At 70.0% G+C, this 56,425-nt stretch carries 55 protein-coding genes, 1 tRNA gene and 1 pseudogene (2 of these 57 cut by a window edge); 26 read left to right on the top strand and 31 right to left on the bottom strand.

Annotated features, from left to right (window positions below):
* The 17 genes from AB8M85_RS14235 to argS form a co-directional block, all read right to left on the bottom strand.
* On the bottom strand, window positions 1–682 hold the 5' portion of the coding sequence (locus AB8M85_RS14235) for a F0F1 ATP synthase subunit delta (RefSeq protein ID WP_372699494.1). Its footprint begins 134 nt before the window's first position; 682 of the gene's 816 nt are visible here — the first part of the coding sequence; its start codon is at window positions 680–682; its stop codon lies beyond the left edge, outside the window.
* Window positions 682–1,233: a F0F1 ATP synthase subunit B gene (locus tag AB8M85_RS14230; protein ID WP_372699493.1), complete on the bottom strand. Its 552-nt coding sequence runs from the start codon at window positions 1,231–1,233 to the stop codon at window positions 682–684. The genes AB8M85_RS14235 and AB8M85_RS14230 overlap by 1 nt, the downstream gene beginning before the upstream one ends.
* A 55-nt stretch (window positions 1,234–1,288) precedes the next feature.
* Window positions 1,289–1,507 (bottom strand): ATP synthase F0 subunit C, encoded by a 219-nt coding sequence (gene atpE, locus AB8M85_RS14225; protein ID WP_343901976.1) that lies wholly within the window; start codon window positions 1,505–1,507, stop codon window positions 1,289–1,291.
* 69 nt (window positions 1,508–1,576) lie between these two features.
* Entirely contained in the window at window positions 1,577–2,383 is an 807-nt protein-coding gene (gene atpB, locus AB8M85_RS14220) for a F0F1 ATP synthase subunit A (protein WP_372699492.1), read from the bottom strand.
* Between the two features lie 84 nt (window positions 2,384–2,467).
* The gene (locus tag AB8M85_RS14215; RefSeq protein ID WP_372699491.1) at window positions 2,468–2,710 is read right to left on the bottom strand and encodes a hypothetical protein; all 243 of its coding nucleotides are present in this window, start codon (window positions 2,708–2,710) and stop codon (window positions 2,468–2,470) included.
* Window positions 2,707–3,192 (bottom strand): hypothetical protein, encoded by a 486-nt coding sequence (locus AB8M85_RS14210; RefSeq protein ID WP_372699490.1) that lies wholly within the window; start codon window positions 3,190–3,192, stop codon window positions 2,707–2,709. Before AB8M85_RS14210 ends, AB8M85_RS14215 begins: the two co-directional genes overlap by 4 nt.
* Before the next feature lie 127 nt (window positions 3,193–3,319).
* On the bottom strand, window positions 3,320–4,333 hold the full coding sequence (locus tag AB8M85_RS14205; RefSeq protein WP_372699489.1) for a glycosyltransferase family 4 protein: 1,014 nt from the start codon (window positions 4,331–4,333) through the stop codon (window positions 3,320–3,322).
* Window positions 4,330–6,147 (bottom strand): polysaccharide biosynthesis protein, encoded by a 1,818-nt coding sequence (locus AB8M85_RS14200; RefSeq protein ID WP_372699488.1) that lies wholly within the window; start codon window positions 6,145–6,147, stop codon window positions 4,330–4,332. Before AB8M85_RS14200 ends, AB8M85_RS14205 begins: the two co-directional genes overlap by 4 nt.
* Window positions 6,148–6,259: 112 nt before the next feature.
* Window positions 6,260–7,120 (bottom strand): L-threonylcarbamoyladenylate synthase, encoded by an 861-nt coding sequence (locus AB8M85_RS14195; RefSeq protein ID WP_372699487.1) that lies wholly within the window; start codon window positions 7,118–7,120, stop codon window positions 6,260–6,262.
* Window positions 7,117–8,007 carry a peptide chain release factor N(5)-glutamine methyltransferase gene (gene prmC / locus AB8M85_RS14190; RefSeq protein ID WP_372699486.1) on the bottom strand — a complete coding sequence of 297 codons (891 nt, stop codon included), beginning with the start codon at window positions 8,005–8,007 and terminating at the stop codon, window positions 7,117–7,119. Before prmC ends, AB8M85_RS14195 begins: the two co-directional genes overlap by 4 nt.
* Window positions 8,008–8,014: 7 nt before the next feature.
* Window positions 8,015–9,100, bottom strand: a complete 1,086-nt coding sequence (prfA, locus tag AB8M85_RS14185) for a peptide chain release factor 1 (protein ID WP_372699485.1) — start codon at window positions 9,098–9,100, stop codon at window positions 8,015–8,017.
* Window positions 9,101–9,248: 148 nt separating this feature from the next.
* A complete protein-coding gene (rho, locus tag AB8M85_RS14180; RefSeq protein ID WP_372699484.1) occupies window positions 9,249–11,369 on the bottom strand; it encodes a transcription termination factor Rho in 2,121 nt (706 codons plus the stop codon).
* A 315-nt stretch (window positions 11,370–11,684) separates the two neighbouring features.
* Window positions 11,685–12,701, bottom strand: coding sequence for a homoserine kinase (gene thrB, locus AB8M85_RS14175; RefSeq protein ID WP_372699483.1), 1,017 nt, complete (start codon window positions 12,699–12,701; stop codon window positions 11,685–11,687).
* 3 nt (window positions 12,702–12,704) lie between these two features.
* On the bottom strand, window positions 12,705–13,805 hold the full coding sequence (gene thrC, locus AB8M85_RS14170; protein WP_372699482.1) for a threonine synthase: 1,101 nt from the start codon (window positions 13,803–13,805) through the stop codon (window positions 12,705–12,707).
* Window positions 13,806–15,113 (bottom strand): homoserine dehydrogenase, encoded by a 1,308-nt coding sequence (locus AB8M85_RS14165; protein ID WP_372699481.1) that lies wholly within the window; start codon window positions 15,111–15,113, stop codon window positions 13,806–13,808. It lies immediately after the preceding gene.
* 7 nt (window positions 15,114–15,120) lie between these two features.
* The gene (gene lysA, locus AB8M85_RS14160; protein WP_372699480.1) at window positions 15,121–16,542 is read right to left on the bottom strand and encodes a diaminopimelate decarboxylase; all 1,422 of its coding nucleotides are present in this window, start codon (window positions 16,540–16,542) and stop codon (window positions 15,121–15,123) included.
* Window positions 16,543–16,544: 2 nt separating this feature from the next.
* A complete protein-coding gene (gene argS / locus AB8M85_RS14155; protein ID WP_372699479.1) occupies window positions 16,545–18,188 on the bottom strand; it encodes an arginine--tRNA ligase in 1,644 nt (547 codons plus the stop codon).
* 160 nt (window positions 18,189–18,348) lie between these two features.
* Here argS and AB8M85_RS14150 point away from each other — a divergent pair, with 160 nt between their 5' ends.
* The 13 genes from AB8M85_RS14150 (at window position 18,349) to AB8M85_RS14090 (ending at window position 28,544) form a co-directional block, all read left to right on the top strand.
* Window positions 18,349–19,152, top strand: a complete 804-nt coding sequence (locus tag AB8M85_RS14150; protein ID WP_372699478.1) for a DUF4129 domain-containing protein — start codon at window positions 18,349–18,351, stop codon at window positions 19,150–19,152.
* Window positions 19,149–19,727, top strand: coding sequence for a hypothetical protein (locus AB8M85_RS14145; RefSeq protein ID WP_372699477.1), 579 nt, complete (start codon window positions 19,149–19,151; stop codon window positions 19,725–19,727). The genes AB8M85_RS14150 and AB8M85_RS14145 overlap by 4 nt, the downstream gene beginning before the upstream one ends.
* The gene (locus AB8M85_RS14140; RefSeq protein ID WP_372699476.1) at window positions 19,724–20,743 is read left to right on the top strand and encodes an AAA family ATPase; all 1,020 of its coding nucleotides are present in this window, start codon (window positions 19,724–19,726) and stop codon (window positions 20,741–20,743) included. The genes AB8M85_RS14145 and AB8M85_RS14140 overlap by 4 nt, the downstream gene beginning before the upstream one ends.
* Window positions 20,740–22,101, top strand: coding sequence for a DUF58 domain-containing protein (locus AB8M85_RS14135; RefSeq protein ID WP_372699475.1), 1,362 nt, complete (start codon window positions 20,740–20,742; stop codon window positions 22,099–22,101). Before AB8M85_RS14140 ends, AB8M85_RS14135 begins: the two co-directional genes overlap by 4 nt.
* Entirely contained in the window at window positions 22,098–22,697 is a 600-nt protein-coding gene (locus AB8M85_RS14130) for a hypothetical protein (protein ID WP_372699474.1), read from the top strand. The genes AB8M85_RS14135 and AB8M85_RS14130 overlap by 4 nt, the downstream gene beginning before the upstream one ends.
* A 78-nt stretch (window positions 22,698–22,775) precedes the next feature.
* Window positions 22,776–22,848: transfer RNA gene (locus tag AB8M85_RS14125), tRNA-Arg, on the top strand.
* Between the two features lie 284 nt (window positions 22,849–23,132).
* Window positions 23,133–23,777, top strand: a complete 645-nt coding sequence (locus tag AB8M85_RS14120) for a hypothetical protein (RefSeq protein ID WP_372699473.1) — start codon at window positions 23,133–23,135, stop codon at window positions 23,775–23,777.
* Between the two features lie 222 nt (window positions 23,778–23,999).
* Entirely contained in the window at window positions 24,000–24,656 is a 657-nt protein-coding gene (locus AB8M85_RS14115; RefSeq protein ID WP_372699472.1) for a biotin transporter BioY, read from the top strand.
* Window positions 24,653–25,822, top strand: a complete 1,170-nt coding sequence (locus tag AB8M85_RS14110; RefSeq protein WP_372699471.1) for an AMP-binding protein — start codon at window positions 24,653–24,655, stop codon at window positions 25,820–25,822. Before AB8M85_RS14115 ends, AB8M85_RS14110 begins: the two co-directional genes overlap by 4 nt.
* The gene (locus AB8M85_RS14105; protein ID WP_372699470.1) at window positions 25,812–26,939 is read left to right on the top strand and encodes a thiolase family protein; all 1,128 of its coding nucleotides are present in this window, start codon (window positions 25,812–25,814) and stop codon (window positions 26,937–26,939) included. Before AB8M85_RS14110 ends, AB8M85_RS14105 begins: the two co-directional genes overlap by 11 nt.
* Complete coding sequence (locus AB8M85_RS14100) at window positions 26,936–27,622, top strand: energy-coupling factor ABC transporter ATP-binding protein (protein WP_372699469.1); 687 nt, start codon at window positions 26,936–26,938, stop codon at window positions 27,620–27,622. Before AB8M85_RS14105 ends, AB8M85_RS14100 begins: the two co-directional genes overlap by 4 nt.
* Window positions 27,616–28,212, top strand: a complete 597-nt coding sequence (locus AB8M85_RS14095) for an energy-coupling factor transporter transmembrane protein EcfT (protein ID WP_372699468.1) — start codon at window positions 27,616–27,618, stop codon at window positions 28,210–28,212. The genes AB8M85_RS14100 and AB8M85_RS14095 overlap by 7 nt, the downstream gene beginning before the upstream one ends.
* Window positions 28,213–28,259: 47 nt before the next feature.
* Window positions 28,260–28,544: a CHY zinc finger protein gene (locus AB8M85_RS14090; RefSeq protein ID WP_372699467.1), complete on the top strand. Its 285-nt coding sequence runs from the start codon at window positions 28,260–28,262 to the stop codon at window positions 28,542–28,544.
* Here AB8M85_RS14090 and AB8M85_RS14085 read toward each other — a convergent pair.
* The 4 genes from AB8M85_RS14085 to AB8M85_RS14070 all read right to left on the bottom strand — a co-directional run bounded on the left by AB8M85_RS14085 (window position 28,517) and on the right by AB8M85_RS14070 (window position 31,466).
* On the bottom strand, window positions 28,517–28,642 hold the full coding sequence (locus AB8M85_RS14085; protein ID WP_372699466.1) for a hypothetical protein: 126 nt from the start codon (window positions 28,640–28,642) through the stop codon (window positions 28,517–28,519). The two genes, AB8M85_RS14090 and AB8M85_RS14085, sit on opposite strands and share 28 nt — an antisense overlap.
* 23 nt (window positions 28,643–28,665) lie before the next feature.
* A complete protein-coding gene (locus AB8M85_RS14080) occupies window positions 28,666–29,457 on the bottom strand; it encodes an ABC transporter ATP-binding protein (RefSeq protein WP_372699465.1) in 792 nt (263 codons plus the stop codon).
* Window positions 29,458–29,462: 5 nt separating this feature from the next.
* On the bottom strand, window positions 29,463–30,371 hold the full coding sequence (locus AB8M85_RS14075; RefSeq protein WP_372699464.1) for an ABC transporter permease: 909 nt from the start codon (window positions 30,369–30,371) through the stop codon (window positions 29,463–29,465).
* Between the two features lie 90 nt (window positions 30,372–30,461).
* On the bottom strand, window positions 30,462–31,466 hold the full coding sequence (locus tag AB8M85_RS14070) for an ABC transporter substrate-binding protein (protein ID WP_372699463.1): 1,005 nt from the start codon (window positions 31,464–31,466) through the stop codon (window positions 30,462–30,464).
* 332 nt (window positions 31,467–31,798) lie between these two features.
* Here AB8M85_RS14070 and hrpA point away from each other — a divergent pair, with 332 nt between their 5' ends.
* The gene (gene hrpA, locus AB8M85_RS14065; RefSeq protein ID WP_372699462.1) at window positions 31,799–35,887 is read left to right on the top strand and encodes an ATP-dependent RNA helicase HrpA; all 4,089 of its coding nucleotides are present in this window, start codon (window positions 31,799–31,801) and stop codon (window positions 35,885–35,887) included.
* Between the two features lie 227 nt (window positions 35,888–36,114).
* On the opposite strand, the gene AB8M85_RS14060 is transcribed toward hrpA, so the two are convergent.
* Together AB8M85_RS14060 and AB8M85_RS14055 are read right to left on the bottom strand one after the other, a co-directional pair.
* Window positions 36,115–36,543 carry an HIT family protein gene (locus tag AB8M85_RS14060; RefSeq protein ID WP_372699540.1) on the bottom strand — a complete coding sequence of 143 codons (429 nt, stop codon included), beginning with the start codon at window positions 36,541–36,543 and terminating at the stop codon, window positions 36,115–36,117.
* 218 nt (window positions 36,544–36,761) lie between these two features.
* The gene (locus tag AB8M85_RS14055; RefSeq protein ID WP_372699461.1) at window positions 36,762–37,637 is read right to left on the bottom strand and encodes a sulfurtransferase; all 876 of its coding nucleotides are present in this window, start codon (window positions 37,635–37,637) and stop codon (window positions 36,762–36,764) included.
* A gap of 317 nt (window positions 37,638–37,954) precedes the next feature.
* Between AB8M85_RS14055 and AB8M85_RS14050 the strand changes: the two genes are divergently transcribed.
* Entirely contained in the window at window positions 37,955–38,284 is a 330-nt protein-coding gene (locus AB8M85_RS14050; RefSeq protein ID WP_372699460.1) for a VOC family protein, read from the top strand.
* Between the two features lie 54 nt (window positions 38,285–38,338).
* Here AB8M85_RS14050 and AB8M85_RS14045 read toward each other — a convergent pair whose 3' ends face one another.
* Entirely contained in the window at window positions 38,339–39,001 is a 663-nt protein-coding gene (locus tag AB8M85_RS14045) for an MBL fold metallo-hydrolase (RefSeq protein WP_372699459.1), read from the bottom strand.
* A gap of 89 nt (window positions 39,002–39,090) precedes the next feature.
* On the opposite strand from AB8M85_RS14045, the gene AB8M85_RS14040 reads away from it, so the two are divergent.
* Both AB8M85_RS14040 and AB8M85_RS14035 read left to right on the top strand, forming a co-directional pair.
* Entirely contained in the window at window positions 39,091–39,540 is a 450-nt protein-coding gene (locus AB8M85_RS14040; RefSeq protein ID WP_372699458.1) for a Fur family transcriptional regulator, read from the top strand.
* Window positions 39,541–39,594: 54 nt separating this feature from the next.
* Window positions 39,595–39,903, top strand: a complete 309-nt coding sequence (locus tag AB8M85_RS14035) for a hypothetical protein (protein ID WP_372699457.1) — start codon at window positions 39,595–39,597, stop codon at window positions 39,901–39,903.
* 50 nt (window positions 39,904–39,953) lie between these two features.
* Here AB8M85_RS14035 and AB8M85_RS14030 read toward each other — a convergent pair whose 3' ends face one another.
* The 4 genes from AB8M85_RS14030 to AB8M85_RS14015 form a co-directional block, all read right to left on the bottom strand.
* Window positions 39,954–40,838, bottom strand: a complete 885-nt coding sequence (locus tag AB8M85_RS14030) for a metal ABC transporter permease (RefSeq protein ID WP_372699456.1) — start codon at window positions 40,836–40,838, stop codon at window positions 39,954–39,956.
* Entirely contained in the window at window positions 40,835–41,695 is an 861-nt protein-coding gene (locus AB8M85_RS14025; RefSeq protein WP_372699455.1) for a metal ABC transporter ATP-binding protein, read from the bottom strand. The genes AB8M85_RS14030 and AB8M85_RS14025 overlap by 4 nt, the downstream gene beginning before the upstream one ends.
* A gap of 72 nt (window positions 41,696–41,767) precedes the next feature.
* Window positions 41,768–42,859: a hemolysin family protein gene (locus tag AB8M85_RS14020; protein ID WP_372699454.1), complete on the bottom strand. Its 1,092-nt coding sequence runs from the start codon at window positions 42,857–42,859 to the stop codon at window positions 41,768–41,770.
* Window positions 42,856–44,181 (bottom strand): hemolysin family protein, encoded by a 1,326-nt coding sequence (locus AB8M85_RS14015; protein WP_372699453.1) that lies wholly within the window; start codon window positions 44,179–44,181, stop codon window positions 42,856–42,858. Before AB8M85_RS14015 ends, AB8M85_RS14020 begins: the two co-directional genes overlap by 4 nt.
* 508 nt (window positions 44,182–44,689) lie before the next feature.
* Here AB8M85_RS14015 and AB8M85_RS14010 point away from each other — a divergent pair.
* The 5 genes from AB8M85_RS14010 (at window position 44,690) to AB8M85_RS13990 (ending at window position 51,077) form a co-directional block, all read left to right on the top strand.
* Window positions 44,690–48,484, top strand: coding sequence for a multifunctional oxoglutarate decarboxylase/oxoglutarate dehydrogenase thiamine pyrophosphate-binding subunit/dihydrolipoyllysine-residue succinyltransferase subunit (locus AB8M85_RS14010; protein ID WP_372699452.1), 3,795 nt, complete (start codon window positions 44,690–44,692; stop codon window positions 48,482–48,484).
* Between the two features lie 106 nt (window positions 48,485–48,590).
* Window positions 48,591–49,196, top strand: coding sequence for a GDSL-type esterase/lipase family protein (locus AB8M85_RS14005; protein WP_372699451.1), 606 nt, complete (start codon window positions 48,591–48,593; stop codon window positions 49,194–49,196).
* 163 nt (window positions 49,197–49,359) lie between these two features.
* Entirely contained in the window at window positions 49,360–50,208 is an 849-nt protein-coding gene (locus tag AB8M85_RS14000) for a DUF4097 domain-containing protein (protein ID WP_372699450.1), read from the top strand.
* On the top strand, window positions 50,208–50,906 hold the full coding sequence (locus AB8M85_RS13995) for a PadR family transcriptional regulator (RefSeq protein WP_372699449.1): 699 nt from the start codon (window positions 50,208–50,210) through the stop codon (window positions 50,904–50,906). The genes AB8M85_RS14000 and AB8M85_RS13995 overlap by 1 nt, the downstream gene beginning before the upstream one ends.
* 96 nt (window positions 50,907–51,002) lie before the next feature.
* On the top strand, window positions 51,003–51,077 hold the full coding sequence (locus AB8M85_RS13990; protein ID WP_372699539.1) for a 50S ribosomal protein bL37: 75 nt from the start codon (window positions 51,003–51,005) through the stop codon (window positions 51,075–51,077).
* A 72-nt stretch (window positions 51,078–51,149) separates the two neighbouring features.
* On the opposite strand, the gene rsrA is transcribed toward AB8M85_RS13990, so the two are convergent.
* Together rsrA and AB8M85_RS13980 are read right to left on the bottom strand one after the other, a co-directional pair.
* Window positions 51,150–51,416: a mycothiol system anti-sigma-R factor gene (gene rsrA / locus AB8M85_RS13985; protein ID WP_372699538.1), complete on the bottom strand. Its 267-nt coding sequence runs from the start codon at window positions 51,414–51,416 to the stop codon at window positions 51,150–51,152.
* Entirely contained in the window at window positions 51,416–52,072 is a 657-nt protein-coding gene (locus AB8M85_RS13980; protein WP_372699448.1) for a sigma-70 family RNA polymerase sigma factor, read from the bottom strand. Before AB8M85_RS13980 ends, rsrA begins: the two co-directional genes overlap by 1 nt.
* Before the next feature lie 270 nt (window positions 52,073–52,342).
* Here AB8M85_RS13980 and AB8M85_RS13975 point away from each other — a divergent pair, with 270 nt between their 5' ends.
* The 4 genes and pseudogenes from AB8M85_RS13975 to hisN all read left to right on the top strand — a co-directional run.
* Window positions 52,343–52,870, top strand: a complete 528-nt coding sequence (locus tag AB8M85_RS13975) for a DoxX family protein (protein WP_372699447.1) — start codon at window positions 52,343–52,345, stop codon at window positions 52,868–52,870.
* Between the two features lie 10 nt (window positions 52,871–52,880).
* The gene (aroA, locus tag AB8M85_RS13970) at window positions 52,881–54,209 is read left to right on the top strand and encodes a 3-phosphoshikimate 1-carboxyvinyltransferase (RefSeq protein ID WP_372699446.1); all 1,329 of its coding nucleotides are present in this window, start codon (window positions 52,881–52,883) and stop codon (window positions 54,207–54,209) included.
* Window positions 54,210–54,211: 2 nt separating this feature from the next.
* Window positions 54,212–55,315, top strand: coding sequence for a ribosome small subunit-dependent GTPase A (gene rsgA, locus AB8M85_RS13965; protein ID WP_372699445.1), 1,104 nt, complete (start codon window positions 54,212–54,214; stop codon window positions 55,313–55,315).
* Between the two features lie 40 nt (window positions 55,316–55,355).
* A pseudogene (hisN, locus tag AB8M85_RS13960) lies at window positions 55,356–56,144 on the top strand (histidinol-phosphatase); the annotation flags it as partial.
* Between the two features lie 166 nt (window positions 56,145–56,310).
* On the opposite strand, the gene AB8M85_RS13955 reads toward hisN, so the two are convergent.
* Window positions 56,311–56,425, bottom strand: the end of a protein-coding gene (locus AB8M85_RS13955; RefSeq protein WP_372699444.1) for a YrdB family protein. 335 nt of this gene lie beyond the right edge of the window; 115 of the gene's 450 nt are visible here — the last part of the coding sequence; the start codon falls outside the window, past its right edge; it ends in the stop codon at window positions 56,311–56,313.

Here is a 56,425-nt window from a genome sequence, read left to right as displayed (position 1 = left end):
CGTAGAGCTTGTTGAGCCCGGCCTGCAGGCGGTTGAACTGTTCGTCAGTCAACGGACGGGTGGCGCTGACCTGCGCAATCCACCGCTGCTGGCGCTTGGCCACCAACTCCACGAACTTCTGCACGAGTGCAGCCGGCTTGAGGCCCCGGGGGGACTCGACGGCTTGCGCGATCAGGACCCGTGCGACCTCGCCGGCACCCGGCGACACCTTCAGCGCGAGTTCGCGCTTGGCGTCGGCCGGGGCCTGCGGGTCGTCGAGCGCGCGCTGCAGATCATGACTGGACCCCACAACCCGGATGAAGGCGAAGAGGTCTTCCTCCAGGGCTTCGAGACCGGCAGCCCCTTCTGCTTGGCGCTCTGCCACGCTGACGGCCACGGTGGCCGCCAGCGTTTCCAGTGCATCGCCGATGTCACGTGCCGAGCCCCACCGGGAACCGGCGAGACCGGCCACGATGGATTCGGTCTCCGGGGAGACCTTCCCCCGCAGCAGCCGGGACGTCAGGGCGGTCTTTTCCTCGGTGCCGCGCGCCGGATCCGTCAGTGCGCGGCGCAGGCCGGCACTGGAATCGAAGACGTCAAGCACTGCGAAGAGATCCTTGGCCAGCGGCAGGCCGGCCGTGGGCAGTTTCGCCTCAAGGTCGGACTGCGCCGCCGCCAGGGACTGGCTCGATACACCTGCCATTAGTTCGATGCACCTGCGCTCTGCTGGTTCTCGAGGTCGCTCAGGAACCGGTCGACCACGCGCGCGGAGCGGGCGTCGTCATCGAGGGCTTCGCCCACGATCCGGCTGGCAAGCTGGGTGGCCAGGGTGCCGACTTCTCCCCGGAGGGAGACGACGGCGGCCTGGCGCTCGGCCTCGATCTGGACGTGGGCCTGTTCGGTGATGCGGGCGGACTCAGCCGCTGCCTTCTCCTTCAGGTCAGCCAGGATCTTGGAACCCTCTGCACGGGCTTCCTCGCGGATGCGATTGGCTTCCGTGCGGGCGTCCAGCAGCTGCTGCTTGTACTCGTCGAGGGCGGCGTTGGCTTCGGCCTGCGCGGCCTCCGCCTTCGCGATCCCGCCCTCGATGGCGGCCGAGCGCTCCTCGTAGGTCTTCTCGAACGCCGGTACGACAAACTTGTTGACGATGAACAGCAGAACGATGAAGGTCACCAGCGTCAGTGCGATTTCCCAGACGTTGGGGACGAGGGGGTTTACCTTGCCCTCAGCCGCGCTTAGTGCTGCGTAGATCATAATTCACCCGTCTTTCTTAGACTCTAACCTTCGGTTCCCTGAAAGGAGCCGAAGTTTAGACGCGGCCCCAGATGAAGGCGAAGACCAGGCCGAGGATGGCAAGAGCTTCGGTCAGCGCCAGGCCGAGGAAGGCGATCGGCTGCAGCACGCGCTGGGCCTCAGGCTGACGTGCGACGCCGTTGATGTACGCGGCGAAGACGAGACCCACGCCGATGGCACCGCCGATTGCGGAGAGGCCGTAACCGATGGCGTTGAGGCTACCGTAGATTTCCATTGTGTTCCTTTCAGAATGCCGATTGGCAGGGTGTTTGGATACAGGGTATTCCCCGGGTGGGGAAAGCTTTTAGTGCTCTTCGACCAGTGAGCCCTGGATGTAGATGGCAGTCAGCAGGACGAAGACGTAGGCCTGGAGGACCATGATCAGGACCTCGAAGATGCCCATGCCGACGCCGCCGACGAAGGTCAGCACGCCCAGGCCCTTCAGGAAGGCACCGCCCTCCACGAGCATGTAGGACGTGCCGGCGGCGGCCAGCATGACGATCAGGTGCCCGGAGAGCATGGTGGCGAACAGACGGAGGCTGTGCGTCAGCGGGCGGACGAAGAAGTTGGAGATGATCTCGATGACGACGATCAGCGGCAGGATCGCCTTCGGCACACCCGAGGGGACCACGGCGAGCTTGAAGTACTTGATGCCGTGCTTCTTGAAGCCCAGGTAGATCCAGTACAGGTAGACGATGCCGGCCAGCGCGTAGGCCGTGCCCACGTGCGACGGAGTCGGCATCTGCAGCATGGGGACCACGGCGAACAGGTTGTTCAGCAGGATGAAGAAGAAGAGGCTGACCAGCAGCGGCACGAAGGGCTTGAAGTCCTTTTCGCCGATGATGTCCTTGCCCACGGAGTTCCGCACGAAGTTGTAGGACATCTCGCCCAGGAACTGGAGCTTGCCCGGCACGATCTGGCGTCGCCGGGAGGCGGCCATGAAGAACCAGGAGATCAGGATCACCGAGAGGATGACGAGCAGCATCTGCTTGCCGAAGCCGGTGCCGTACTCGGCTCCCCAGGGGAGGATGTCGGGGAGGTGCATGTCCTCAAGGCCGGGGGCTTTGAACCCACCTTCTGCTGGGGCCGCCGGAAGCGCAAGCGCGATCAACGCGGTTCCTCTCTGCTGTGTCCGTCATTGGGCAATATCGGTGGGAAGCCGTTCCGGATCCCCAACGGATGAAGTTGTTGGCTGTTATTCGTCCGCACCACGGACCGGCCGGGTGGCACGGTCTTTGCGGTGGAGGAAGGCCAGATAATATCCGGCAACGGCACCGAGGAGGGCGCCGACGATCCAGATCCAGCGGGTATCTAACAGGAAGTCCAACAACCACCCTATCAAACCCCATGCGATGATCCCGCCAACGATGTAGTTGAAGTTCTCACGAAAGCGCGAGATCTCCGCCGGGCGGGACCCGTTGGTGCCGTCGTGGCTCATCGGTCCCCTCCCTGATCGGCGGGGGGCGGTGCGATGGGGTCGTTGTAGAGCTGGAGGCGCAACCGGGAGAAGGCCCGCAGCTCCACGACCTGCCAGATCACCACGGTCGCGACGACCCCGATGAGCAGCCAGGTCCCGTCGAGCCACGCCGGGGTACCGAGGCCGAAGGCCAGGACACCCAGGACGACGACCTTGACGATGTATCCGATCATGAATCCGCCAAAGGCGGCGGAGGGGTTCCGCCGGCCGACGACGTGCCCGATGCCCAGGCTGATGCCGAAGAAGGCGATCACGACGGCGCCGGCACCGAGGGCACTGCCCGCCGCGGCCGGTCCGCTGGCCACCAGGGCAACCACGGCGATCACCACGACGGCGATCCCGGTGACGAGCACGCATTGGCGCAGGATCGACAGCCAGGGAGAAGGGGTTGCCCCCGACTCCCGCACGGCGCGGGCGCCGCTGGGGTGTGCCGCTTCCGGCATGTACGTCACCTCGTTGTCGTCCCGCCTGGTTGGCGTGGGCCTACCGGGCAGGGAGCGTGTTGTTGGTGTTCCCGCTGGGAACCGGTACCAATTCTACACGGGATAGAAATGTTATCGGGCCACGGCTTCATCGCGTGGCAGCGGCCCGTCCCGAGACGCGCCCGATCCACGCCGGGCTGCCGAGGTAGGCCACGATGACCACGAGAATGAACACGCCCCACAGGTACTGGGCGGGGCCGGTGGCCAGGACGCTGAGCATCGCCCCTGCAGCGCACAACGCGGTCGCCGCGGTGACCACGAGGGCCGAGCCGACGTGGCTGAGCCCCACGTCCGTGAGCCGCTGGTAGACATGCTGGCGGTGGGCCGCATACCAGCGTTCGCCGGCACGGATCCGTACCAGCAGGGTGTAGGCGGTATCGGCCAGGTAGATGACCACCGGACCCAGCAGGTAGCCGGCTTCCATGCCGTTGAGGAAGGCCGCCGCCCCGGTGACCGCCAGCGATGCCCCGAGCAGGTAGCTGCCGACGTCGCCGAGGAACACGTGGCCGCGGCCCAGGTTCCACGGCAGGAACGAGGAGAATCCTGCGGCGATGACCAGGGACGGCACGACCATCCACGCCTGGTGGCCCAAGACCCCCGCGCCGGCGAAGAACAATCCCACCACCAGGCCGTGCAGGCCGCTGATGCCGTTGATGCCGTCCATGAAGTTGGCCACGTTGACGTAGGCGGCCAGCGCCAGTGCCCCGACGAGGATCCACCAGCGGGAGCTGTCTGTGAGGGCGACCAATGCCGTGGTGCCCAGGGCGCCGATGATCAACTGCAGGCCGAAACGCCAGCCGACCGAGAGTCCGCGGTAGTCCTCGACCCACCCCAGGGCGGCCGCTGCCAGGGAGACCCCGGCGACGACGGGCAGCAGCGGTCCGTGTCCGTGGGCGCCGGCGGACCACGCCACGGCGAAGCCGATCAGCATGGCCACGGTGATCGTCAGCCCGACGCCCCGGACCGCGGTGGTCGTATGCGAGGAGCGGTCGTTGGGCACATCGATGACGCCCAGCCGCTGCAGCAACGGGATCAGGGCGAAGGGCAGCAGGGCTCCAGCGGCGAAGGCCGCGGCTATGGCCAGGGCATCCGCGGCGTTCATGAGGCCGCTTCCCCGTCCTCTTGGCCGTCGAGGTGGCCCTGGCGCTTCTTCCACTCCCCCAGGTCCATGTCGGCCGGGTCGAGCACGTCGATGTGCGCGTGGGAGATCTTCGGGTGCCGGGGCCGCTCGTCGCCCTCGCCCTCGCCGATGAGGTCCTCGTGCAGCTTCTCGCCCGGGCGCAGGCCGGTGATGACGATCTCCACGTCCTTGCCGCTGAGCTGGATCATGTGCTCGGCGACGTCCATGATGCGCACCGGGTTGCCCATGTCCAGGATCATGACCTCCCCACCGCTGCCGATGGCCCCGGCCTGGATGACCAGCTGGCAGGCCTCGGGGATCGTCATGAAGAAGCGCGTGGCCTCGGGGTCGGTGACGGTGACGGGGCCGCCCTTGAGGATCTGCTCGGTGAACAGCGGCAGTACCGAGCCGCGGCTGCCCAGCACGTTGCCGAAGCGCACGGAGACGTACTTGCGCCCGGTCTGCTCCCCCATCCAGGCGGTGAGCTTCTCGGCGACCCGCTTGGAGTGGCCCAGCGCCGTGGTGGGGTTGGCGGCCTTGTCGGTGGAGATGTTCACGTAGGTGCCCACGTCCGCCGCCCGGGCCGCGTTGAGCACGTTGAGGCTGCCCATCACGTTGGTCTTCCACGCCTCGTCCGGGTACTGCTCCAGCAGCGAGACGTGCTTGAGCGCGGCGGTGTGGAAGACCACCTCGGGGCGGCGTTCGCGGAAGATGGCGGTCAGCGTCGCGGCGTCGCGGATGTCGGCCAACACGGTGTCCTGGCCATCGAGCAGGCCACGGCCGGTCAGCGAGATCTGGGTGGTCTGCAGGCCCGTCTCGTCGCGGTCGAGCATGATCAGCTCGGCCGGCGAGTAGACGCTGATCTGCCGGCAGAGCTCGGAGCCGATGGACCCGCCGGCACCGGTGACCAGCACGCGTTTGCCGGTGACGTAGCCGGCGATCTCGTCGACGTGGATGTCCACCGGGTGCCGGCCGATGAGGTCCTCGATGGCCACTTCGCGGAAGGAGAACTCGTGGGGCCCGGTGAGCATGTCGCGCAGCGGCGGCACGACCAGGACCTTCAGGCCCAGCGCGTGGCCCAGGTCGCTGATCTCGCGGATCGTGTCCGCGTCGATGTTGGCCATGGCCAGCAGGATCACGGTCGCCCGGGTGCGCTTGACGACGTCGGCGATGTTCTCGCGCCGGCCCAGCACCGGCACCGAGGAGATGCGCAGGTGCTTCTTGGCGGGGTCGTCGTCGATCAGCCCGACCGGCTGCCAGGGCGACAGCCGGTCGTTGCTCATCCGCGTCACGATAGACTTGCCGACGAATCCGGCGCCATAGATCAGGGTGCGTTCGGCGTGGTCGCCGGGCTTGGTCTTGGATTCGACGTGCATGCGCTTGGCGTAGCGGACGGCCGCCATGAAGATGCAGGCGAACGGGAAGGCGATGAGCCCGGTGCCGCGGGCGATCTGCATCGGGATGCCGGCGAAGAGCAGCACGCCGGTGAGGATCACCGAGACGGCGACGGTGACGATGACCAGCAGCTTGGCCTCGTGGAACGAGCCGAAGCTGTAGCGGCCGCGGTAGAGCGACAGGGCGGTGCCGACGATGAACTGGCTGACGATGGCCACGGCGCAGACGATGGCGACGCCGTCGAGCTTGCTCGGGTCGAACGTCATCTCATAGCGCAGGATGATGGCCACGAAGATCGCGACGATCCAGGCCAGGGCATCGAGCAGGAATTGCGAGCCGAGCCACAGGATGCGGTCGCTGCTGGCGGTCTTGGCTTCGTCGGGGCTGTGCCTGGTGCTCATGGTTTTGCGACGCTCAGGTCTGTGCTCCTCGTCAATGGGCCGGGGGTCCGGCTGGGCGCTGCCGGTGGCGGCGTCCGGAAATCGTGGTGGTGCGGGCGGGCGGTCCCGCCGCCTACGGGGATACCGGCGGCTGGCCGCCGGCCGGGGCCCGCCCGGTCCCGTCGGGCTGGCCGGCACCGGTGGCTGCGGCTTCGGCGTCCTGGTCCTCCTTCAGTTCTACACCAGAATCCTGCGGCCCTGCGTCGGCGTCGGCCGCATCCGGGGCCTCCTCGCCGAATCCGAGCAGCGTCGGGACGTGTTCGCGCAAATCCGCCAGCGGCAACGCGCCCTGGCGCACCACGCGCAGCACCTCCCCCGTGCAGTCCACGATCGTGGAGGGCAGGGCGGGCACGACGGCGGGGTCCCCGGTCGCGTCCGCGGCCTCGGCCGCTTCGGGGACCGGCAGGGGGCGCGGGCCGCCGTCGAGGTAGACGGCGACGGATTCGGCGAGCATCTCCTCGGCCTCGGCGGCCGTCGTGGCGGCCGGCATCCCGGAGCGGTTGGCGCTGGAGACGGCCAGCGGGCCGGTGGCATCGAGCAGGTCCCGGGCCAGGTCGTCATCGGGGATGCGCAGTGCCACGGTGCCGCGGGTCTCCCCCAGGTCCCAGGTCAGGCTCGGCTGGCTGCGCAGGATCAGCGTCAGCGGGCCGGGCCAGAAGAAGTTGGCCAGCAGGCGGGCGTCCTCGGGGACGTCCATCGCCAGTCCGTCCATGGTCCCCACGCGCGGGATGAGCACCGGCGGGGGCATGTTCCGCCCGCGCCCCTTGGCGGCCAGCAGGGTGGCGACGGCCCGCGGGGAAAAGGCGTCGGCGCCGATCCCATACACCGTATCCGTGGGCAGCACGATGCATTGTTGGGCGGCGACGGCCTCCTGGGCGACGGCCAGGCCCTCGGAGCGGGCGGGTTCGGTGGTGCAGTCAAAGCGTTCGGTCACGGGGTCCATTCTTCCATGTCGTGCCGTGGGTCCCGGTCCCTGGCGAGGTACCCGGACGTGGCGCGGTCGGCATCGTTCAGATCGCGGTGTCCGGCCACCTCGGACCAGCGGCCGCTGGCGGCGAAGAGGCGGAGCATGGCCGGGCCCTGGACGTCGGCGTGCTCCAGCGCCAGGAACCCACCGGGCACCAGGAGCCGCTCGGCGGTGGCAATGACCGCCCGGGGCAGTTCCAGCCCGTCGGGCCCGCCGCCGTAGAGCGCCAGGTCCGGGTCGTGATCGCGCACCTCGGGATCCCTCGGGATGGCCCCGGGCGGGATGTAGGGCGGGTTGGAGACGACGACGTCGAAGAGCCCTTCCTCCCCGTCCAGTGCGGTGCGCAGGTCACCGGCGTGCAGCCGGACCCCATGGGGTGCCGTGTTCCGCTCGGCGAACGGGTAGGCCGCCTCGCTCAGCTCCACGGCGTGCACCTCGGTGCCGGGGACCTCGCTGGCCACTGCCGCGGCCACGGCCCCGGAGCCGGTGCCCAGGTCCACGATGCGCACGCTCCCCCGTGCGGCCAGGACGGTGCGGGCGCGGTCGATGGCCAGTTGGGCCAGCAGCTCGGTCTCCGGGCGCGGGATGAACACCCCGGGGCCGACGGCCAGCTCGAGGTGGCGGAAGTAGGCGACCCCGGTCAGGTGCTGCAGCGGGATCCGGGTCGCACGGCGCTCGACGAGCTTGGCATAGCCCTCCGGGGCGGCGGTTCCGGCCAGGGCCAGGGCCGCGACGCGGCCGCGCGAGAGGCCCATGAGGTGCCCGGCGAGCAACTCGGCATCCGCGCGTGGGGAGGGGACACCGGCGTCGTGCAGTTGTGCCGTGGCCCGGCGCAGTGCCTCCTCGAGATCCACCGGCGTCCTACTTCTGCTGGCTGTCGCCGATGGCGTTGAGCCGGTCCTGCTCGTCCATTTCGATGCAGGAGGCGATCACGGGGTCCAGCTCGCCGTTCATCACGTGGTCCAGGTTGTAGGCCTTGTACCCGGTGCGGTGGTCGGCGATGCGGTTTTCCGGGTAGTTGTAGGTGCGGATGCGCTCGGAGCGGTCCATGGTGCGCACCTGGGACTTGCGAGCCTCGGAGTTCTCCGCGTCGATGATCTCCTGCTGGTGGGCCAGCAGGCGCGAGCGCAGCACGCGCATCGCTGCCTCGCGGTTCTGGATCTGGGACTTCTCGTTCTGCATCGCCACCACGATGCCGGTGGGCAGGTGGGTGATGCGCACCGCTGAGTCGGTGGTGTTCACCGACTGGCCGCCCGGGCCGGAGGAACGGTAGACGTCGATCTTCAGGTCGTTGGCGTGGAGGTCGACCTCCTCGGGCTCGTCGACCTCGGGCAGGACGAGCACGCCGGCGGCCGAGGTGTGGATGCGGCCCTGGGATTCGGTGACCGGCACGCGCTGCACGCGGTGCACCCCGCCCTCGAACTTCAGGTGTGCATAGACGCCCTCGGCGGGGTCGTTCGACTTGCCCTTGATGGCCATCTGGGCGTCCTTGTAGCCGCCGAGATCGGATTCGTTGGAGGAGATCAGCTCGGTCTTCCAGCCCATGTGCTCCGCATAGCGGGTGTACATGCGCAGCAGGTCCGCGGCGAACAGGGCCGCCTCGTCGCCGCCTTCGCCGCCCTTGACCTCGAGGATCACGTCGCGGGCGTCGTTGGGATCGCGCGGGATGAGCAGCCGGCGCAGCTTCTCCTCGGCCACGGGCAGCTCGGCTTCCAGGCGGAGGGCCTCCTCCGCGAATTCCGGGTCCTCGTCGGCCATCTCGCGGGCGGCCTCGAGGTCGTCGACCAGCTGCGTGTAGCGCTTGTGCGCCTCCACGATGCCGTTGAGCTGCGCGCTGCGCCGGCCGAGCTTGCGGGCCAGCGACTGGTCCTGGTAGACGGCGGGGTCGCTGAGCTGGCGTTGCAGGTCGGCGTGCTCGTCGAGCAGGCCCTGGACGGACTCAAACATTGGCTCTACTTCTTTCTCGGCAGCGGGGCGGCGGGGCCGCGGTGTGCACCAGTCTAGGGAGGGTTGCGCCGCGTCGGCGGCTTAACGCAGCACGCCCGGTCCCGGTCCCGCGCATGATGGCGGGACCGGTTCCGGGCGTGTCAGGGCGCTAGGAGTCGGACTTGGATCCGAGCGTCGTCTTGGACACGAGCATCAGGAACTCGGCGTTGGACTGCGTCTCGCGGATCTTGGAGGTCAGGACCTCCAGGGCCTGCTGGGTCTCCAGTCCGGAGAGCACGCGGCGCAGGCGCCACATGATCTTGATCTCCTCGGCCGAGAGCAGGTTCTCCTCGCGCCGGGTGCCGGAATCCTTGACGTCCACGGCCGGGAAGATGCGCTTGTCCGCCAGCTGGCGGGACAGGCGCAGTTCCATGTTGCCGGTGCCCTTGAACTCCTCGAAGATGACCTCGTCCATCTTGGAACCGGTCTCGACCAGCGCGGTGGCCAGGATGGTCAGCGAGCCGCCGTTCTCGATGTTGCGGGCGGCACCGAAGAAGCGCTTGGGCGGGTACAGCGCCGCCGAATCGACGCCGCCGGAGAGGATGCGGCCCGAGGCCGGCGCGCTGAGGTTGTAGGCGCGGCCCAGGCGGGTCATCGAGTCCAGCAGGACCACGACGTCCATGCCCATCTCCACCAGGCGCTTGGCGCGCTCGATGGCGAGCTCGGCGACCGTGGTGTGGTCGTCGGCGGGACGGTCGAAGGTCGAGGCGATGACCTCGCCCTTCACCGTGCGCTGCATGTCGGTGACTTCCTCGGGACGTTCGTCGACGAGGACCATCATCAGGTGCACTTCGGGGTTGTTGATGGTGATCGCGTTGGCGATGGACTGCAGGATGAGCGTCTTGCCGGCCTTGGGCGGGGAGACGATCAGGCCGCGCTGGCCCTTGCCGATGGGGGCGACCAGGTCGATGACACGCGGTCCGACGAGCTTGGCGTCGGTCTCCAGGCGCAGGCGCTGCGAGGGGTAGAGCGGGACGAGCTTGGTGAACTCGACGCGGTCCTTGTTCTCGTCGGCGGGCTTGCCGTTGACGCTGGTCAGCTTCACCAGGGCGTTGAACTTCTGGCGCTGGTTGGCGTTGTTGTTGGAGTTCTCGCCGTCGCGCGGGGCGCGGATGGCGCCGACGACGGCGTCGCCCTTGCGCAGGTTGTGCTTCTTGACCTGGTTCAGCGAGACGTATACGTCGTTGGGCCCGGGCAGGTAGCCGGAGGTGCGCACGAACGCGTAGTTCTCCAGCACGTCCAGAATGCCGGCCACGGGCAGCAGGACGTCGTCCTCGGTCAGCTCGGTGTCGTCGACCTCGGGCTGGTTGCGGTTGCGGCCGCGCCGGTTGTTCCGGTCGTTTCGGTCATTGCGGTTGTTCCGGTCGCGGTTGCGCTCGCGGCGGTTGCCGCGGCCCCCGCGCTCGTTCGAGTCGTTGTCGCGCTGGTTGTCCCGGCGGTTGTTCTCGCGCTGGTTGTCCTGCTGGTTGTTCCGGCCCGAGTCGTTCTGCTGGTTCTTCTGGTTCTCGTCGCGGTTGTTCTCGCGCGAATCACCGGAGGAGTCGCCGTCGTTGTTGTCGCGGCGGTTGCGCGAACGGCGGTTGCGGCGGTCGTTGCGATCGCCCCGGTCGTTGCCGCGGTCGTTGCGCTCGTCGTTTCCGCCACCCTGCTGGGCGTTGTCCTGCTCCTGGCCGCCTTCCGGCGTGGAGGAGGCCGAGGAGTCGGTGTCCTGGCCCTTCTCCTGGGACTTGTCCTGGCCATTGGCCTGGGCCTGGCCGTTGTCGGAGGCCCGACGGGATCCGCGGCCACGGCGCTGGTTGGAGCCGGATTCAGCCGGCGCCTCGGCGTCGGCTGCCGGTGCGGACTCGGCCGGAGCGGAGGCGGCCTCGGCCTGCGGTGCCTGGCCGTCGCTGCTGGCCCGGCGGCTGCGGCCGCGGCCACGGGCGGGGCGGTCGCTGGTCTCGGCGTCCTTGCCGGCTGCATCCGCTGCCTTCTCAGCGTCCTTGGCCTTCTGCGGGGCCTCGGCGGCGTCGGCCTTCGGGGCCTTCTCGCGGTCGGCCACGGAGCCTCCGCGCTGGTGGTTGGAGATGGCGGTCACGAGATCGCCCTTGCGCATGCGCGATCCCCCGGTGATCCCCAGTTGCGACGCCAGTGCCTGGAGCTGGGCGAGCTTGAGCCCTGCCAGTCCAGCGTTCTGTGGTGCCGTCGACGTTTCTTCCACGCCTGAGGCCAGGCTGGTGGTTTCGGTCACGAAGGTTCCTTCCCCCTCGTCGGGCGGATCGTGTCGGAACGATCCGCTGGTTGTCTTCCGGTACTCCGCTTCAGATGCGGGCCGGCTGCCGGACGCAGCGACGTGGTGTCGATGGCGCCCTAAGGCATTCATCCTGTGTGGTGGCCGCTGGTTCCCCGGAGTCGGGGAACGGCCAGTCTGAAAGCCGCACGCGGTGGCGCGTTGGGTCGACACAGGAAATCCACCAACAGGGGATTTGCGATGTGCACGGTCCGTACGTGTCCGGTCTCCGGCTGTGGCGCGTCGCCACGGTCCCGGATTCCGGGGTCAATACCGCTAGTGCGCTTCCAGTCTAGCACCCACGCGGTCAACGCCGGGCATCAGGACACGCCAGGACACGGCCGGGGCCTGTGCCTGCGTGCCCTCAAGCGCTCCCGGGGCCTGGGCGATGAGCTCGGCGACCTGCCGTGCCTCCTCCTGCGACGCGGCCAGGACCAGCACCGTCGGCCCGGCCCCCGAGACCACCGCGGCGTGCCCGGCGGCGCGCAGCCGGGCGATCAGCCCCGCCGATGCCGGCATGGCCGGAGCACGGTAGTCCTGGTGCAGCCGGTCCTCCGTGGCGGCCAGCAGCAGCGCGGGGTCCCCGGCCAGCGCGTGCACCAGCAGGCCGACGCGGGCCCCGTTGGCAGCGGCGGTGGCGTGCGGGACGGTCTCGGGCAACAGCGAACGGGCGGTCCGGGTGGAGAGTTCGACGTCGGGCACGGCGACCACGGGGACAATCGCCTCGTCCAAGGCCAGGGCGGTGCTCGTGGCCCCGTCGTCGTCCTGCAGGGACAGAGTCAGCGAGCCGAAGACGGCCGGGGCCACGTTGTCGGGATGGCCCTCGAGGCGGGCGGCCGCGGCGAAGACCGGATCGCGCCGGGACAGCTCGCGGCGCAGGGCCTCGGGCAGCAGGGCGTCGGCTGCCGTGAGCGCCGAAACGATGGCGGCGGCGGAGGAACCCAGTCCGCGCCCATGCGGGATGACGTTGTGGGCGTGCAGGCGCAATCCCGCGGGGGCGGCCCCGGCCGCGGCCCAGCGCGCCAGGATGGTGCGGGCGACCAGGTGGCTGGCGTCGGTGGGCAGGCAGCCGGCCCCCTCCCCCTCGATGTCGACGCGGACGCCGGCTTCGGCGGTCGTGGTCACCGTCAGGGTGTCATGCAGGCCCAACGCCAGCCCGAGGCAGTCGTAGCCCGGGCCCAGGTTCGCGGTGGTCGCCGGGACGACGACGGTCACGGACTGCCCCGGGGCGATGGCCGGGCCGGATACGGGCGCTTGTGGCACCGGGGTGCCCACCGGGTTGCTGGCGGCCATGGGTCAGGCCAGTCCCAGCGCGTCGGCGACGGCCACGACGTCGAAGTCGACCTTGGTGGGCGTGACGTCCGAGCCGTCGGCGTTGCGCAGCGCCCACTGTGGGTCCTTGAGCCCGTGCCCGGTGACGGTGATGACGATCGTCTTGCCGGTGGGCACGTTGCCGGCTGCATGGTGCTTGAGCAGCCCGGCCACGCCGGCTGCGGAGGCCGGTTCGACGAACACGCCCTCGCGGGAAGACAGCCAGCGGTGGGCCTCGAGGATCTCCTCGTCGGTGACCGCGTCGATCATCCCGCCGGACTCATCGCGGGCCGCCTCGGCCTGCTGCCACGAGGCCGGGTTGCCGATGCGGATGGCCGTGGCGATCGTGTCGGGCTCGGTGATCGGGTGCCCGGCGACGATCGGTGCCGAGCCGGCGGCCTGGAAGCCCCACATGACCGGGCGCTTGGTCGACACGGCGGGCAGGATGCCGGCGGTGTCGGACTCGTAGGGCGCGGCGTACTCCGTGTAGCCCTTCCAGTAGGCGGTGATGTTCCCGGCGTTGCCCACGGGCAGCAGATGGTAGTCCGGGGCGTCGCCGAGGAAGTCCACGACCTCGAAGGCACCGGTCTTCTGGCCTTCGATGCGGGCGGGGTTCACGGAGTTGACCAGGAAGACCGGGTAGTTCTCGGACAGCTTGCGGGCGACGTCGAGGCAGTTGTCGAAGTTGCCGTTGACCTGCAGCAGCTCGGCGCCGTGGGCGATGGCCTGGGAGAGCTTGCCCAGGGCGATCTTGCCGTCCGGAACCAGCACCGCGCACTTGATGCCGGCCTGGGTGGCGTAGGCGGCGGCGGAGGCCGAGGTGTTGCCGGTGGACGCGCAGACGACGGCCTCGGCGCCGGAGGCCACGGCGGCGGTGATGGCCATGGTCATCCCGCGGTCCTTGAAGGATCCGGTGGGGTTCATCCCCTCGACCTTCAGATGGACGTCGCAACCGGTGAGCTTCGACAGCGCCGGGGCGAAGACCAGCGGGGTGCCGCCCTCGCCCAGGGTGATGACCCGGGTCGACTCGCTGACGGGCAGGCGGGATGCGTATTCGCGGATGACTCCGCGCCACTGGTGGGCCACTTAGTTTCCTTCGACTCTCAGAACGGATGTAACGGCGGTGACGACCGCGAGCTTTTCGATGTCGGCCACGGTGGCCGCCAGCGCGGCTTCGCTGCCCCGGTGGGTGACGAAGCGCAGCGTGGCCCAGCCGGGCTCGTCGCCGTCCACGTCCGCGGGGATCTGGCGCATGGATTCGATGGAGACCCCGCGTTCGGTGAAGATGCGGGCGACCTCGGCCAGCACGCCGGCCTGGTCGTTCACGCGCAGTCCGATGCTGTAGCTGGTCGATACGGCCTCGATGGGCAGCGCCCGGACCTGGCCGGTGGTTTCCTCGGTCCGGCCCGGGCCGCCGAGCACGACGCGCCGGGCCGCGGAGACCACGTCGCCGACGACGGCGGAGGCGGTGGGCCGGCCCCCGGCGCCCTGGCCGTAGAACATCAGCTCGCCGGCGTTGTCGGCCTCGACGAACACGGCGTTGAAGGCACCGTGGACGGCCGCCAGCGGGTGCACGCGCGGGATCAGGGTGGGGTGCACGCGCACCCCGACGCCCTCGGTGCCGTTGCCGTCGCCGAGGCGTTCGGCGATGGCCAGCAGCTTGATGACCATGCCCTGTTCGCGGGCGGCGGCCACGTCCTCGGCGGTGACGGAGGTGATGCCCTCGCAGTGCACGTCGTCCAGATCGAAAGGGGCGTGGAAGGACAGCGTGGCCAGGATCGCGGCCTTGGCGGCGGCGTCGTGGCCCTGGATGTCGGCGGTCGGGTCGGCCTCGGCGTATCCGAGGTCCTTCGCGCGGGCCAGGGCGTCGTCGAAGGCGGCGCCGGTGGTGTCCATGGCGTCCAGGATGTAGTTCGTGGTGCCGTTGACGATGCCCATGACCTTGGTGATGCGGTCCCCGGCCAGCGAGTCGCGGATGGGACGCAGGATCGGGATGGCCCCGGCGACGGCGGCCTCGTAGGAGAGCTGCACGCCGGCGTCCCCGGCGCGGGCGGAGAGCCCGGGCAGGTCCTTGGCCAGCAGCGCCTTGTTGCCGGTGACGACGGAGGCCCCGCCGTCGATGGCCCGCCGGATCAGCGTCGCCGCAGGTTCCAGCCCGCCCATGAGCTCGATGACGATGTCGGCGTCGTCGATGAGTGCCTCGGCGTCGGTGGTGAACAGTTCGGCGGGCAGCTCGACGTCGCGGGCCGTGGCGGTGTGGCGCACGGCGATGCCGGCCAGTTCGACCCCGGCGCCCACCCGGGTGGCCAGCTCATCGGCGTCGTCCAGCAGGATCCTGGCCACTTGCGATCCGACCGTGCCGCAGCCGAGCAGGGCCACCCTGAGTTTTTCCACGTGTTCTCTACGCTCCCATGTCTCGGGCCAACAAGTCGTCTTCGGTTTCCCTGCGGATGATGGTGCGGGCGGTGCCGCCGCGCACGGCGACCACTGCAGGGCGGGCCAGGTAGTTGTAGTTGCTGGCCAGTGCCCAGCAGTAGGCCCCGGTCCCCGGGACGGCGAGCAGGTCGCCCGCTGCCACGTCCTCCGGCAGGTAAACGTCCCGCACGACTATGTCACCACTTTCGCAGTGCTTTCCAACCACGCGGGACATAATCGGTTCACCCTCCGTCACACGCGAGGCGAGCACCGCGGTGTAGTCCGCGTCGTAGAGCACCGGGCGCGCGTTGTCGCTCATGCCGCCGTCGACGGAGACGTAGCGACGCGGCAGGGTGCCCCCCTCGGCGGTGTCGACCTGGACGGTCTTGCGCACGCCGGCCTCGTAGAGGGTGAAGGTGCTGGGCCCGGCGATCGCCCGGCCCGGTTCGATGGAGATCCGCGGCACGGCCAGTGACAGCGCGGCGGCTTCCTCCTGCACGACGGCGGCCATGGCCTGGGCGAGCTCGGCCGGCTCCCGCGGGGTGTCGGCTTCGGTGTAGGCGATGCCGTAGCCGCCACCCAGGTCCAGCTCGGGCAGTTCGACGTCGTGCGCGTCGCGGATGGCGGCCAGGAACCCGAGCATCTTGCGGGCGGCGACCTCGAAGCCCTCGGCCTCGAAGATCTGCGAGCCGATGTGCGCGTGGATGCCCAGCAGGTGCACTGACGGGGCGGCCAGCGCGAAGGCGACCGCGGCAGCGGCGGGTGAGGCACCGGCGTCGTCCGCGACCATGGACAGCCCGAACTTCTGGTCCTCGTGGGCGGTGGCGATGAACTCGTGGGTGCTGGCGTGCACGCCCGGGGTGAGCCGGAGCATGACGTTGGCCGTGGTGCCCAGGCGTCCGGCCAGGGCGGCGACGCGTTCGAGCTCATCCTGGCTGTCCACCACGATCCGGCCCAGGCCCATGTCCAGCGCCGTCTCGATCTCGGTGGCGGACTTGTTGTTCCCATGCAGGGACAGGTTCTCCGCCGGGACCCCGGCGCGGCGGGCGACGGCGAGTTCGCCACCGGAGCAGGTGTCCAGCCGCAGCCCCTCGTCGGTGACCCAGCGGGCGACCTCGGTGCACAGGAACGCCTTGCCGGCGTAGTAGACGTCCACTCCCCCGCACAGCCCGGCGAAGGCGGCGTTGAAGGCGTCGCGGAAGCCGGCGGCGCGGAAGCGGAAGTCGTCCTCGTCCAGCACGAACAGCGGGGTGGAGTACTCGGCGGCCAGGTCGGACACGCGCAGGCCCTGGACGGCCAGTTCGCCGTCGGCGGCCCGTGCGACGCCGGCGGCCCACTGCACCCCGCGCAGCGCGTTGACGTCCTCGGGGTAGGAGAGCCAGCCGGGGGCCAGGTTCGAGGCGGCCATGGCTACATCTTCTCCGGTGCCGAGACGCCCAGCAGAGCCAGCCCGTTGGCCAGGACCTGGGTGGTCGCGTCGTTGAGCCACAGGCGGGTGCGGTTCACGTCCTCCACGGGCGCCCCGGCCAGCGGAGTGATGCGGGTGGCCCCGTACCAGCGGTGGTAGGCCCCGGCGAGGGCCTCCAGGTAACGGGCCACGCGGTGCGGCTCGCGGTGCTCGGCGGCCCCGGCGATGTGGTGCGGGAACTGCGCGAGCACGGCCAGCAGCTCGTTCTCGGTCTCGTGGGTGAGCAGCGCGGCGTCGAAGGCGCTGCGGTCCACACCGGCGGCCTCGGCGTTGCGGGCCGCTGCCCGGGAGCGGGCGTGGGCGTACTGGACGTAGAAGACCGGGTTGTCGTTGGTCTTCTGCACCAGCAGGTCCAGGTCGATGTCGATGTTCGAATCCGAGGAGTAGCGGGTCAGCGCGTAGCGGGCCGCGTCCACGCCCACGGCGTCGACCAGGTCCTCCAGGGTGACCACGGTGCCGGCGCGCTTGGACATGCGCACCGGCTTGCCCTCGCGCACCAGGTTGACCATCTGCCCGATCATGACCTCCACGCAGTCCGGGTCGTGGCCCAGGGCGGCGGCGGCGGCCTTCAGCCGGGCGACGTAGCCGTGGTGGTCGGCACCGAGCATGTAGATGTTCAGGTCGAACCCGCGGGAGCACTTGTCCCGGATGTAGGCGATGTCACCGGCGATGTAGGCGGCGTTGCCGTCGGACTTGATGACCACGCGGTCCTTGTCGTCGCCGTGCTCGGTGGAGCGCAGCCACCAGGCGCCGTCGGCGAAGTACAGGCTGCCGGAGGTCTTGAGCTGCTCGAGCAGCTGCTCGACCGAACCGTTCTGGTGCAGCGAGTCCTCGTGGAAGTAGACGTCGAAGTCGACGCCGAAATCGTGCAGCGAGGCCTTGATCTCCCCGAACATCATGTCCACGCCGATGGCGCGGAAGCGCTCCTGCGGATCGTCGGCCTGCAGGATGCCCGGTTCGATGGCCAGCACGCGGGCGGTGATGTCGTCGATGTACTGGCCCGCGTAGCCGTCCTCCGGGGTGGGTTCGCCCTGGGCGTTGGCCAGCAGGGAACGGGCGAAGCGGTCGATCTGGGCGCCGTGGTCGTTGAAGTAGTATTCGCGGGTCACCTCGGCGCCCTGGTTCTGGAAGATGCGGGCCAATGAGTCGCCAACCGCAGCCCAGCGGGTCCCGCCGAGGTGGATGGGACCGGTGGGGTTGGCGGAGACGAATTCGAGGTTGATGCGGTGCCCGGCCATCGCCGTGCCGGTCCCGTAGGCCGCCCCGGCCTCGACAATGGCCTTGGCCAGGCTACCGGCCGCGGCAGCGTCGACGGTGATGTTCAGGAAGCCGGGCCCGGCGATCTCCACGGCGTCGACCCCGGGGATCGCCACCAGGCGTTCGCGCAGCACGGTGGCGAACTCACGCGGGTTCATCCCGGCCTTCTTGCCCAGCTGCAGGGCGATGTTGGTGGCCCAGTCGCCGTGCTCGCGGCTCTTGGGTCGCTCCACCCGCACCTCGTCGGGGACGTCGACGGTGAATTCACCGGCCGCGACGGCGTCGCGCAGGCAGGCGGAAATGGCCAGGGAGAGTTCTTCAGGAGTCACCCACCAAGGATAACGGCCACCGGCCCGCCTCCCCGACTCGGTGAACCCACTGGTCACCGCGGCAACGAGGTCGCTTCCACCGGTGCCGCCCCGCCCCTCCCGCCGGGCGTTCGGGACTGGTAGATTCCGAACCACCTGCTTCACAGGGACGAGGGAGACCATGGACGCAGACCGACCCGGCCGACGGCTGCCGCGTCCCACCGCCGCGTTCCTGCTCGTCTTCCTCGCTTCCCTGCTGGTCGTCTTCGGGGCCGCAACCCTGCCGGCGATGACCCACCACAGCCCGCAGGGCCTCGTCCTGCAGGTACCCGATGCCGCTCCGCCAGCCGTGGCCCCGCCCTCGCCGACGCCGCAGGAAGACACCAGCGGGACCGGGGACCGACCCGGGGACGAGGACATCAGCAGGATCGGCCAGACGATCGCCGCCGTGCTGTTCGCCGTCGTCGTGCTGTTCGTCGCCGGTCTGGTGCTCTCGCTGCGCCGCCAGGGGCGCCCCGCCGACCCCGAGGACACCGACGCCGCCGAGGACATCCCCTCCGAGGCCAGGCTGCGCGCCGAGGTCGCGTCCGCGCTCGCGCACGCCGAGACCTCGCTCGAGGACGCCACCGGCGCGCAGGTCCGCTCGCGCATCATCGCCTGCTGGGCCGAGCTCGAGCACCTCGCCGCCGCCCGCGGCCTGCAGCGCGACCGCGCGTCGACACCCACCGAGCAGGCCGGGGCCATGCTGGCGGCCTTCGGGGTCGCCTCCCCGCCGCTGGCCCGCCTGCTCGCCCTCTATGAACGCGTCAGGTACGACGCCGGTGTCCCGGCGTGGGAGCCCGACGCCACCCAGGTGCGCCAGGCCGGATTGGACTTCGCCCGGCTCGCCGAGGAGGTCCGCGCCAGCGCCCGGGTTCGTCCCCGGGACCGGATGCGGTCCGGGGCCGAGGCCGGGGTCGGAGCCGGGGCCGGGGTCGGGGCATGATCGGCGCGGGGAAGAACCTGGCCACGGTGCGCCGGGCCGGGATGGCAGACCGGCGTCGCCGGTTCGCAAGGCAACCGCGGGCCAACACCGCATCCGGCGCACGGCGGAAGACGGCCTGGATCGGCCCGCTGTGCTTCGGCGCCGTGGCCCTGGCCTTCTGCCTCTACACGCGCATCGATGCCGGGCACACCGCGCTGTTCACGGCCTTGGGGATCTGCCTGGGGTACCTGTTCACGCTCTTGCCGCTGCTGACGTTCTCCGGCCGCGCACCGCTTGCCCCCGGCCGGCCGGCCAACGGCAACGAGGCCTTCCGCACCACTGCGTTCGCCCTGCTGGCCAAACGACTGCACCGCCACTCCCCCGCGGCGCGGGCCCTGGAACATGCCGGGCTGACCGCGCTCCGCCAGACCAGCGACGCGGACTCAGTGGGCCCCGCCACCGCCCTGGTCCACCGCGAGCTGGCCGCCGGCCACGACCTCACCGCCCGCCAGGCGACGGCCGCCGCCCGTGAAATCCAGGCCTTCTTCGCCGATGCCCCCGATCCAGCCGCTGTCCCCGCGAAAGGAACACCATGACCCAGCGCCCTTCCGACCCCCCGGTGGACCCGGGCAGCGCGGCACCCGGCGAAGCCCCCGAAGCGGCCGTCGAACGCATCGCCGCCGCCGGCGCCGCCGTCCTGGACGGGGTGGGCCTGGCCGTCGTGGGGACCCGCGAACCGCTGCGGTTGGCACTGGCCGCGGTGCTGGCCGGAGGGCACGTGTTGTTCGAGGACCTGCCCGGCCTGGGCAAGACGCTGGTGGCCCGGTCGCTGGCGCAGACGCTCGGGCTGGGGTTCCGGCGCCTGCAGTGCACCCCCGACCTGCTGCCCTCCGACGTCACCGGGTCCTCGATCTTCGACCCCGTCGAGCGGACCTTCGACTTCCAGCCCGGACCGGTGTTCACCGGGCTGCTGCTCGCCGACGAAATCAACCGCACCTCGCCGAAGACGCAGTCGGCCCTGCTGGAGGCCATGGCCGAGGGGCAGGTCTCCGTCGAAGGCGCGACGCGGACGCTGCCGGCGCCCTTCCACGTCTTCGCCACGTCCAACCCCGTCGAATTCGAGGGGACCTACCCGCTTCCCGAGGCCCAGCTGGACCGCTTCCTGGTCCGGTTGTCGCTGGGCTACCCCACCGCCGAGGCCGAAGCGGACATCGTGGGGCGCCGCCTGGTGCGCGGGCTGGCCGAACCGGTCCTGGACGCAGTGCTCGACCCGGAGGGACTGCGTCGGCTCCAGGAGTCCTTGGCGCAGGTTCCCGTCTCCCCCGACATCGTCGCCTACGCGGTCCGGCTCGCCGCGGCCAGCCGCGAGCTGGACGAGGTCCAGGTCGGTGCGTCGCCCCGCGGATCCCAGGCCCTGGTGCTGCTCTCCCGCGCGGCGGCCGCCCTGGACGGCCGGGCGTACGTGGTGCCCGAGGACGTCAAGGCCGTGGCGGTTCCTGCACTGGCCCACCGGCTGGTGCTCTCCCCCGCGGCGTGGGCCCGCGGGTCCGACCCCGAGGAACTGGTCCGCCAGCTCACCACGGCGGTCCCGGTTCCGGCGACTGCGCCGTGACCGGGCCGGAGGCCGGCCCGGCGCGGGTGGTCGATGCCCGCAACCGCCCGGCAGGTGCCGGGCCCGCAGCGCACTCGCCCCAGTGGGGCGTCGCCGTCGTACTGGCCCTGCTCTTCGGCGTCGGGGCCGCCGTGGCGAGACGCCCGGACATCGCCGTCTTCGGTGCCCTCTTCGCGTTGGTCGCCGTCTCCGTTCCCGCCCGCTTCGGCCAGCGCCACGCGCCCGGCCTCGGCTTCGCCCCGGGCGCCGGCCGCGACGACCCCGCCCGGGGACGCCGCGCCGTCGTCTTCCGCGACACATCGTGTGCCGCCGGCAGCGACCCGGCGCTGATCGCCGTGCGGACCCTCGCCCCGGGCGGGCGCGCATCGGCCCTGGTCGCCACCGCCGCCGAGTCGGTGCATCTGGGGGTCCGGGTGCCGTTGGGTGGCCGCCGGGACCTGCTCGACTACCGCGTTTCGGCCTTCAGCCCGGACCTGGGGATCTGCCGCGACGAGGCCGAGACCGGGGTGTTGACCGCGATGCTGCAGCCGCAGGCCACCATGCTGCGCCGGCTTCCCATCCCGGAGGCGTTGCGGGCACACGCCGGGTCCCACCATGCCCGGCTGCGCGGCGGCGGCACGGAGATCCGCGACATCGGGCCGCTGCGCCACGGAGATGACCGCCGGCACATCGACTGGCGGGCCACGGCACGCAGCACGGACGCGGCGGCGACACCGCTGGTGCGCCGCTACCTGGCCCCCGCCGACGCCGGGGTCACCCTCGCGCTGGACTCCCGGGTGGACATCCCCGCCCGGATCGCGGCGTGGATCGACCCGAGCCAGGATGCGCTGCGGATGGTTTCCAGCCTGCAGCTGACCCGCTCCGCCGCCGGATCGCTGGCGGCCGCCTACGCAGCCCGCGGCGACCGGGTCGGGCTGCTGGATGCCTTCGGGTTCGGCGCTCCGCTGCGCCCGGCCGGCGGGCACCGCCAACTCGAACTGCTGCGACGCCGACTGGCCGCCCTGGCGGTGCCCTCCACCAGCATCCAGCCCTCCCGCACGCCGGCCCCCGCCCCCGGGTCACTGGTCTACTTCTTCTCGCCGCTGCTCGAGCCCGATGCAGCCTCCGTTCCAGCCCACTGGGTCCGCTCCGGCCACATCGTCGCGGTGGTCGATACCCTGCCCGAGACCGATGCGACCGGCCTGCCCGCCGCGGAGGCGCAGGCGCTGGCCCTGCTGCTGGCCACCCGCGCCGCGGTGCGCGCCGAACTGGCCGCCGAGGGGATCCCCGTGCTGCCGGCGGGCAGCCTGCGCGAATCGATCGAGCAGTGGACGTTGCAACGATCCCGGCCCCGCACCGTTGCGGGAGGCGCCCGGTGAACCCGCTGCTGCGCGCCGTGGCACCCACCCGGCGAGAGGCCTCCCTGGAACCGATCGAACCGGGCACCGTGCCGGCCACGACCTTGGCCCTGGTTGCCGCGGTGCTGCTGGCCGCCGGGACCCTGCCGGCGGCGATCGCCACGGCCGCCGGGCAGGGCGTGCTCGACGGGGTGGCCGCCCTGGCCGCCGTGGGCCTCGGGGTGGCGCTGGTGCTGCTCTGGCCCCAGCACATCACCGCGCTGATCGCCCTGCTGCTCCTCGGCGCGGCCTACGTGCGCATTGGCGGCGCGGGGCTGTGGACGCTGCCGCTCTACGTGCTGGCCGCCCATGCCATCCACGTGCTGCTCGGGTTGGCGGCCATCGGGCCACGTTCGACGCGTTTCACCCGGGGCGCGCTGCGCGCGGCAACCCGCGCAGCGGCCTGGCCGCAGATCGGCGCCCAGGTGCTTACCGTCGTCGTGCTCCTGTTGTCGCTCTGGGGGCCGTCAAGCACCGGCGCGCTCGGGACCGCCGCCGGCGTCGCCTCGGCCTGCGTGTTGGCCGGCGGCGCCTTGATGGCCTCGCGGGTGGCCGGACGTCCGGAGAACCCCGACTGACCGGCCCGCCGGTTACGCGGGGGCGTGAAGTTCCTGCTAAGCTCTTGGAGGTTCCCAGCCGCAGCAGGATCGCGGCACGCCCTCGTAGCTCAGGGGATAGAGCGGCTGCCTCCGGAGCAGCAGGTCGAAGGTTCGAATCCTTTCGAGGGCACTACTGGGGGGCACCAGAAAGAGGTCCCCGGCATTCGTGCCGGGGGCCTTTTTCGTGTCCGGCGTCTTCAATGGGCGGGGTTATCCACAGCCTTCCCCTGCACCTCGTCGGTTGATCATCCAACGCATAGGTTAAGTACTGGAACGCTACAACGTACCGCATCCACCGCGAAGGATCCCGTCATCAAGAATCCACTGCACCTTGCCCTCCCCCTGGCCGCCACCCTGGCCCTGGCCGGTTGTTCAAGCACGGGGTCCCCGGAGACGACCGGACCGTCGCCATCGGTGAGCCATGATTCGGCCGCATCAACGGAAGCCGACGCCGCTGTGACTCCGGCACTGAGCGATGCAGAGCTCAGGGAGGTGGTCGACGACTTCTTCTACGGCGTCCCGGGGACCGAGATCTCCTCCGGCGAGTCGCTGCGTCCAGGTTTGGATGCCGAGCACCAAACAAATTCCAGGATGTTCGCACCTGCGACGTGTGGCGCCGCGCTTGGCCTCGATATCGTCGAGGAACTCGAGGCGAATAATGGCACTGTGGCGCACGGGTCAGCACCGCTCCCAGATTCGAAGCGGTCCGTAACGTTCACGGTCATGTCAGCTGCTGATCCTGCAGCCGCCAAGGCCGCCTTCGACCGCGACACCCAATCTGTCGCCGGCTGCTCCACCTTCGAAGCCCGCCTGCCGGACCAGACCATGGCCTTTGACCTCGAGGTGGCCAACGTGGAGGCCAAGACATCCGCCTCGCGAGCCCTGAGGATGGTGTCCACCCTGGCGGGCAGGCCCTTCCACCTGACCAGCGTCCTGCTGTTCGAAGACGGGTTTCAGGTCCAACTTGTCATCACGTCCAGAACCTACCAGGACGCAGAGGTCCTGCAGGCGCTCCTGAACCAGGCCGAACGGGCCATGACCCGGTTGAAATCCACGTAGACGCGCGCCCATCTGGACGTCGACGAGGCCGCCGGTCGAGGATCCGCAGGCCGCCCCGCTCGCACCCCACACCGCCGGGCGGTCGCAGGAAGCTGTTCCGGCGGCCTCCCGGCCCAGGCGCAACCCACGGCACTTTGCGAAAGGAGCCGTCGACGCTACAGTGAACAGCGTTCAAGTGAACGCCGTTCAAGAGCGTCACGCCGCACTGCAGTCAGGACCACGATGAGCCGCTTCCGCCTCGATGCCACCGACATCGCCCGTATCGCCGTCTTCGCCGCCATCGTCGCGGCCCTGGGCCTGCCGGGCGGTTTCTCCGTCTTCGGGACGGTCCCGATCACCGCCCAGACGCTGGGCGTCATGCTGGCCGGAGCGGTGCTCGGCCCCTGGCGCGGGGCGCTGTCCATGGTCGTGCTGTTGGCGCTGGTCGCCCTCGGCCTGCCCCTGCTCTCCGGCGGACGCGGCGGGCTGGGCGCATTCGTGGGCCCGTCCGCCGGGTACCTCTTTGGCTGGATCGCCGGTGCCGCCGTGATCGGTGCCATCGTGCACGCCGGCCCGCGGTTGGCGCGGTGGCGGACCGTCCTCGGGATCCTCGTCGGCGGCATCCCCGTCATCTACGCCGTGGGCATCCCGGTCCAGGCCCTGGTGACCCGGCTGCCGCTGGAGGCCACCGTGCTGCAGTCCCTGGTCTTCCTGCCCGGCGACCTGGTCAAGGTCGCCATCGCGGCGGCCATCACGATGACGTTGGCCCGCGCCTACCCGCGGGCCTTCCGGCGCACGGCTGTCGTTCCCTTGGCCGGGACCAGCACCGCAACCTCCACGCCTGCCCCTGCACCCGATGCGGCCGCCATCGGCGAGCGCACGGGACAGCCAGTCCGGTGACGCCCCGCGAACTGGTGCCGGTTCGGTACCGCCCCGCGGGGCCGGAGGCGACGACCCTGTTGCTGGAGCACCTGTCGGCCCTCCGCGCCGCCGGCGCGGTGCCCCTGGTCGGCGACGACCGCTGGTCCACCCGGCAGTGGGACGGCATCGACGAGCTCTGCGCCGCGTCCCCCGCGCCGGCCGAAACGGGTTGGGCCACCCTGACCTCGGGCAGCAGCGGCTTCCCGCGCATTGTGCTGCGCTCGGCATCCTCCTGGTCTGCCTCCTTCGAACGCTTCGCTGAGCTGGTGGGCATGCACGACGGCGATGCACTCGCCCTGCCGGCACCCCCTGCCGCCTCGATCTCGCTGTTCTCCCTCGCCCACGCCCTGGAGGGCGGGCCGCACCCACTGCTGCCCTCCGGCCACGCCACCAGCGCCGGGGACTTCGCGGACGCGACGCTCTTCCACGGCACCCCGCAGGCCCTGGCCCGGCTGCTCGACGAGGAAGCACCACCCCGGCTCCGGGCGGCCCTGGTCGGCGGCAGCCGGCTCGACCCCGCCCTGCGGGAACGGGCCGCCGATCGTGGGATCCAGGTGGTCTCCTACTACGGGGCCGCCGAACTCTCGGTGGTCGCCGTGGACACCGGGAGCGGCTACCTGCCCTTCCCCGGCGTCGACGTCGACGTCCGCGACGGGCTGCTCTGGGTCCGCTCCCTCTATGTTGCCAACGGCTACCTCTCCCATCCCGCCGGGCACGCCGGCCCGGGGCCACTGCGGACCGTGGACGGCTGGCATACCGTGGGCGACCGGGCCGAACTGGTCGGCGACCGGCTGGTGTTCGGCGGACGGGCGGACGGTGCGATCCTGACGGCGTCGGCCACGGTCGTCCCGGAGGATGTCGAGTCAGCCCTGCGACTGGTGCCCGGGGTGGGTGACGCCGTCGTCCTCGGGATTCCGGCACCGGGGATCGGCAAGCTGGTCGCGGCAGTCATCGAACCGGCAACCGGCACCGCATGGCCCGATGCAGCCGGCCTGCGCCGGGCGGCCGGGGAACTGCTCTCCCCCGCCCACCGGCCGCGACGATGGTTCACCACGACCCTGCCGCGCACTGCAAGCGGCAAGCCCGCCCGCGCCGAGATTGCCCGCCGCCTCGCCGCCGGGGAGGTGGCCGCCCTTGGACGCTAGGACCCCGGTGGTCATCGCCGCGCGCAGAACCCCGATCGCCACGCGCGGCCGCGCCCTCTCCGGACTGCCCATCGACGCGTTGGCCGCCCCCGTGCTGGCAGCCGCCCTGGACGATGCCCGGGCCGCCTCGAGGCGGCAGATCGTCGTCGGCGACGTCGTGCTGGGCAACTGCATGGGCCCTGGCGGCAACCCGGCCCGGACCGCCGCGCTGCGGGCGGGATTGGGCCACGAGATCCCGGGGGTCACTGTGGATCGGCAATGCGGAAGCGGCTTGGCGGCGGTCATCACCGCGGCCCAGGCCATCGGTGCCGGCGATGACCGGCTGCAGTTGGCTGGCGGGGCCGAGAGCGCGTCGACGGCCCCCGTGCGATCCCTCGACGGCGTCCCCTATGACCGTGCCCCGTTCGTCCCGGCAGGCTGGTCGGATCCGGGCATGCCGCGGGCGGCCGAGGACCTGGCCGCGGCCGCCGGGATCCCGCGCTCCCGTCAGGATACCTACGCCGCGCGCTCCCACCGGCGGGCCGTCGCGGCCGCCGGGCGCCGGGCCTTCACCCACGAGCTCGTCCCCGTAGGCGGCCTCCTGGCCGACGAGCTGCCGTCGCGGGGTGCGTCGCTGCTCCCCCGGTTCACCCCGCTGTTCCCGGGGGGCAGCCTCACGGCGGGGAACTCCTGCCGCATCAGCGACGGGGCGGCCGCCGTCGCCCTGGTCGCCAGCGGCACGCACGCCGGCCCCGGGCTCGCGCTGCGCTCCCACGCTGTCATCGGCTGCGATCCCGCCCTGCCCGGCCTCGGGGCGGCACCGGCCATCGAGGCCGCGTTGCGCTCGGCCGGCCGTGCGGTGTCCGACGTGGCGGCGATCGAAGTGGTCGAGGCGTTCGCCGTCCAGACACTGGCGGTGCTGGAGCGGATCGGCGTCGCCGACGACGATCCCCGGGTGTGCGCCGACGGCGGGGCGCTGGCGTGGGGTCACCCGTGGGGAGCCAGCGGTGCGGTGTCGGTCGTCCGGCTGTTCGGCCGGCTGATGCGCGGCGGCGCCCCGCCCGGAACCCTGGGCTTGGCCGCGGCGTCGGTGGGCGGCGGACTCGGCGTGGCCGCGGTCTTCGAGGTGGTTCGATGAGCGCCATCGTGCTCCGCGACGTCTCGGTCACCCTGGGCGGGACCACCGTGCTCGAGCAGGCCTCGCTCGACCTGGACGCCCGGCGGATCGCCGTGATCGGCGACAACGGCTCCGGCAAGTCGACCCTGGCCCGGGTCATCGGCGGGCTGGTGGCCCCCTCCACCGGGCAGGTGCACGTCCACGGCCTCGAAGCGGTCCGCGGACCCCGGGAGTTGCGCCGGAAGGTCGCGGTGGTGTTCAGCAACCCGGATGCCCAGATCATCATGCCCACGGTCGCCGAGGACGTGGCCTTCTCCCTGCGGCCGGAGAAGCTTCCCCGCCACGAGGCCGCCGCCCGCGTGGCTGCCGCATTGGAGGACTTCGGGCTCTCGTCCCTGGCCGGGCGGTCGGCCCATGAGCTCTCCGGCGGCCAGAAGCAGCTGCTCGCCCTGTGCGGGGCGTTCGTCCGCCGTCCCGAACTGGTCATCGCCGACGAGCCCACAGCGCTGCTCGATGCCCGCAATGCCCGCCTCGTTGCCGGACATCTGCTCGAGCGGGAAGGCCACCAACTCGTGCTGGTCACCCACGACCTGGCCCTGGCGGCGCGGTGTGATGCGGCGGTGCTGGTGGCCGGTGGCCGGATCCGCGCCACCGGCACCCCCGAAAAGGTCATCGCCGAGTACGAACGGTCGCTGGTGTGCTGAGCCTCTACCAGCCCGGCACCGGCCTGCTGCACCGGATGCCCGCCGGGCCCAAGGCACTGGCCCTGGCCGTGGTGGTGCTGGCCCTGTCCTTCCTGCCCTCCGCTTGGTGGGCAGCCGGGGTGGCCCTCGCCGTGGCACCCCTCGGCTACGCCGTCGCGGGCCTGGGCGCCGGCATCCTGGTGCGCCAGGTGGGTGCGTTGCGCTGGCTGCTGGCCGTCACCCTCGGCGTTCAACTGCTCTTCGTGGCCCCGGAGGCGGCGGTGGCGAACACCAACCGGGTCCTGGCCACGATCCTGCTGGCCTCCCTGCTGGTGCTCACCACGTGCATCACCGACCTGCTCGACGCGGTCGAACGGCTGCTGACACCGACAGCACGGTGGGGCCTGGATCCCCAGCGCGCCTCCCTGCTGCTGAGCATCACGATCACCACGGTGCCCGTGTTGGCCCGCCTGGGTTCAGGGGTCCGCGAAGCCCAGCGGGCCCGCGGCGCCCCCGCCAGCCTGGCCCGGTTCGTGGTCCCGTTCCTGGTGGTCTCGCTCAAGCATGCCGACGAGCTCGGCGAGGCCCTGACGGCGCGGGGCGTGCGGTGAACCGGCCGCCCGTCCTCGGGCAGCCGGTGGATTCCCAGACCCGGTGCGTGCACTACGACAGCCTGCTCGACGTCATCGCCATCCGGTTTTTCTGCTGCGGGGCGTACTACCCGTGCCATCTCTGCCACGACGAGGTCCCCGGCCAGCACCCGGCCCTCCCCTGGCCGGTAACGGAGTACGACGCGCGGGCCATCCTCTGCGGGGTCTGCGGCAGCCAGTGGGGCATCGGCGAGTACCTGGGCACCGGGCACTGCCCGGGATGCGGCGCCCGGTTCAACCCGGGCTGCAAGCTCCATGCCGGGCTCTACTTCGAGGCACCGGCACACCCGTAGCCCGGCAGCCGCTTGCCCTTGGGCATGGCGAGCTGGTGGCCTGACAGCACAAGGCCCGCGGCCGGATGGTTCCGGTCGCGGGCCCTGATGGTTGGCATGCCAGGTGTTTAGCCGTGCGTGGCTACTGCAGCATGGTCCGGTCGTCGAGCTGTGCTCCCTTGATCTTCTCGAACTCCTTGAGCAGTCCGGGAACGGTCATCTTGGACTTGGCCTCGGTATCGAGATCAAGGATGATCTCGCCGTCGTGCATCATGACCAGCCGGGTGCCCAACCGCAGCGCCTGCTCCATGTTGTGCGTGACCATGAGCGTGGTCAGCTGGTGGCGCTGGACGATCTCCTCGGTCAACCGCGCGACCAGGGCGGCACGCTGCGGATCCAGGGCGGCGGTGTGCTCGTCCAGCAGCAGGATCCTGGGGCCGCTGAACGTGGCCATCAGCAGCGAAAGCGCCTGCCGCTGGCCGCCGGAGAGCAGGCCGACCTTGGCCTTGAGCCGGTTTTCCAGCCCGAGTTCGAGCGATTCGAGCTCGGCGGCGAACTGCGCGCGCTTGCCCTTGGTCACACCGAGCCCGAGTCCGCGCACCTTGCCCCGGTTCAGGGCCAGGGACATGTTCTCCTCGATCGTCATGCTCGGCGCGGTGCCGGCCATGGGATCCTGGAAGACGCGGCCGATGTACCGGGCGCGGGCGTGGTCGGCGAGCCTGGTGACGTCCTTGCCGGCGATGCGCACGGTGCCCGCGTCGGGGCGCAGCTTGCCGCCGACCATGTTCAGCACGGTGGACTTGCCCGCGCCGTTGGAGCCGATGACCGTGACGAATTCGCCGTCGGTCAGCTGCAGGTTGATGTTGCGCAAGGCCTTGCGCTCGTTGACCGTTCCGGCGAAGAAGGTCTTGGACAGGTTGTTGATCTCCAGCATGGCGGCTACACCGTCTCCTTCTGCTTTTCGGCGGCCGAGGTGATGGTGCGCATGCGTTTGCCGAAGCGGCTGAAGCCCTTCCATTGCGGGAGCACCAGCGCGATGACCACCAGGATCGCGGAGATCAGCTTCATGTCGTTCGGGTCCATGCCGGCATCGAGGGCGAGCTGGATGAAGACCCGGTAGAGCACGGCACCGAGGATGACGGCCAGGGTGGCCACGAAGATCGTGCGGGTGCCGAAGATCGCCTGGCCGATGATGACCGAGGCCAGGCCGATGAGGATCAGGCCGATGCCCATGCCGACGTCGGCGAAGCCCTGGTACTGGGCGATCATCGCCCCGCAGAGCGCGACCAGGCCGTTGGAGATGGCCAGGCCCAGGATCTTCTGGTTGTCGGTGTTGACGCCGAAACTGCGGATCATTTCCTCGTTGTCGCCGGTGGCCTGCATGGCCAGGCCGACGTCGGTGTGCAGGAACCAGTCCAGCACGAACTTCAGGGCCAGGGCGACGGCGAAGAAGATCAGCACGGAGATGATCCCCCCGGTCAGGTGCGCTTCGCGCAGCGGGGACACCAGGGTGTCCTCGCCCAGCAGGGGGACGTTCGCCTTGCCCATGATGCGCAAGTTGATCGAATAGAGGGCGATCATGGTCAGGATGCCGGCGAGCAGCCCGTTGATCTTGCCCTTGGTATGGAGCAGGCCGGTGACGATGCCGGCAACGGCGCCGGCAAAGAAGGCCAGCACGGTGGCCAGCAGTGCGGGCATGCCGTTGACGATGCCGATGGCGGCCACGGCGGCGCCGGTGGTGAAGCTGCCGTCGACCGTGAGGTCGGGGAAATCGAGAATGCGGAAGGTCAGGTAGACCCCCAGCGCCATGATCGCGTAGATCAGGCCCAGTTCAACCGCAGTGATCATGTAGGGATCCTTGTGTCGTGGGGTGTTCGCCCGTGGTGCCCGGCCACCTGTGGGTGTCTGGGCACCACGGGCGTGGAGCTGCCGTCCGGACTACTTCTTGTAGACCTCGGCGGCCTTGTCGAGGAGCTCCTGCGGGATCTCCACGCCGACCTTCTTGGCCGCTGCGGTGTTGACGTACAGGTCGACGTCGGTCAGCGTCTCCACCGGCATGTCCGCCGGCTTGGCGCCGTCCTTGAGGATCTTCACGGCCATTTCGGCGGTCTGCTTGCCCAGCTTCTCGTAGTTGATGCCGTAGGTGGCCGTGGCCCCGCGCTTGACGGAATCACCATCGGCGGCGATCACGGGGATCTTCTTGGACTGCGCGGTCTGCAGCAGGCCCTCCAGTGCGGAGACCACCGCGTTGTCGGTCGGGACGTAGAAGGCGTCGACATCCAGCGAGCTGGCGGCCTGCTGGACCTCGGACGACGCGGAGATGGTCGCTTCCTTGATCTCCAGTCCGAGCTCGGCGGCGGCTTCCTTGGCCCACTCCACCTGGACGGCGGAGTTGACCTCGCCCGAGGAGTAGACGATGCCGACGGTCTTGGCCTCGGGGGCGATCTCCTGGAGCAGCTGGAGCTGTTCCTTCACGGGGTTCTTGTCCGAGGTACCCGTGACGTTGCCACCGGGGGCCTCGTTGCTGTCCACCAGCTTGGCGGCGACCGGGTCGGTCACGGCGGAGAACAGGACCGGGGTGTCGGTGATCGCCTGGGCGGCGGCCTGGGCCGTCGGGGTGGCGATGGCCAGCACCAGGTCCAGGTCGTCGTTGGCGAACTGGCCCATGATCGCGGTGTTGGTCGAGGCGTCGGCCTGCGGGTTCTGCAGGTCGTAGGTGACCTTGTCGCCGGTGTAGCCAGCGTCCGCCATGCCCTCCTTGAAGCCCTTGGTCACGGCATCCAGTGACGGGTGAGTGACGTATTGCGAGATGCCGATCTTGACGGGCTTGGCCTCGTCGGCGGCACTACCGGAGTCCTCGGCGCCGCTGGAACCGCAGGCAGTGGCGAGCAGCGCAGTTGCCGCAAAGGCAGCGACCAGCTTGCCGGCACGAGTGATATTCATGTGTGTTTTCCTTTCACGGATCGCGGGGCCATCCGCGGCCGGCATCCTCTTCGATGCCGCCCGGGCCCCGTCGTCCACTGCGAGTGATTCGACAATCTTTTGACGACCACGTCCCCAAAGACATCTCGATGATACCTGTGAATCAACTCACATTGTCCATTCGACTCGGGGGCGCATGGACACGCGCATCACCGACCCGCCCTTTTGAAGACAAAGCGTGTTCCACGCCACATTTTGTCAACATTCTGTATGGCGTGGCCCGGGTCGGCGCCTCGCTGCGGCATCCGGGTGGACCGGGCCGCCGCGGCGGGGCCCCTTAGACTGTTTCAACCATGGCTGTAAAGATCTCCTATCCCGAGTCCCTCCCGGTCAGCGCCCGGCGCGACGACATCATGGAGGCCATCCGCGACAACCAAGTGGTGGTCATCGCCGGCGAGACCGGATCCGGCAAGACGACGCAGCTGCCCAAGATGCTCCTGGAGCTGGGGCTGGGCGACGGCGGGATGATCGGCCACACCCAGCCACGCCGACTGGCCGCCCGTACGGTCGCCGAGCGCATCGCCGAGGAAACCGGCTGCGAGCTGGGCGAGGAGATCGGCTACCAGGTCCGCTTCACCGGCCATGTCTCGGCCGCCACCCAGGTCAAGGTCATGACCGACGGCATCCTGCTGGCCGAGATCCAGCGCGACCGGATGCTGCGCAAGTACAACGCGCTCATCATCGACGAGGCCCATGAGCGCAGCCTGAACATCGACTTCCTGCTCGGCTACCTCAAGCGCATCCTGCCCCAGCGCCCGGACCTGAAGGTCATCATCACCTCGGCGACGATCGACCCCGAGCGCTTCGCCGAGCACTTCGGCAGCCCCGCAGCCGAGGGTTCCGCGGCAGCGGACGGCGGGGACACCGCCGTCGTGCCCGCCCCGATCATCGAGGTCTCGGGACGCACCTTCCCCGTGGAGATCCGCTACCGGCCGTTGAATCCCGCGGAGGGCCGCGAGGACGACGACGCCGACTATGCCGACGACGAGGACCGCGATCCGCTCGACGCCGTCTGCGATGCCGTGGACGAGCTGTCCGCCGAAGCACCGGGCGACATCCTCATCTTCTTTTCCGGCGAGCGCGAGATCCGCGACGCCGCCGAGGCACTGCGCGCCCGGGTGCGCACCAACCGGCGGCTGACGGGGACCGAGGTGCTGCCGTTGTTCGCCCGGTTGTCGCTGGAGGAGCAGCACAAGGTCTTCCACCCTGGCGCCAATCGGCGCCTGGTGCTGGCCACCAACGTGGCCGAGACCTCGCTGACCGTCCCGGGCATCAAGTACGTCATCGACACCGGCACCGCACGCATCTCGCGCTATTCGCACCGCACCAAGGTCCAGCGATTGCCGATCGAGCGGGTCTCCCAGGCCAGCGCCAACCAGCGCTCGGGCCGGTGCGGGCGAGTCTCCGACGGCATCGCGATCCGCCTCTACTCCCAGGAGGACTACGAATCCCGTCCGGAGTTCACCGACCCGGAGATCCTGCGCACCAACCTGGCGGCGGTGATCCTGCAGATGTCCTCGATGGGCGTGGTGGAGTCCCCGCGCGACGTGGCCGGCTTCGACTTCGTCCAGCCCCCGGACGCCAAGGCCGTGAACGACGGCGTGGCCCTGCTGCGCGAGCTCGGCGCCGTGGGCGAGGGTGCCTCCGCCCGGATCACCCCGGTGGGCCGCAAGCTCAGCCAGCTTCCCGTCGACGTCCGGCTGGGACGGATGATCGTGGAGGCCGGCCAGCGCGGCTGCGCCAAGGAGGTCATGGTCCTGGCCGCCGCGCTGACGATCCGCGACCCGCGCGAACGCCCCTCGGAGGAGACCGGCCAGCGGGCCAGGGCCACCGAGCTGCACCGCAGGTTCGACGACGAGAAGTCCGATTTCTCGGGGTTCCTGAACTTGTTCAGGTACCTGCAGGAGCAGCAGAAGGAGCTCTCCTCCTCCGCGTTCCGCCGGTTGTGCAAGAAGGAGTTCATCAACTACCTGCGGGTGCGCGAGTGGCAGGACCTCTTCGCCCAGCTGCGCCAGCTCTCCAAGCCGCTGGGCATCACCTTGTCCACCGGGCCGGTGGATCCCGCCGGGCTGGAGCGGGAGATCCACACCAGCCTGCTCGCCGGGCTGCTCAGCCATATCGGCACCTACGACGAGCGCAAGCGTGACTACGCCGGCGCCCGGGGCACCCGTTTCGCGATCTTCCCCGGGTCCGCGTTGTTCAAGAAGAACCCCGAGTGGGTCATGGCCGCCGAACTCGTGGAGACCAGCCGGCTTTGGGCCCGCGTCAACGCCCGCTTCGATCCCCTCTGGGTCGAGGAGGTCGGCAAGCACCTGATGAAGTACTCGTACTCCGAACCGCACTGGTCCCGCAGGATGGGCTCGGTGATGGGCTACGAGAAGGCCACCCTGTACGGGGTCACGGTCATCCCGCAGCGCCGCATCCAGTACGGACGGGTGGACCCCGAGGTCGCCCGCGAGCTGTTCATCCGCCACGCGTTGGTCGAGGGCGACTGGAAGACCCACCACAAGTTCTTCCAGCGCAACCGGCGGCTGCTGGCGGACATTGACGAGCTCGAGACCCGCATGCGCCGCCGGGACCTCGGCGCGACGGACGAGGACCTCTTCGACTTCTACGACCAGCGCGTCGGTGCCGGCGTCGTCTCCGAGCGCCACTTCGACCGCTGGTGGAAGAAGGCCCGCGCCGATGACCCCACCCTGCTGGACTTCGACCCCGACGAGCTGTTCAATGCCAACGCCGAGGAACTGAACCAGGACGACTTCCCGCGCACCCTGCGCCACGGGGACCTGGAGCTCGAGCTCTCCTACGAGTTCAATCCGGCGGCGGCCGCCGGCGAGAACGACGGCGTCACCGTGCGCGTGCCCGTGTTGTTCCTCAACCAGCTCGACCCCGAGCGCTTCAAGTGGCTGATCCCCGGGCTGCGCGCCGAACTGGTCACCGCGCTGATCAAGTCGCTGCCCAAGGCGATCCGCAAGAACTTCGTGCCCGCTCCCGACGTCGCCCGGCAGGCCGTGTCCGCCCTGGCCGAGGACTTCGACCCCGCCACCGACAACCTCGAACCCTCGTTGGAACTGGTGCTGCGCCGGATGCGCGGAGTGGTCATCCCGCCGGGGTCCTGGAACTGGGACGTCATACCGCCGCACCTGCTGGCCTCGTTCCAGGTCCTCGACGCGCGGTCCCGGATCCTGGACGAATCCAAGGACCTGTCCATGCTCCAGCGCACGCTGGCCGCCCAGAACCGGGCGGCGCTGGCCGAGTCGCTGGGCAGTTCCGGCCCGGCCCTGCTGGCCGCGGCCCGCGAGGCCCAGGCACGGCAGGACGACGGCGGATCCACCCCGGGTGCCACTGGCTCCGGCAAGCAGGGCGGCGGCAAGTCGGGCGACACCAAGGCGGGCCGGGGCACGGGCGGCGATCCGGCCGGCGGGAAGCGCCCGGGCTCCCCCAGCCCAGGTGCCGGCGCCCGCCCGGGCCAGGCACCGGCGTCGTCCTCCTCCAGCCGCGAGCGCACGGGCCTCACGGCCTGGCCGGACGGGCTGGGCGAAGGTGACCGGATCGAGCGCAAGGTCAGCACCACGGTGGCCGGCGTCGAGGTCACCGCGTTCCCCGGTCTGCTCGACGCCGGTGACTCGGTGTCGCTGACCGTGTTCCGCAACGAGGACGAGCAGCTCACGGCGCACCGCGCAGGGGTCATCCGGCTGCTGCTGCTCCGGGTGCCCTCGCCGGCGCGGTACGTGCTGGACCACCTGAACAACAAGGAGAAGCTGGTCTTCACGCAGAATCCGCACGGGTCGGTGGAGAAGCTGATCGCCGACTGCACGCTGGCGGCGCTGGATAAGCTGGTGCCGGCCGAACTGCCGTTCAGCCGCAGCGAGTTCGACGCGCTGTTCGAGCGGGTGCGGGCCGAGCTGATCGACACCGTGTTCGCGGTGACGGCGATCGTCGAACGGGTGCTCTCCACCGCCCGGATCGTGGGCAAGCGGATCTCCAAGGCCTCGTCGCTGGCGCTGGTGAACGCCCTGTCCGACATCCGCAGCCAGCTCGAGAACCTGGTCTACCCCGGGTTCGTGGCGGCCACCGGCTACGCGCACCTGACCGCGCTGCCCCGCTACCTGGACGCGATCGCGAAGCGGCTGGACAAGCTGGAGGCCGGCAACGTGGCGCGCGACAACCAGTCGATGCTGGCGATCCAGGCCCTCGAAGACGAGTACGACGCCGCCCTGGCGGCCCTGCCCACGGGCGTCCGCACGCCGGCACCGCTGGCGCGGATCAAGTGGATGCTCGAGGAGCTGCGGGTGAGCATGTTCGCCCAGGAACTCGGCACGGCCTACTCGGTATCGGAAAAGCGCATCCGCACGGCGTTGCGGGAAGCCAGCGCGGCGTAGGCAGGTCGCCTCGTGCGGCGGGGGACTGCGCCTGCGGTGGGGCACTGCGCGTGCGGCGGGCCTGCCCGGGCGGATTTGGGGGCGGATGCGGACGCGGTCCGAGGTGTCGGCCGGTGCATGCCCGGGTTTTCGTCGCATTACGACAGTACAAGCGGCGAAAACCCGGGCACGCCCGGCCCCGCCGGTCCGGACGTCGCGCCTCCCGTACCGACGGGAGGCGGCGTCTGCTAGCTGGCCGGGACCGTGTCCGTGTGCCCGTCCTCGCGCAGCGCGGTCCGCAGCTTCTCGGCGTTCTCGTCCAGGCGGGCGGCCTTGGGGTCGGTGTCCGCCCGGGAGAGGTCGAAGTCGGCCAGCGAGTTCGTCGGCCACACGTGGACGTGCAGGTGCGGCACCTCGAAGCCGGCGACCATCAGCCCGGCGCGCTCGGAGCCGAAGGCGCGGGTCTGCGCTCGGCCGATGATCCGGGCGACCCCGGTGAGCTTGGAGAGCAGTTCCGGATCGGCGTCGGTCCACTGGTCGACTTCCTGGCGCGGCACCACCAGGGTGTGGCCGTCGGTGATCGGCCCGATGGACAGGAACGCGACGACGTCGGGATCCTTCCAGATGAAGCGTCCCGGCAATTCTCCGTTGATGATCTTGGTGAACAGCGTGCTCACGGTGCCCTCTTCTCGGTCGTCGTCATGGGGGTGCCTGCTGGTGCGCGCCGTGCCGGTGGCCGCGGGCCGGTGCGTGGCCAGCCAATCGCGGGGCGGGGGCGGGAACCGGGGCGTCATACCCCGAACATACCCGCGGCTCCGCTGCCGGGGCCAGCCGGGGGTGCCGAGCCGGCGGGGCGGTGGGTGGGCCGGTGACGCCGGCCTTCCGGGAAGGGCGGCTACGCTTCGTTGCCGGTGGCGACCTCGCGGTCCGGATCGGAGGAGAACTGCGAATACGATCCCGGATACAGGGCAGCCCGCACCCCGGCGATCTCCAGGGCCGCGATCTCGTGCGCGGCGCTGACCCCTGAACCGCAGTAGACAGCCACGGCAGGCGCCCCGAGCCCGGAGGAACCGCCGTCGTCCCCTCCCCCGGCCAATTCGGGCTCGATCTCGGCGAAGCGCGAGAGCAGGGCCCCGGCCGGCAGGAACCGGCCGGCGGTGTCGAGGTTGCCCACGGTCGGCGCGCTCCGCGCTCCCGGGATGTGGCCGGGGCGGGGGTCGACCGGTTCGACCTCGCCGCGGTAGCGTTCCCCGGCACGGGCGTCGAGCAGGACCCCCTCCGGGGCGAAGGACGCTGCCGCATCGGCGTCGATGACCGGCATGGCGCCCGGGGTCGGTTCCCAGGTGCCCGGTTCGGCGTTCACCTCGCCGGTGTCGAGTTCCCCGCCGGCCTCCTGCCAGGCCTGCAGGCCGCCGTCGAGCAGGAAGACCCGGTCCATCCCGGCGTCGCGCAGCAGCCACCAGGCACGCGCAGCCGAGGTGCCGCCCACGGCGTCGTAGGCCACCACGGTGTCCGAGGGGTGGATGCCCCAGCGCTCGACGGCGGCGGCAAAGTCCCGCGCTTCCGGCAGCGGGTGCCGGCCGTGTTCGGGCGATCCCGGGGCGGCGAGCTCGGTCTCGAGGTCCACGTAGACGGCCCCGGGCAGGTGGCCTGCCAGGTAGTCGCGATGCCCGGTGTCCTGGCCCAGCGCCCAGCGCACGTCCAGCAGCACGGTGCGCTGCCCGGCGGCCATCCGTTCGGCCAGCTCCCCGGGACCCATCAGTACCTGCATGCCCACTCCCTTCGCCGCGTCCCGTCCGGCATGCGGCCCGCGGCGGCGGGTCGGCTGAACGGGTGGATTCGTTGATGCACCAACCCTACAACCGCCGTCGGGACGCCAGTGGGTGAACCGGGCCGTCCTGGCCTGGGAGGCCGATACCGTGCGCTCCGCCGACACGGACCTGCACACGGACGAGCTGCCGAGGGCTTCCTGGCTGGCGGGGAGTGTGCGGAACCGGCGGACCCGCGCGGCTGAGCGCTTCCCGGGGCTTCCCCGGGCCGGCCTGGCGAGGTCTTGACCGGCGGGAAACTACTCGGTAGCTTCGGCGCATGATCCGCATCGGGGCCATCGTGCTGAACGTGCCCGACACCGGCCGGGCAGCCGTCTTCTGGAGCGCGGCCCTGGGATACCGCCAGGGCTCCAACCCGGATTTCCTGCTCCCGCCGGACGGCGCCACGCCCCGCCTGCACCTGGACCGTGGCGACCGCACGCATCTGGACCTCTGGGTCGACAGCGCGGCGGAACAGCAGGCCGAGGTCCAGCGGCTGCTGGACCTGGGCGCCGAGCGGGTCGCGTGGGACTACCCCGAGGGCGCGGATTTCGTCGTGCTGGCGGCCCCCGGCGGCACCCTGTTCTGCATCATCGACACCAGCGCGTAGCCTGATCACACCTCCAGCAGAGCACTCCCCCGGCGAAGCCCGGAGTGCGTGGGCTCAGACCTCGCGGCTGTCGCCGACCTGCAGGAATTCGAACTCGGTGCCGTACCGGGCTCCGAAGCGGGTCACATGCCCGGACATCATTCCCAGGCCGGTCTCGTTAAGCAGTCCGTCGTGGATCTGGTAGGCGTGCTTGGCCCGTAGGGACACGACGAAATCGACGGTCTCCTGCAGCTTCGACCAGGGCGCGTGCAGCGGCACCAGCACCGTGTCCACGGCGGTCCCGTCGGGGACGATCAACGAGTCTCCCGGATGGTAGAGGACGCCGTCGATGAGGTAGCCGAGGTTGGCCACGAGGGGGATTTGCGGGTGGATCAGCGCGTGCTGGCCGCCGATGACGCGCACGTCGAATCCCGCGATGTGCTGCTCGTCGCCCGGAGCCACTACGTGGATCCGCCCGGCCGATCCCCCGATGGCCTCGTGGGCCAGCAACTGGTCGACCACGGCCTGCGGCGCGTACAGGTGCACCCCGGCGGTGCGGTCCAGGATCGGCAGGACGGCCGCCGGGTCGATGTGGTCGGCATGTTCGTGGGTCACCAGGACCGCTTCGGCACCGGCCATCGCGGCGGGGACGTCGGTGAAGGTGCCGGGGTCGATGACCATGACCCGGGATCCCTTTTCGAGGCGGATGCAGGCGTGTCCATGTTTCGTCAGCTTCATGCCCCCACCCTAGTTCGCGGCGGGCCCGCTGATAAGCTGGATCGGCCAGTCACCCGCCGGCAGCGAATCACCAGGAGCGCAGCAACGCCATGTCCCAGAACGTCGAACCCAAACGCGGACGGGAACAGCGCGTCACCAAGCAGCGTCTCGCGGTCGAGGCCGCCGTGGGCCGGCTGGACGATTTTGTCTCCGCCCAGGAGCTGCACCGGCTGTTGCAGGACACGGGCGAGAAGGTCTCATTGGCCACCGTCTACCGGATCCTGCAGTCGATGGCCGAAGACGACCTGCTCGACGTCGTCCGCTCCGGTGAGGGCGAGGCCGCCTACCGCCGCTGCGAGGCCGAGGTCCACCACCACCACCTGGTCTGCCGCTCCTGCGGCAAGGGCGTCGAGGTCGAGGCGCCGGCGGTCGAGTCGTGGGCCGTGCGCGTCGCCGCCGAGCACGGCTTCACCGAGTCCTCGCACACCGTGGAGATCTACGGGTACTGCCCCGAGTGCACCCGGCAGCGCGCAGCGGCCGACGGACAAGAAACGGCCTGACGGCCACCGGCGGCTCCCCTTCCCCCGCCCGGCTCCGGGTGCCAGACTGTCGCCGTGGAGATCAGCGCCTTCGGCGGCATCGCGACCTCGTTCCCCGGCGTCCGGGAGTCTGCAGGTGACGGGTTGGCGCAGTGGCGCTTCCACGGCCGGCTGGTTGCCCGGCAGCTCGAGGACGACCATGTCGTGATCCGTGCATCATTCGGCCGGCGCGGTGAGCTGCTGCGCGAGTTCCCCGGAACGTTTTCCGTGCCCCGCCGATTCGGGAAGCACATGATGGTGGTCGCCGACCTGGAACACGGCGATGCCGACGCCATCGAGCATGCGGTGGCCTTGGCCTGGCAGTTGCAATCGGAACCTGCCTGACGGGCACGACACCGGGCACCGCCGTCGTGCTTCTCCTGCTGCAGCGCGCCTCAGGCGGGAACCGGAGCTGCCGACTCGGCCGCGATCCGCCGCACCCGGGACCGGCGCCAGGCGATCGTGCGGCAGACCAGGTAGATCGCGAAGGAAATGGTGGTCACGTAGGGGCTGATCGGCAGGCGGCCGGCCAGGGCGAGCATGATGCCGCCGACCACGCTGGTCATCGCGAACACGATGCTCAGCACCACGGTCAGGCCCGGTCGGGCGGTCACGCGGATCGCCGCGGCCGCGGGGGTGATGAGCAGTGAGAGCACCAGCAGCGCGCCGACGACCTGGATGGACAGTGCCACGGCCAGGCCCAGCAGCAGCATGAACGCCACGGACAGCCGGCCGGCGGGGATGCCCCGGGCCGCCGCGACGGCGGGGTCGACGCTGACGAACATCAGCGGCCGCCAGATGGCCAGCAATCCGACGATCACCACGAGCGAGCAGACGGCCAGCACGCCCAGCTGCACGGAGTCCACGGCGACGATCTGGCCGGTGAGCAGGCCGAACTTGTTGGCGCTGCGACCCTCGTAGAGGGAGAGGAACAGGATGCCCAGGCCCAGGCCGAAGGGCATGAGGATGCCGATGATCGAGTTGCGGTCGCGCGCGTTGGCGCCCATGAGCCCCAGGACCAGGGAGGCGGCGATGCTGCCCACCAGCGATCCGCCGACGACGTTGGCGCCGATGAGCAGGGCGAAGGCGGCGCCGGCGAAGCTCAGCTCGGCGATCCCGTGGACGGCGAAGGCCATGTCCCGCATCATCACGAAGATGCCGACCAGCCCGCCGACCAGGCCCAGGATGGCCCCGGCGATGATCGAGTTGGCCACCAGCGGCAGCAGCTCGCCGTAGTTCTCGAAGCTGAAGATCGTCTGCCAGATGTCGTCCGGGTTCACAGCAGGCCGCCTTCGACAGTTGCCGCGGGGGCCGCGCCGGCGTCCGCGGGGTGGTGGTGTTCCAGGGTCTCGGGCATGCCGACGACGACGATGCGCCCGCGGCTGCGGAAGACCTCGATGGGGCTCGAGTACAGCTCGGAGAGGACGTCCGAGCGCATGACCTCTTCGGGGGTGCCGACGTGGAAGCGGCCGCCGGCCAGGTACAGAACGCGGTCGACGTATTGCAGGACCGGGTTGATCTCGTGGGTGACGAAGACGACGGCGCTGCCGTGGTCGCAGGCCTGCCGGTGGATCAGGGCCGAGACGGCCTGCTGGTGGTGCAGGTCCAGCGAGAGCAGCGGCTCGTCGCAGAGCAGCAGTTCCGGCTCCCCGGCGAGCGCCTGGGCCGCGCGCAGCCGCTGTTGTTCGCCGCCGGAGAGCAGCCCGACGGGTCGATCGGCGTAGGCGGTGGCGCCGACGCGTTCGAGCAGCTTGTCCACGCGGGCGTTGACCTGGCGGCGGTGCAGGATCCGCGGGCCGCAGCGATGGCCGTCGACGCCCAGGGCGACCAGGTCGCGGGCGCGCAGTGCGGTGTCGGCGGGGAAGCCGCGTTGCTGCGGGATGCTGCCGATCCACCGCGAGCCGCGGGTCACCGGGCGTCCGCCGACCTCGACGCTGCCGGTGCTCAGGCCCTGCAGCCCGAGCAGGACCTTGAGCAGCGTGGTCTTGCCGGCGCCGTTGGGCCCGAGGACGGCCAGGAACTCCCCCGGCTGGACGTCGAGGTCCAGGCCGCTGAAGAGGCGGCGGGACCCGAAGTCCAGTCCGGCGCCGCGCAGCTTCACCGCCGGTGTCGTGGCGGACGGGCTGGTTTCGGGCACGGGGGGCCTTCCTGGTACGGGGCTGGTGGCGGGAGCCGCGCCCGGAGTCCCGGTCGCGGTGCGGGAACCAGCTTAGCTCAAATGAGACTCGTTTTCATTACCGCCCTGGTGGTTGAAGCGGCGCATGCCGCGGCGGTCGTTGGAATCGTTGATCTCGCCGACCAGCTGCTCGAGCACGTCCTCGAGGAAGAGGATCCCCAGCGTCCGGCCGCCGGCGTCGTTCACGCGGGCCAGGTGGGAGCCGGTGCGCTGCATGACGGCCAAGGCGTCCTCGACCTCGACGTCGGTGCCCAGGTTCGCCAGGTTGCGCAGCCGGGTGACCGGGATCGGCTGGTCGTAGCGCGACTGTGGGATGGACATCACGTCCTTCAGGTGCAGGTAGCCGGCCAGGTTCTCCTCCTCGTCGGTGATGACGAAGCGGGAGAACCCGGTGCGGCCGACGGCCTTCTCGAACTGTGCCGGCGTGGTGTCCGCGGCCAGGGTGACGACTTCGCCGAGCGGGACCATGGAGGTCTCGGCCGTGTAGTCGGAGAACTCCAGAGCGCCGTGGATGATGCCGCTGCCGTCCTCGACCAGCCCGGAGCGCGTGGATTCCTGGACGATCGACTGGACCTCCTCGAGGGTGAAGGAGCTGGTGACCTCGTCCTGGGGCTCGACGCGCATGAGCTTCAGGGCGTGGTTGGCCAGCCAGTTCAGCGAGGCCACCACGGGATGCAGGACCTTGGCGAGCCCGATCAGCGGCGGCGCGAGCAGCAGCACCGCCTTGTCGGCGACCGAGACGGAGATGTTCTTGGGCACCATCTCCCCGAACGTCACGTGCAGGAAGGTGACGATCAGCAGCGCGATCACGAACGCCGTCGTGTCCGCGACGGCCACGGGCACGCCGATGGATTCCAGCGGCCCGGCGAAGAGGTGGTGGATCGCCGGTTCGGCCACGTTGAGGATCAGCAGCGAGCACACGGTGATGCCCAGCTGGCAGACCGCCAACATGAGCGAGACGTTCTCCATCGCGTTCAACGCCGTGCGGGCCCGCTTCACCCCGGCATCCAGCAGGGGCTCGATCTGGCTGCGCCGGGCGGTCATCACGGCGAATTCGGAGGCGACGAAGAAGGCGTTGCCCAGCAGCAGCACGACCAGCCACATGATGCCCAGCCAGTCGCTCATCGGTCCTCCTCCCCTGCCGCGGGGCCGTCCACGGTGGCGGCCTGGAAGCTCAGCCGCTCGACCCGGCGCCCGTCCATGACCTCCACGAGCAGCTCGCCGTTGCCGGTCTCGACGATGTCCCCGACGGCGGGGATGCGTCCGAGCATGGTCATCACGTAGCCGCCGACGGTCTCGTAGGAGGCGTCGTCGGGGATCTTCAGCCCCGGGACCTGGTCGCCGAGCTCGTCCGGGCGCAAAAGGCCCGGGAAGTACCAGCGGCCGCTGGCCGAGACGAGGACCCCTGGCTGGGTCTTGTCGTGTTCGTCGGTGACCTCGCCGACGATCTCCTCGACCAGGTCCTCCAGGGTGACCATGCCGGCGGTGCCGCCGTACTCGTCGAGCACCATGGCTACCTGCCGGTTGGCCCCGCGCAGGTCCGCGATCAGCGAATCCAGGTGCACGGTTTCGGGCACGGAGATGATGTCCTCCATGATGGTCGCGGCGACCAGCCCGGCGCGCTTGTTGCGCGGCACGGCGACGGCCTTCTTCACATGGCAGACGCCCTCGACGTCATCGGCGGAGTCGCCGATGACGGGGAAGCGCGAGTAGCCGGTCCGGCGCGCGGTCTCGATGATCGATTCCAGCGGCTCGTCCAGGTCGACGGTTTCCATGCGGATGCGCGGGGTCATCACGTCCGCCGCCGAGCGCTCGGAAAAGCGCAGCGTGCGCGAGAGGAAGCGGGCCGTGTCGCGATCCAGCGTGCCCATCTCGACCGAACGGCGCACCAGGGAGTTCAGCTCCGCGGGGCTGCGCGCCCCGGAGATCTCCTCCTTGGCCTCCAGCCCCATGGTGTGCAGGACGTTGTTGGAGAAGCCGTTGAGCACGATGATCGCCGGCTTGAAGACGGCGGTGAAGACCAGTTGCGGGCGGGCGATGGCCCGGCCGATGGGCAGCGCCCGGGCGATGGCCAGGTTCTTGGGGACCAGCTCCCCCACCAGCATCGAGAGGACCGTGGCGAACGCCATCGCCACGATCAGCGAGACCGGCGCCGCGCTGGGCCCGAGCCCGGCGGCGGCGAGCAGCGGGGTGAGCAGCTTGCCCACCGACGGCTCCATCACGTAGCCGGTCAGCAGCGTGGTCAGGGTGATGCCCAGCTGGCAGGAAGAGAGCTGGGTCGAGAGCGACTTCAGGCAGCGCAACAGCGGCTCGGCGCCGCGTTCGCCTGCGGCGACGGCCCGTTGCACGGTGCTCTGGTCCAGGGCAACCAGGGAGAATTCGACGGCGACGAAGAACCCGGTCCCCCCGACCAGGAGCAGGCCGAGGGCCAGGAGGATCCATTCCACCTACCGGCTCACCGCCGTCGTTCCCGGGGATTGCCACCCTGCACGACGCCGGTGCGGGGCCGGCAGGGAGGGCGAGGGGTGCGTGGACCCCGGTCTGGAAGGCTCCGAACTGCCGGAGCCGGCCGGTGCTGCGCCCGGACTGGAAGGCTCCAAGGAGGCTGCGGGCGAGGCGGCGGATGCGGTGGGCATGCTGAGACGGTTTGAGCCGGCGCTGCGCGGGGTCGCGACGGGCCGGCACACTGAGTGGCTGTCCATAAGGGCTCCAGTCTACAGAAGCCGGCCGGGCGCCGCGAGGGCCGCTCTGCCGTTCCGCGTGTCCTTGCACACACCCGCCCGTGGCGTCCCGCATGGGTTCTCCGCCTGCTGCCGGATTCCCCGCGAATCCGGGCGCGGCTGATTCGCAACGCCATGCCGATAGTCACTAGACTGGCGGCAGGTCTAGGACTATTTCGTCGCGCCACCACGATCGGACCCAGCGACGAGGCAACCAGGGAGAAGAGGCGTCATCGTGCCAGATCAACCACACCACCGACTGACCGAGGAGTTCGGCGGCAATGAGTGGCTCGTCGAGGAGCTCTACCAGCAATATTTGCGGGACAAGAACTCCGTGGACAAGAAGTGGTGGAGCATCTTCGACTCGTTCGATTCCTCGGGGCGTCCTCCCGCCTCCGGGTCCGCCCCGGAGCAGACCGGCAACGGATCCGGTCCCAGCCCCCGCGCGGCCACCGAGGCCCGCGTGAACGACGCGCCCGCCGAGAAGAAGCCGGCCGCGAAGCCCGCCGACACGACCGCCACCTCCGGGGACACCCCCAAGGACACGCCGGAGACCCCGAAGGCCAAGCCGGCCGACCCCGCCCCGAAGACCTCCCCCATCCCGGCCGAGCTGCCGAAGTCCACCTCCGGGGCGGACCAGACCGAGGAGGACGTCGCCAAGCCGCTGCGCGGTCCGGCCAAGGCCATCGCCACCAACATGGAGCAGTCGCTCGAGGTCCCGACCGCCACGACGGTGCGTGCCGTCCCGGCCAAGGCCCTGATCGACAACCGGATCGTCATCAACAGCCATCTGGGCCGTGCCCGCGGCGGCAAGGTCTCCTTCACGCACCTCATCGGCTTCGCCGTCGTGCGTGCCCTCAAGCTCTTCCCCTCGCAGAACGTGACCTATCGCGAGGTCGACGGCAAGCCCACCGCCGTGCACCCTGCCCACGTGAACTTCGGCATCGCCATCGACATCCCGAAGCCGGACGGCTCGCGCATGCTGGCCGTGCCGAACATCAAGAAGGCCGAGACCCTGAACTTCTCGGAGTTCTGGAACAGCTACGAGGACCTGATCAAGCGGGCCCGCAACAACAAGCTCACCGCCGACGACTACGCCGGCACCACCACCTCGCTGACCAACCCCGGCGGCATCGGCACCGTGCACTCGGTCCCGCGCCTGTCCAAGGGCCAGGCGACCATCGTCGGCGTCGGCGCCCTGGAGTACCCGGCTGAGTTCCGCGGCGCCAGCGAGAAGACGGTGGCCGCGCAGGGCATCGGCAAGGTCATCACCCTGACCTCGACCTACGACCACCGCGTCATCCAGGGCGCCGGGTCCGGCGAGTTCCTGCGCCTGGTCGAATCGCTGCTGCTCGGCGAGCAGGGCTTCTACGACGAGATCTTCGAGGCGCTGCGCATCCCGTACGAGCCCGTGCGCTGGGTCGTGGACAACCAGGTCGACGTCGAGCTCCAGGTCAACAAGATCGCCCGCATCCAGCAGCTCATCCACGCCTACCGCGTGCGTGGGCACCTGATGGCCGACATCAACCCGCTCGAATACGTCCAGCGCCGCCACCCGGACCTGGACATCCGCACCTACGGCCTGACGCTGTGGGACCTGGAGCGCGAGTGGGTCACCGGCGGCTTCGGCGGGGCCTCGCGCCTGACGCTGCGCAAGATCCTGGGCGTGCTGCGCGATTCGTACTGCCGCACCACCGGCATCGAGTACATGCACATCCAGAACCCGGAGGAACGCCAGTGGTTCCAGGACGAGATGGAGCACGAGTACAAGAAGCCCAGCCGCGAGGAGCAGTTCCGCATCCTGGGCCGCCTCAACGCCGCCGAGGCCTTCGAGACCTTCCTGCAGACCAAGTTCGTCGGCCAGAAGCGCTTCTCGCTGGAGGGCGGCGAATCGCTGATCCCGCTGCTTGACGGCATCATCTCCGACGCCGCCGACCAGGGCCTGGACGAGGTCGCGATCGGCATGGCCCACCGCGGCCGGCTGAACGTGCTGACCAACATCGCCGGCAAGACCTATGCACAGGTCTTCCGCGAGTTCGAGGGCACCCAGGACCCGCGCAGCGTCCAGGGATCCGGTGACGTGAAGTACCACCTGGGCACCGAAGGCAAGTTCACCTCGGACAGCGGCAACGAGACCCGCATCTACCTGGCCGCCAACCCGTCCCACCTCGAAGCGGTGGATCCGGTGCTCGAGGGCATCGTGCGCGCCAAGCAGGACCGTCTGGACCTGGGCACCGAGTCCGACGGCTTCAGCGTGCTGCCGATCCTGGTCCACGGCGACGCGGCATTTGCCGGCCAGGGCGTCGTGGCCGAGACGCTGAACCTCTCGCAGTTGCGCGGCTACCGCACCGGCGGCACCATCCACGTGGTGGTCAACAACCAGGTCGGCTTCACCACCTCCCCGACCGCCTCGCGCTCCTCGGTCTACTCGACCGACGCCGCCAAGATCATCCAGGCACCGGTCTTCCACGTGAACGGCGACGATCCGGAGGCAGTGGTCCGCGTGGCCCAGCTGGCGTTCAAGTACCGCCAGGAGTTCAACAAGGACGTGGTCATCGACCTCGTCTGCTACCGCCGTCGCGGCCACAACGAGGGTGATGACCCCTCGATGACGCAGCCGATGATGTACAACCTCATCGAGGCCAAGCGCTCGACCCGCAAGCTCTACACCGAGGCGCTGGTCGGCCGCAACGACATCACCCAGGACGAGGCCGACCAGGCGCTGCGCGACTACCAGGGCCGCCTGGAACGCGTCTTCGCCGAGACCCACGCCGCCCAGACCTCCCCGATCCCGGTCGTGGGCTCGGACGACACCAAGGTCAACGACCTGGAACTGCCGGCCTCCCAGGTCGAGGACCAGACCGCGAACCGGGTCAAGGACACCTCGATTAGCGCCGAGACCCTGGCGACCGTGGGCAAGGCCCACCTGGCGATTCCCGAGGGCTTCACGATCCACCCGAAGCTCAAGGCGCTGCTGGAGCGCCGCGAGGCCATGTCCCGCGAGGGCGGCATCGACTGGGGCTTCGCCGAGATCGCCGCCTTCGGCTCGCTGTCGCTCGAAGGCGTGCCCGTCCGGCTCTCCGGCCAGGATTCGCGCCGTGGCACGTTCGTGCAGCGCCACTCCGTCTTCCACGACCGCCAGACCGGCGAGGAATGGATGCCGCTGCGCAGCCTGTCCGAGGACCAGGCGAAGCTGTGGATCTACGATTCGCTGCTCAGCGAATACGCTGCCATGGGCTTCGAGTACGGCTACTCCGTCGAGCGGCCGGACGCCCTGGTGTTGTGGGAGGCGCAGTTCGGCGACTTCGTCAACGGCGCACAGACCATCATCGACGAGTTCATCTCCTCCGCCGAGCAGAAGTGGGGCCAGCGGTCCTCGCTGGTGCTCATGCTCCCGCACGGCTACGAGGGCCAAGGGCCGGACCACTCCTCCGCCCGCATCGAGCGCTTCCTGCAGATGTGCGCCGAGGACAACCTGGTCGTGGCGAACCCGTCCAACGGCGCCAACCACTTCCACCTGCTGCGCCGCCAGGCCTACGCCCGGCCGCGCAAGCCGCTGGTGATCTTCACCCCGAAGCAGCTGCTGCGCCTGAAGGCCGCCGCCTGCACGGTGGAGGACTTCACCCAGGGCCGCTTCCAGGAGGTCATCGGCGACACGATGAACCTCCAGGACTCGGCCGTCGAGCGCGTGCTGCTGGTGTCCGGCCGCCTCTACTACGACCTGGAAGCGGCCCGCAAGAAGGCCGGCGACGAGAAGACAGCGATCATCCGCGTGGAGCAGCTGTACCCGCTGCCCCTCGAGCAGATCAAGGCCGAACTGGCCAAGTACCCGAACGCCAAGCTGTACTGGACGCAGGACGAGCCGGCGAACCAGGGCCCGTGGCCCTTCATGGGCCTGAACCTGGCCCCGGAGCTGGACCGCCCGCTGGTGCTGGTCTCGCGTTCGGCGTCGGCGGCCACCTCGACCGGCTCGCACAAGCGGCACGAGGTCGAACTGGCGGAACTGCTGCAGGACGCCTTCGGGCAGTAGCAGGCCACAGGCACAACGCATCAGCTGAGGGGCGGGACCGGGTGTCCCGCCCTTCGGCGTAGCAGGCCCGCTGCTAGAGTGGGCGAACCGCGCAGAAAGGTCTTTCGTGGAACAACGCACCATCCGCATCGCCGCCATCGGCAACGAGGTCCTCGCCGGCCACGGCGACCCCCGCGCCCTCGGCTGGTTCGGCCGGGTCCTGGCCCGGACCAGCGGCGATGATTTCCGCCTCGAGAGCTACACCCTGGCCTCCCCCGACGAAGGCACCGAGGCGCTGGCCGAACGCTGGCTGCAGGAAGCCAGCCGGCGCTTCGGGGCCGGATGCGACAACCGCCTGGTCGTCGCCCTCTCCGACCACGATCTGGACCTGGGCCTGTCCACGGCCCGCAGCCGCCTGAACCTGGCCAACATCCTGGATGCGGCCTCCCAGATGAGCATCAAGGCGCTGGTCGTGGGCCCCATCCCCTCGCTGGACAACGAGCGCAACGCACGGCTGGCCGAGTTGTCGGCGGCCTATGCCGACGTCGCCTCGCGCCGCCACCATGCCTTCGTGGACACGTTCGGCCCCTTGCAGAACCACGAACAGTGGCGCAACGACCTGGCCGCCAACAACGGGCTGCCCGGCCAGGCCGGCCACGGCCTGATCGCCTGGCTCGTCCTGCACCGCGGATGGTACCGCTGGCTGGACCTGGCCGAGCCCACGGGCGCCTGATCCCCCGGTCGTGGCCAGAGACGACGGCGGGGCTTCCCTCTGGGGAGGCCCCGCCGTCGTCTGTTTTCCGCGTCGGCCACGGACCCCTTGCCACGCCTACAATCACGTTATATCGTATTTTCTATCGCGATATAGCGCGTTGGCATCCCATCTTGGAGGAATCATGGACGACGGCGAATGGAGCATCGAGGGCCCCCGGACGATCGACATCGACGGGGTACTCGAACTCGACGCGGAATGCACGGCCGGGCGGCTCGATGTCCTGGCCCATGCCGAGGAGTTCACCCGGATCGACGTCACCGAGGTGACCGGCAGCCCGATCCGCGTGGCCCTCGAGAACGGCGTGCTGGTCCTGCGCCACCGGACGACGGCACGCGGCTTCCTGCAGCGCCTCCTGGAGACCGGGACGTTCACCGCGGGAAAGCTGAAGGACCGCTGTGTCGCCACCATCCTGGTTCCCGCCGGTACCCGGGTCCGGGCCAGCAACGTGGTGGGCGACTGCCTCGTCGCGGGCGTCGCGGCCGACGTGCAGGCCGGGACCGTCGCCGGCTCGATCCTGGTCGACGGGACGACCGGGCGGCTGGGGATCGACACCGTCAGCGGCGAGGCCATCGTGCGCAACCACACCGGCGCGTTCGCCTCGGAATCGGTCAATGGCGACGTCACCGCCAGCGGCGCCATCGACGATGCCACCGCCTCCTCCGTCACCGGCGAATTGGCCCTTGACCTGCTCGGCACGCCCCAGACGGTGCGTGCCGACACGGTCTCCGGCAGCGTGCGCATCCGCATCCCCGATGGCGTCGGCGTCGACCTGGAGGCGCAGACGGTCACCGGAAGCGTCCACCTCAACGACCAGAGCTTCCACGGCGTGGCCAAGAAGCTGCGGGCCGGCGACGGACCGGCGGCACCGCGGGTCGCCATCCGCTCCGAAGGCGTGTCCGGACGGGTCGCGGTCTTCAACGCGCCCTCCGACGCGCCGGCCGGGGCCGCTCCGGAGGAAGCGGCCCGCTGATGCCCCCCGTCTTCGCCCACGGCGCCATGCGCCTGTACCTGCTCCACCTGCTCGAGGACGGCCCCAAGCACGGCTACGAGATCATCAAGGCCCTCACCGACCGGTTCGGGGGGACCTACTCCCCCAGTGCCGGCAGCGTCTACCCCCGCTTGGCCAAGCTCGAGGAGGAGGGGCTGGTCTCCACACGGCGGGAGGGCCGGCGGAACCTCTACGATCTCACCGCCGAGGGCCGGGATGAACTCGGTGAACGCCACCTCGAGCTGCAGGGCATCGACGCCGACATCGCGGAGTCCGTGACACGGCTGGCCGATACGCTGAGCTCCGAGATCCGCGACAACATGCGCTCGCTGCGCGCCGACCTGGCCGCGACGGCCGAACGCCATCGGACCAGCGGGACCGGCTCTGCCTCCCGTCCGACCAGCCCGGGACCGCCATCACCGCCGCCCGGTCGGGATCCGGGAAGTCCTTCCCCGGAGTTTGGCAGGGCCCGCCCCGCCGGTTCCCGCAGGACCGGGCGTCCCTCCGGCAGCCGGCGATCACTCCACGAACTCGAACACCAGCTCGACGACTTCCGGATGCAGCTGCGTGCCGACCTGCGGGCCGCAGCAGGACGGGATGGTGTCGACGAAGCCACCCATGCAACGGTCCGGCTTCTGCTGGAGCAGGCGAAGTCCTCCATCCGCGATGTGCTGCGCTGACGTTCGCCGTGGTCGCCGCGCGGCAAGTAGGAGCATGCTTCGGTGGTGTGACAAGATGGAGGGCAGTCCAATTCCCGAACAGAGCAGGAGGCAGCCATGAGCAAGCGTGCACGCAAGCGTCGCGATCGCAAGAAGGGCGGCGCTAACCACAGCAAGCGCCCCAACACCTAAACCAGGTGCAATAGCGAAGAGCCCACATCCTTGCGGATGTGGGCTCCTTTGTGTCCGCTGCGGACCGGCTTCTCAGCCGTGCCCGACCTCCACGCGGATCTCGCTGATCCGGGTCATGATCCTCGTCTTCAGGGTCTCCGGAGCAACCTCCTGGCAGCTGCGCTTGACCACGGAGCGAATGATGCATTCGAGGTCGTATTCCTTCGTGCAGTCCTCGCAATGCTCGAGGTGCTCGCGGACGTCCTTGAGGTCGTCCACCGACAATGCCCCGTCGAGGTACTCGTAGAGCCGGGCGATGCGGTCATCGCTGCAGTCGCCCATCGATTGGCAGTCACCCATCATTTCCTCCCTTGCCCGGCCGCCGCCGGACGGCCCGTGCTCTTCTGCTTCTGGCCGAGTCCGCGGGTGGTGGCGTAGTCGGCGAGCAGCTCCCTGAGTTGCTTGCGCCCGCGGTGCAGCCGTGACATCACGGTCCCGATCGGGATGCCGAGGATCTCGGCGACTTCCTTGTACGAGTAGCCCTCCACGTCGGTGAAGTAGACGGCCAGCCGGAATTCCTCCGGAATGGACTGCAGCGCCTCCTTCACGTCGGAATCGGGCAGGTGGTCCAGTGCCTCCGCCTCGGCCGAGCGCAGGCCCGTGGGCGTGTGTTCGGCCGCCTGCGCCATCTGCCAGTCTTCGACAGTGTCCGTGCTCGAACGCAACGGCTCCCGCTGGCGCTTCCGGTAGAGGTTGATGTAGGTGTTCGTCAGGATCCTGTAGAGCCAGGCCTTCAAGTTCGTGCCGGGCTTGTACTGGTGGAACGCCGAGTAGGCCTTCGTGTACGCCTCCTGCACCAGGTCCTCGGCGTCGGAGGGGTTGCGGGCCATGCGCATCGCCGCTGAATAGAGCTGGTCGACGTACTGCAGGGCATCACGCTCGAACCGCTCGCGCTGCTCGGCTTCGGATTCGGGAACCTCGGGGGCCGGTTCGGTCCCGTGCTGTGGAGTGCTCATCACGGCCCAGTCTAGACCGGGGCCCACACCGCTGTCCGTCGGTTGGGACACGCGCCTGGCACATGTCAGGGTCGGCATCGTTGGCGGTTCCTCCTAGACGTCTCGGCGGTGCTGGTGGCGGCTCCTGTTCGGCACCGGCTGCTTTCACTACACAACAGCTGCACCACCCGTGCTATTCCCACCCCGGCGCACCAACGACCCCGATCAGGCGGAAAAAGTGCGAGACTAGGACGAGCACGTGAAAGAACTGCCCACTCCTTGGAGGAATCGATGTCCCTGGTTCGCCTGATTGCCCGCCCCCTGCTGGCCTCCAGCTTCGTGCTGACCGGCCTGGACCGCGTCCGCAAGCCCGAGGAAAGTGGTGAGCGGTTGCGTCCGAACCTGCGTCGTGCCGCCTCCGTGTTCCCCCAGCTCGAACCCGTGGCCGCCAAACCCGCCCTGGTGGTCCGGTGCATCGGTGCCGCGCAGGTCGTCTCCGGTCTCATGCTCGCGCTCGGGAAGTTCCCCCGCCTTTCGGCCCTCGTGCTCGTCGGCTCCTCGGCGGCCACCGGCTTCAACGACAACGCGGGCGATTCCCGTCTGCTGACGTCGAACCGGATCAAGAACATCTCCTTGGCCGGCGGCGTCCTTTTGGCCTCGGTGGATACCGCCGGCGCCCCTTCCCTGGCTTGGCGGGCACGGCATCTGGGCCATGACGCCCGAAAGCAGCTGGCCAAGACCAACAAGGAAGTTTCCAAGACAGTGCGCGAGGGTGCCAAGGATGCCCGCAAGACAGCCGAGGGCGTGATCGGGCACTAGTACCAACAGCATGAGCAGCAACGTCTCCGCCGCCCCTGATTCCCTGTCCCCCTGGCCGGCCCCCCGGGCCCGCGGCCGGCTCGACGCGACCGTATCCGTCCCGGCATCGAAGTCCCTCACCAACCGCTACCTGGTGCTGGCCGCAGTTGCCGACGGCCCCTGCTGGCTGCGCAAACCGTTGCATTCGCGCGACACCGATCTGATGGTGGAGGCACTTCGGGCACTGGGAGCGGGCGTCGAGGAGCACCCCTCCCAAGATGGGCTGGGCCACGACCTCCTGGTTACCCCGCTGGACCGGACGCAACCGCGGGGCGCCCTGGCCGTCGATTGCGGTCTGGCGGGAACGGTGATGCGTTTCGTGCCGCCATTGGCCGCACTGCTGCCCGCCACCATCCGCTTCGACGGGGACCCCGCGGCACGGGTTCGTCCCATGGGCCCGGTCATCACCGCCCTGAAGGATCTCGGCGTGCGCGTCACCGAAGAGGACCGGGGCACCCTGCCCTTCTCGATCGAGGGGACCGGCCAAGTTCGCGGGGGGCATCTGGTGATCGATGCGAGTGGCTCCTCACAATTCGTCTCCGCCTTGCTGCTGGTGGGTACCTTCTTCGCCGATGGCCTGCACCTCGAACACATGGGCAACGCAGTCCCCAGCCTGGACCACATCCGCATGACCGTGGAGACCTTGCGTGAAGTCGGTGTGGTGGTCGACGACACGACGCCCGGTCATTGGCATGTCTCCGCCGGCAGAGTGCGGGCCTTTGACGTCGTCATCGAACGCGATCTCTCCAACGCCGGCCCGTTCCTCGCCGCCGCCGTTGCCGCCGGTGGAACCGTGCGCATCCCGGAGTGGCCGGCCGAAACCACCCAGGTCGGTGCCCGCTGGCCCGACATCCTCACGCGGATGGGCGCGAGCACCTCTCACGAAGGCAATGTCCTCACCGTCCGTGGTGACGGCAAGGTCCAGCCGATCGACCTGGCCGACGCCTCCGAGCTGGCACCGACGGTCGCAGCGTTGGGCGCCCTGGCCCAGGGGGAGACCCGATTGAGCGGCATCGCGCACCTGCGGGGCCATGAAACGAACCGCCTGGCCGCGTTGGTCAGCGAGATCAACGCCCTGGGTGGGGAGGCCGAGGAAACCCCCGACGGCCTGGTGATCCGTCGTCCCGTCAACCAAGGCGGCCTGTTCCACAGCTACGAGGACCACAGGATGGCCACGGCCGGCGCAATCATCGGGCTGGTCATCGACGGGATCCGGATCGAGGACGTCGGGACCACCTCCAAGACCATGCCGGATTTCCCCGAGCTTTGGCAGGAGCTTGCCGCAACAGGCGGCGCCTGACCATGGCACGGGACGTCAGCAGCTGGGACGAATCGGATGTCAGGATCCGGCCGAACAAGAAGGGTTCCCGCCCCCGGACCAAGGACCGCCCGGCCCACGAGAACGCCGTGATCGGCCGCGTCGTCACCGTCGACCGGGGCCGGTATAGGGCAATTCTCGACGAAGACACCCCCGACGAGCGCCTCGTGATCGCCGCCCGCGCGCGTGAACTGCGCCGCTCCCCCGTGGTTCCAGGCGATTTCGTGGCTCTCGTTGGCGACACCAGCGGATCACCGGACACCCTGGCCCGCCTCGTGAGGATCGAGGAGCGGCGCACGGTGCTGCGCCGCAGCGCAGACGACACCGACCCTGTCGAACGCGTCGTGGTGGCCAACGCCGACCAACTTGTGGTCGTCGTCGCGGCGGCCAACCCTGAGCCCCGCACGGGTTTCATCGACCGGGCCCTTGTGGCGGCCTACGACGCCGGCATCGAGCCGATCCTCTGCGTGACCAAGACCGATCTCCGCGACCCCGCTGCCCTGCTGGAGAACTACCGCCATCTCGAGATGCACATCGTGACGAGCAAGAGCATGGGCGAGGGATCCTTTGGCATCGACGCGCGCTCCGCTGACGGGGCCTCGGCCCGCCTGGACGAACATGCCGTCGTCGATTTGCGCCACCAGCTGGCCGGCAAGGTGTCCGTGGTGCTCGGGCACTCGGGCGTCGGGAAGTCGACCCTGGTCAATGCCCTGACCGGCGCCCAACGAGCCACCGGAGGCGTCAACGCCGTCACCGGGCGCGGACGCCACACCTCGTCGTCGGCCCTGGCCCTACGGGTGGCCGATGCCCCCGCTGGCACCTGGATCATCGACACGCCCGGCATCCGGTCCTTCGGGCTCGCGCTGGTCGACCCGGAGAACATTCTGGAGTCCTTCCCCGACCTGGTCGAGGGTTCGGCGGCGTGTCCCCGCGGATGCCGCCATACGGCCGACTCCCCCGGCTGCGCGCTGGACGCGTGGGTCCGCCGGCCGGAGGCCGATGCATCGGGAGTCGCCAGGCTCGCCTCCCTCCGTCGGCTGTTCGGCGCCGAGGAGCAGGCAGAGGGCAAGGAACTGGGGTCCGTCTAGGACCACGGTTCGCGGGCGGTCCTGCGGTAGGTTTGAAGGCATGACCCGCGACGTAATGAGCTACAACGACGACCTGCGGCTGGCGCACGCCATCGCCGATTCCGTCGATTCCCTGACCATGTCCCGCTTCAAGGCGCAGGACCTGCAGGTAGAGGCCAAACCCGACCTGACCCCGGTGACTGATGCAGACCGCTCCGCCGAGGAGGCCATCCGCAGCCAGCTCGCCCGCTCGCGGCCCCGCGATGCGGTACTCGGCGAGGAATTCGGTAGCACCGGCCACAGCTCACGCCGCTGGGTCATCGACCCCATCGACGGCACCAAGAACTTCGTGCGCGGCGTGCCGGTCTGGGCGACCCTCATCTCCCTGATGGACGAAGGGCGCTCGGTCGTCGGATTGGTTTCCGCCCCGGCCTTGGGACGTCGTTGGTGGGCCGCCCAGGGAACCGGTTCGTACACGGGCAAATCGCTCGCCTCGGCAACGCGCTTGCAGGTCTCGGGGATCAGCGACCTGGCCGACGCGTCGCTATCGTACTCAAGCCTGGGCGGCTGGCGTGAACGCGGCCAGCTGGACAACATGCTTGATTTGCACGAGATGGTCTGGCGCACACGCGCCTACGGCGACTTCTGGTCGTACTGTCTCCTGGCCGAAGGAGCGGTGGACATCGCCTGCGAACCGGAGCTTAATCTCTACGACATGGCGGCCCTGGTACCCATCGTCACCGAAGCCGGTGGCCGCTTTACCTCGCTCGACGGCGAAGACGGGTGCCTCGGCGGCAATGCCCTGGCCACGAATTCGTTGCTGCACGAGGACGCGTTGTCCATGCTCAACGGCACTGCGGGAACGACCCCTGCGGATTTCAGCTTGGATCTCGACGAAGGTGATGAGGATTCCCCGTCCGAAAGTGTCGGCGATTCCGAAGGCTACCGAGGCCAGCGCATCACCAATGCCCGACGCCATGGCAATCATGCCTCGCCCTGGGAGAACGCCTAACACGTCAGCGTGCGGCCCGGCGGCCTCCCGGACGCGAACGGGGCTTGCGCTGCTGCGTTGCTTCGGTGCCCAGCACGTCGCGCATGCGCCACGTTGATAGCGCGCTGGCCAGGGTGAGA

Origin of the sequence: Arthrobacter sp. JSM 101049, assembly GCF_041679245.1 — a bacterium.
Taxonomy (GTDB): Bacteria; Actinomycetota; Actinomycetes; order Actinomycetales; family Micrococcaceae; genus Arthrobacter_H.
This window is presented reverse-complemented; position numbering and strand designations above follow the sequence as displayed.

What these genes read in the sequence shown, in the direction of transcription:
- AB8M85_RS13980 (WP_372699448.1), bottom strand. Translation starts at nt 52,072, where the DNA reads ATGAGCACTCCACAGCACGGGACCGAACCGGCCCCCGAGGTTCCCGAA.
- AB8M85_RS14115 (WP_372699472.1), top strand. Translation starts at nt 24,000, where the DNA reads ATGAGCCGCTTCCGCCTCGATGCCACCGACATCGCCCGTATCGCCGTC.
- aroA (WP_372699446.1), top strand. Translation starts at nt 52,881, where the DNA reads ATGAGCAGCAACGTCTCCGCCGCCCCTGATTCCCTGTCCCCCTGGCCG.
- rsrA (WP_372699538.1), bottom strand. Translation starts at nt 51,416, where the DNA reads ATGGGTGACTGCCAATCGATGGGCGACTGCAGCGATGACCGCATCGCC.
- AB8M85_RS14230 (WP_372699493.1), bottom strand. Translation starts at nt 1,233, where the DNA reads ATGATCTACGCAGCACTAAGCGCGGCTGAGGGCAAGGTAAACCCCCTC.
- AB8M85_RS13975 (WP_372699447.1), top strand. Translation starts at nt 52,343, where the DNA reads ATGTCCCTGGTTCGCCTGATTGCCCGCCCCCTGCTGGCCTCCAGCTTC.
- AB8M85_RS14020 (WP_372699454.1), bottom strand. Translation starts at nt 42,859, where the DNA reads ATGAGCGACTGGCTGGGCATCATGTGGCTGGTCGTGCTGCTGCTGGGC.
- AB8M85_RS14200 (WP_372699488.1), bottom strand. Translation starts at nt 6,147, where the DNA reads ATGAGCACCAGGCACAGCCCCGACGAAGCCAAGACCGCCAGCAGCGAC.
- AB8M85_RS14215 (WP_372699491.1), bottom strand. Translation starts at nt 2,710, where the DNA reads ATGAGCCACGACGGCACCAACGGGTCCCGCCCGGCGGAGATCTCGCGC.
- AB8M85_RS14210 (WP_372699490.1), bottom strand. Translation starts at nt 3,192, where the DNA reads ATGCCGGAAGCGGCACACCCCAGCGGCGCCCGCGCCGTGCGGGAGTCG.
- thrB (WP_372699483.1), bottom strand. Translation starts at nt 12,701, where the DNA reads ATGGCCGCCAGCAACCCGGTGGGCACCCCGGTGCCACAAGCGCCCGTA.
- AB8M85_RS14085 (WP_372699466.1), bottom strand. Translation starts at nt 28,642, where the DNA reads ATGCCAACCATCAGGGCCCGCGACCGGAACCATCCGGCCGCGGGCCTT.
- atpE (WP_343901976.1), bottom strand. Translation starts at nt 1,507, where the DNA reads ATGGAAATCTACGGTAGCCTCAACGCCATCGGTTACGGCCTCTCCGCA.
- AB8M85_RS14070 (WP_372699463.1), bottom strand. Translation starts at nt 31,466, where the DNA reads ATGAATATCACTCGTGCCGGCAAGCTGGTCGCTGCCTTTGCGGCAACT.
- lysA (WP_372699480.1), bottom strand. Translation starts at nt 16,542, where the DNA reads ATGGCCGCCTCGAACCTGGCCCCCGGCTGGCTCTCCTACCCCGAGGAC.
- prfA (WP_372699485.1), bottom strand. Translation starts at nt 9,100, where the DNA reads ATGTTTGAGTCCGTCCAGGGCCTGCTCGACGAGCACGCCGACCTGCAA.
- rsgA (WP_372699445.1), top strand. Translation starts at nt 54,212, where the DNA reads ATGGCACGGGACGTCAGCAGCTGGGACGAATCGGATGTCAGGATCCGG.
- hrpA (WP_372699462.1), top strand. Translation starts at nt 31,799, where the DNA reads ATGGCTGTAAAGATCTCCTATCCCGAGTCCCTCCCGGTCAGCGCCCGG.
- AB8M85_RS14205 (WP_372699489.1), bottom strand. Translation starts at nt 4,333, where the DNA reads ATGAACGCCGCGGATGCCCTGGCCATAGCCGCGGCCTTCGCCGCTGGA.
- AB8M85_RS14075 (WP_372699464.1), bottom strand. Translation starts at nt 30,371, where the DNA reads ATGATCACTGCGGTTGAACTGGGCCTGATCTACGCGATCATGGCGCTG.
- AB8M85_RS14040 (WP_372699458.1), top strand. Translation starts at nt 39,091, where the DNA reads ATGTCCCAGAACGTCGAACCCAAACGCGGACGGGAACAGCGCGTCACC.
- AB8M85_RS14100 (WP_372699469.1), top strand. Translation starts at nt 26,936, where the DNA reads ATGAGCGCCATCGTGCTCCGCGACGTCTCGGTCACCCTGGGCGGGACC.
- AB8M85_RS14150 (WP_372699478.1), top strand. Translation starts at nt 18,349, where the DNA reads ATGGACGCAGACCGACCCGGCCGACGGCTGCCGCGTCCCACCGCCGCG.
- AB8M85_RS14000 (WP_372699450.1), top strand. Translation starts at nt 49,360, where the DNA reads ATGGACGACGGCGAATGGAGCATCGAGGGCCCCCGGACGATCGACATC.
- AB8M85_RS14080 (WP_372699465.1), bottom strand. Translation starts at nt 29,457, where the DNA reads ATGCTGGAGATCAACAACCTGTCCAAGACCTTCTTCGCCGGAACGGTC.
- AB8M85_RS14140 (WP_372699476.1), top strand. Translation starts at nt 19,724, where the DNA reads ATGACCCAGCGCCCTTCCGACCCCCCGGTGGACCCGGGCAGCGCGGCA.
- AB8M85_RS13995 (WP_372699449.1), top strand. Translation starts at nt 50,208, where the DNA reads ATGCCCCCCGTCTTCGCCCACGGCGCCATGCGCCTGTACCTGCTCCAC.
- AB8M85_RS14050 (WP_372699460.1), top strand. Translation starts at nt 37,955, where the DNA reads ATGATCCGCATCGGGGCCATCGTGCTGAACGTGCCCGACACCGGCCGG.
- AB8M85_RS14045 (WP_372699459.1), bottom strand. Translation starts at nt 39,001, where the DNA reads ATGAAGCTGACGAAACATGGACACGCCTGCATCCGCCTCGAAAAGGGA.
- AB8M85_RS14145 (WP_372699477.1), top strand. Translation starts at nt 19,149, where the DNA reads ATGATCGGCGCGGGGAAGAACCTGGCCACGGTGCGCCGGGCCGGGATG.
- AB8M85_RS14055 (WP_372699461.1), bottom strand. Translation starts at nt 37,637, where the DNA reads ATGCAGGTACTGATGGGTCCCGGGGAGCTGGCCGAACGGATGGCCGCC.